At 71.0% G+C, this 45,652-nt stretch carries 43 protein-coding genes; 21 read left to right on the top strand and 22 right to left on the bottom strand.

From position 1 onward, the window contains the following. The first annotated feature begins 262 nt into the window (after positions 1-262). A complete protein-coding gene (locus tag AB0M82_RS41250; RefSeq protein WP_364734433.1) occupies positions 263-1,093 on the top strand; it encodes a hypothetical protein in 831 nt (276 codons plus the stop codon). On the opposite strand, the gene AB0M82_RS41245 is transcribed toward AB0M82_RS41250, so the two are convergent. From AB0M82_RS41245 to AB0M82_RS41235, 3 genes are read right to left on the bottom strand one after another with little or no spacing between them, the layout of a single operon-like run. Continuing rightward, positions 1,090-1,689 carry a TetR/AcrR family transcriptional regulator gene (locus AB0M82_RS41245; protein WP_364734431.1) on the bottom strand — a complete coding sequence of 200 codons (600 nt, stop codon included), beginning with the start codon at positions 1,687-1,689 and terminating at the stop codon, positions 1,090-1,092. The two genes, AB0M82_RS41250 and AB0M82_RS41245, sit on opposite strands and share 4 nt — an antisense overlap. A 28-nt stretch (positions 1,690-1,717) precedes the next feature. Next, positions 1,718-2,791, bottom strand: coding sequence for a hypothetical protein (locus AB0M82_RS41240; protein ID WP_364734429.1), 1,074 nt, complete (start codon positions 2,789-2,791; stop codon positions 1,718-1,720). After that, complete coding sequence (locus AB0M82_RS41235) at positions 2,788-4,251, bottom strand: hypothetical protein (RefSeq protein ID WP_364734427.1); 1,464 nt, start codon at positions 4,249-4,251, stop codon at positions 2,788-2,790. Before AB0M82_RS41235 ends, AB0M82_RS41240 begins: the two co-directional genes overlap by 4 nt. A 99-nt stretch (positions 4,252-4,350) precedes the next feature. Between AB0M82_RS41235 and AB0M82_RS41230 the strand changes: the two genes are divergently transcribed. Then, positions 4,351-4,989 carry a DUF2238 domain-containing protein gene (locus tag AB0M82_RS41230; RefSeq protein ID WP_364734425.1) on the top strand — a complete coding sequence of 213 codons (639 nt, stop codon included), beginning with the start codon at positions 4,351-4,353 and terminating at the stop codon, positions 4,987-4,989. Positions 4,990-5,022: 33 nt separating this feature from the next. On the opposite strand, the gene AB0M82_RS41225 is transcribed toward AB0M82_RS41230, so the two are convergent. Together AB0M82_RS41225 and AB0M82_RS41220 are read right to left on the bottom strand one after the other, a co-directional pair. Beyond that, complete coding sequence (locus AB0M82_RS41225) at positions 5,023-5,775, bottom strand: alpha/beta fold hydrolase (RefSeq protein ID WP_364734423.1); 753 nt, start codon at positions 5,773-5,775, stop codon at positions 5,023-5,025. Further along, entirely contained in the window at positions 5,775-6,143 is a 369-nt protein-coding gene (locus tag AB0M82_RS41220; protein WP_364734421.1) for a DUF1330 domain-containing protein, read from the bottom strand. Before AB0M82_RS41220 ends, AB0M82_RS41225 begins: the two co-directional genes overlap by 1 nt. 89 nt (positions 6,144-6,232) lie before the next feature. Between AB0M82_RS41220 and AB0M82_RS41215 the strand changes: the two genes are divergently transcribed. Next, a complete protein-coding gene (locus tag AB0M82_RS41215; protein ID WP_364734419.1) occupies positions 6,233-6,913 on the top strand; it encodes a TetR/AcrR family transcriptional regulator in 681 nt (226 codons plus the stop codon). Here AB0M82_RS41215 and AB0M82_RS41210 read toward each other — a convergent pair. Next, complete coding sequence (locus AB0M82_RS41210) at positions 6,910-8,739, bottom strand: RICIN domain-containing protein (RefSeq protein WP_364734417.1); 1,830 nt, start codon at positions 8,737-8,739, stop codon at positions 6,910-6,912. The genes AB0M82_RS41215 and AB0M82_RS41210 overlap by 4 nt on opposite strands. 322 nt (positions 8,740-9,061) lie before the next feature. Next, positions 9,062-10,075 (bottom strand): LacI family DNA-binding transcriptional regulator, encoded by a 1,014-nt coding sequence (locus tag AB0M82_RS41205; protein WP_364734415.1) that lies wholly within the window; start codon positions 10,073-10,075, stop codon positions 9,062-9,064. Between the two features lie 162 nt (positions 10,076-10,237). On the opposite strand from AB0M82_RS41205, the gene AB0M82_RS41200 reads away from it, so the two are divergent. From AB0M82_RS41200 to AB0M82_RS41185, 4 genes are read left to right on the top strand one after another with little or no spacing between them, the layout of a single operon-like run. Continuing rightward, a complete protein-coding gene (locus tag AB0M82_RS41200) occupies positions 10,238-11,479 on the top strand; it encodes an extracellular solute-binding protein (RefSeq protein ID WP_364734413.1) in 1,242 nt (413 codons plus the stop codon). Positions 11,480-11,484: 5 nt separating this feature from the next. Continuing rightward, the gene (locus tag AB0M82_RS41195) at positions 11,485-12,378 is read left to right on the top strand and encodes a sugar ABC transporter permease (RefSeq protein WP_364734411.1); all 894 of its coding nucleotides are present in this window, start codon (positions 11,485-11,487) and stop codon (positions 12,376-12,378) included. Then, on the top strand, positions 12,375-13,187 hold the full coding sequence (locus tag AB0M82_RS41190) for a carbohydrate ABC transporter permease (protein WP_364734409.1): 813 nt from the start codon (positions 12,375-12,377) through the stop codon (positions 13,185-13,187). Before AB0M82_RS41195 ends, AB0M82_RS41190 begins: the two co-directional genes overlap by 4 nt. A 12-nt stretch (positions 13,188-13,199) precedes the next feature. Then, positions 13,200-14,906 (top strand): trehalase family glycosidase, encoded by a 1,707-nt coding sequence (locus tag AB0M82_RS41185; RefSeq protein WP_364734407.1) that lies wholly within the window; start codon positions 13,200-13,202, stop codon positions 14,904-14,906. 69 nt (positions 14,907-14,975) lie between these two features. Here the strand turns inward: AB0M82_RS41185 and AB0M82_RS41180 are convergent, their stop codons facing one another. Next, positions 14,976-15,329: a metalloregulator ArsR/SmtB family transcription factor gene (locus AB0M82_RS41180; protein WP_364734405.1), complete on the bottom strand. Its 354-nt coding sequence runs from the start codon at positions 15,327-15,329 to the stop codon at positions 14,976-14,978. Between the two features lie 84 nt (positions 15,330-15,413). Between AB0M82_RS41180 and AB0M82_RS41175 the strand changes: the two genes are divergently transcribed. From AB0M82_RS41175 to AB0M82_RS41165, 3 genes are all read left to right on the top strand, one after another. After that, positions 15,414-15,869, top strand: a complete 456-nt coding sequence (locus tag AB0M82_RS41175; RefSeq protein WP_364734403.1) for an ArsI/CadI family heavy metal resistance metalloenzyme — start codon at positions 15,414-15,416, stop codon at positions 15,867-15,869. A gap of 155 nt (positions 15,870-16,024) precedes the next feature. Next, complete coding sequence (locus AB0M82_RS41170; RefSeq protein WP_364734401.1) at positions 16,025-16,624, top strand: TetR/AcrR family transcriptional regulator; 600 nt, start codon at positions 16,025-16,027, stop codon at positions 16,622-16,624. Positions 16,625-16,715: 91 nt separating this feature from the next. Further along, positions 16,716-18,374, top strand: coding sequence for an FAD-binding dehydrogenase (locus tag AB0M82_RS41165; RefSeq protein ID WP_364734399.1), 1,659 nt, complete (start codon positions 16,716-16,718; stop codon positions 18,372-18,374). A gap of 114 nt (positions 18,375-18,488) precedes the next feature. Here the strand turns inward: AB0M82_RS41165 and AB0M82_RS41160 are convergent, their stop codons facing one another. The 4 genes from AB0M82_RS41160 to AB0M82_RS41145 form a co-directional block, all read right to left on the bottom strand. Further along, positions 18,489-19,226 (bottom strand): methyltransferase domain-containing protein, encoded by a 738-nt coding sequence (locus AB0M82_RS41160; RefSeq protein WP_364734397.1) that lies wholly within the window; start codon positions 19,224-19,226, stop codon positions 18,489-18,491. Further along, positions 19,223-19,564, bottom strand: coding sequence for a metalloregulator ArsR/SmtB family transcription factor (locus AB0M82_RS41155; protein WP_364734395.1), 342 nt, complete (start codon positions 19,562-19,564; stop codon positions 19,223-19,225). Before AB0M82_RS41155 ends, AB0M82_RS41160 begins: the two co-directional genes overlap by 4 nt. 46 nt (positions 19,565-19,610) lie before the next feature. After that, complete coding sequence (locus AB0M82_RS41150; protein ID WP_364734393.1) at positions 19,611-19,739, bottom strand: hypothetical protein; 129 nt, start codon at positions 19,737-19,739, stop codon at positions 19,611-19,613. A gap of 200 nt (positions 19,740-19,939) precedes the next feature. After that, positions 19,940-20,335 carry a hypothetical protein gene (locus tag AB0M82_RS41145; protein ID WP_364734391.1) on the bottom strand — a complete coding sequence of 132 codons (396 nt, stop codon included), beginning with the start codon at positions 20,333-20,335 and terminating at the stop codon, positions 19,940-19,942. A gap of 432 nt (positions 20,336-20,767) precedes the next feature. On the opposite strand from AB0M82_RS41145, the gene AB0M82_RS41140 reads away from it, so the two are divergent. Together AB0M82_RS41140 and AB0M82_RS41135 are read left to right on the top strand one after the other, a co-directional pair. Beyond that, positions 20,768-20,986, top strand: a complete 219-nt coding sequence (locus tag AB0M82_RS41140) for a hypothetical protein (RefSeq protein ID WP_364734389.1) — start codon at positions 20,768-20,770, stop codon at positions 20,984-20,986. A 15-nt stretch (positions 20,987-21,001) separates the two neighbouring features. Further along, positions 21,002-21,370, top strand: a complete 369-nt coding sequence (locus AB0M82_RS41135) for a hypothetical protein (RefSeq protein ID WP_364734387.1) — start codon at positions 21,002-21,004, stop codon at positions 21,368-21,370. A gap of 320 nt (positions 21,371-21,690) precedes the next feature. Here AB0M82_RS41135 and AB0M82_RS41130 read toward each other — a convergent pair whose 3' ends face one another. Genes AB0M82_RS41130 through AB0M82_RS41120 form a run of 3 tightly spaced genes read right to left on the bottom strand, consistent with a single transcriptional unit; the run spans position 21,691 to position 28,908 of the window. After that, positions 21,691-22,932 (bottom strand): GDSL-type esterase/lipase family protein, encoded by a 1,242-nt coding sequence (locus tag AB0M82_RS41130; RefSeq protein WP_364734385.1) that lies wholly within the window; start codon positions 22,930-22,932, stop codon positions 21,691-21,693. 52 nt (positions 22,933-22,984) lie between these two features. Beyond that, positions 22,985-25,912, bottom strand: coding sequence for a beta-galactosidase (locus AB0M82_RS41125; RefSeq protein ID WP_364734383.1), 2,928 nt, complete (start codon positions 25,910-25,912; stop codon positions 22,985-22,987). Beyond that, complete coding sequence (locus AB0M82_RS41120; RefSeq protein WP_364734381.1) at positions 25,909-28,908, bottom strand: glycoside hydrolase family 3 C-terminal domain-containing protein; 3,000 nt, start codon at positions 28,906-28,908, stop codon at positions 25,909-25,911. Before AB0M82_RS41120 ends, AB0M82_RS41125 begins: the two co-directional genes overlap by 4 nt. Before the next feature lie 343 nt (positions 28,909-29,251). On the opposite strand from AB0M82_RS41120, the gene AB0M82_RS41115 reads away from it, so the two are divergent. Genes AB0M82_RS41115 through AB0M82_RS41095 form a run of 5 tightly spaced genes read left to right on the top strand, consistent with a single transcriptional unit; the run spans position 29,252 to position 35,331 of the window. Then, on the top strand, positions 29,252-30,259 hold the full coding sequence (locus tag AB0M82_RS41115; protein WP_364734379.1) for a LacI family DNA-binding transcriptional regulator: 1,008 nt from the start codon (positions 29,252-29,254) through the stop codon (positions 30,257-30,259). 47 nt (positions 30,260-30,306) lie between these two features. Continuing rightward, entirely contained in the window at positions 30,307-31,548 is a 1,242-nt protein-coding gene (locus tag AB0M82_RS41110; protein WP_364734377.1) for an ABC transporter substrate-binding protein, read from the top strand. Next, entirely contained in the window at positions 31,545-32,486 is a 942-nt protein-coding gene (locus AB0M82_RS41105; RefSeq protein WP_364734375.1) for a sugar ABC transporter permease, read from the top strand. The genes AB0M82_RS41110 and AB0M82_RS41105 overlap by 4 nt, the downstream gene beginning before the upstream one ends. Then, the gene (locus AB0M82_RS41100; RefSeq protein ID WP_364734373.1) at positions 32,483-33,292 is read left to right on the top strand and encodes a carbohydrate ABC transporter permease; all 810 of its coding nucleotides are present in this window, start codon (positions 32,483-32,485) and stop codon (positions 33,290-33,292) included. Before AB0M82_RS41105 ends, AB0M82_RS41100 begins: the two co-directional genes overlap by 4 nt. Before the next feature lie 29 nt (positions 33,293-33,321). After that, positions 33,322-35,331 carry a TIM-barrel domain-containing protein gene (locus AB0M82_RS41095; RefSeq protein ID WP_364734371.1) on the top strand — a complete coding sequence of 670 codons (2,010 nt, stop codon included), beginning with the start codon at positions 33,322-33,324 and terminating at the stop codon, positions 35,329-35,331. Positions 35,332-35,522: 191 nt separating this feature from the next. Here the strand turns inward: AB0M82_RS41095 and AB0M82_RS41090 are convergent, their stop codons facing one another. The 7 genes from AB0M82_RS41090 to AB0M82_RS41060 form a co-directional block, all read right to left on the bottom strand. Continuing rightward, positions 35,523-36,488 carry an RNA polymerase subunit sigma-70 gene (locus AB0M82_RS41090; RefSeq protein ID WP_364734369.1) on the bottom strand — a complete coding sequence of 322 codons (966 nt, stop codon included), beginning with the start codon at positions 36,486-36,488 and terminating at the stop codon, positions 35,523-35,525. A gap of 100 nt (positions 36,489-36,588) precedes the next feature. Then, positions 36,589-37,161 carry a TIGR03086 family metal-binding protein gene (locus tag AB0M82_RS41085; RefSeq protein WP_364734367.1) on the bottom strand — a complete coding sequence of 191 codons (573 nt, stop codon included), beginning with the start codon at positions 37,159-37,161 and terminating at the stop codon, positions 36,589-36,591. Next, entirely contained in the window at positions 37,139-37,921 is a 783-nt protein-coding gene (locus tag AB0M82_RS41080) for an isocitrate lyase/phosphoenolpyruvate mutase family protein (protein ID WP_364734435.1), read from the bottom strand. The genes AB0M82_RS41085 and AB0M82_RS41080 overlap by 23 nt, the downstream gene beginning before the upstream one ends. A gap of 19 nt (positions 37,922-37,940) precedes the next feature. After that, positions 37,941-39,356 (bottom strand): DHA2 family efflux MFS transporter permease subunit, encoded by a 1,416-nt coding sequence (locus AB0M82_RS41075; protein ID WP_364734365.1) that lies wholly within the window; start codon positions 39,354-39,356, stop codon positions 37,941-37,943. Positions 39,357-39,440: 84 nt separating this feature from the next. Continuing rightward, on the bottom strand, positions 39,441-39,821 hold the full coding sequence (locus tag AB0M82_RS41070; protein ID WP_364734363.1) for an ATP-binding protein: 381 nt from the start codon (positions 39,819-39,821) through the stop codon (positions 39,441-39,443). 171 nt (positions 39,822-39,992) lie between these two features. Further along, complete coding sequence (locus AB0M82_RS41065; RefSeq protein WP_364734361.1) at positions 39,993-41,546, bottom strand: alpha-L-arabinofuranosidase B; 1,554 nt, start codon at positions 41,544-41,546, stop codon at positions 39,993-39,995. A gap of 437 nt (positions 41,547-41,983) precedes the next feature. Further along, positions 41,984-42,739: an alpha/beta fold hydrolase gene (locus AB0M82_RS41060; RefSeq protein WP_364734359.1), complete on the bottom strand. Its 756-nt coding sequence runs from the start codon at positions 42,737-42,739 to the stop codon at positions 41,984-41,986. Between the two features lie 111 nt (positions 42,740-42,850). On the opposite strand from AB0M82_RS41060, the gene AB0M82_RS41055 reads away from it, so the two are divergent. From AB0M82_RS41055 to AB0M82_RS41040, 4 genes are all read left to right on the top strand, one after another. Then, positions 42,851-43,009 (top strand): hypothetical protein, encoded by a 159-nt coding sequence (locus tag AB0M82_RS41055; RefSeq protein ID WP_364734357.1) that lies wholly within the window; start codon positions 42,851-42,853, stop codon positions 43,007-43,009. Positions 43,010-43,136: 127 nt separating this feature from the next. Then, on the top strand, positions 43,137-44,078 hold the full coding sequence (locus tag AB0M82_RS41050) for an acyl-ACP desaturase (protein WP_364734355.1): 942 nt from the start codon (positions 43,137-43,139) through the stop codon (positions 44,076-44,078). 29 nt (positions 44,079-44,107) lie between these two features. Next, positions 44,108-44,866: an IclR family transcriptional regulator gene (locus AB0M82_RS41045; protein WP_364734353.1), complete on the top strand. Its 759-nt coding sequence runs from the start codon at positions 44,108-44,110 to the stop codon at positions 44,864-44,866. A 45-nt stretch (positions 44,867-44,911) separates the two neighbouring features. After that, positions 44,912-45,493, top strand: a complete 582-nt coding sequence (locus AB0M82_RS41040) for an antibiotic biosynthesis monooxygenase (RefSeq protein ID WP_364734351.1) — start codon at positions 44,912-44,914, stop codon at positions 45,491-45,493. Positions 45,494-45,652: the final 159 nt, after the last annotated feature.

The following is a 45,652-nucleotide window of genomic DNA, read 5'->3' as shown; positions in this document are numbered from 1 at the left end:
TTGGGGGGTGGGTCCCCCCCCCCCCCCCCTTGGGGGGGGGGGCCCCCCCCCCCCCCCCCCCCGCCACATTGGGGCGCTAGCCCGGCACCGGGACGAAGATGTTCCACCACCCGGTCGTCGGCGATGTCACGCTCGCCTACGAGGGCCTGGGAAGGGCGGCGGAACCCGGCCTGGCTCGGCGACGGAAGGCCTTCGCCCGGTGTGCCCGGAATGTGACCTCCTGCCGCTACCGTCCCCCCGAACGCGACACCGAGGGGGCCCCGTGCGGAAGACCGGTTTCACCATCGCCGTGGCGGCACTGGCGTTGACGGCCTGCGATCCGGCCCCCGCCGCCGGGCCGCCGCCCACCACCGTCGCCGCGCTCACGGCGCCGGCCGCCGATGTCGCCCAGCTGGTGGCCGCCGCCCGGGCCGGGATCGCGGCGGCCCCGTCCGCCACCTTCACCATGGACGCCGTGCTCGGCACCTCGGGCAAGAGCGCGACCGGCTCGCTCCGCTTCGACGGCGACACGCGGAGCCTCACGCTCACCGTCGACGGCAGCGAGACGCGGGTGATCGGCAAGAGGAGCTACACCCACGTACCGGTGGGACTCCCCGGCAAGCCGTGGGTCGGTAGCGATCCCGACAGCCCCGACAGACCCGACAACCCGTTGGCCCGGGCGGCCGGCGGGGTGGTGCCCACGTTCGTGAGGCTGCCGGATCTGGATCACGCCCTGACGGGGCTCGCGCGGGCCGGGCGGATCGTGTCGGCGGAGCAGACCCGGCTGCGCGACCTGCCGGTCAACCACTACCGGCTCGAAATCGACGCCGCCAAGATCCCGGATCTGTTCCCGGAGTTCACGGAACCGCCGACGAACGGCAAGCCGGCCAAGCCGATCACCGCGAAGCTGCCCGCCGAGCTGTGGCTCGACGCGGCACAGCGGCCGGCGCGGTTCACCGTCGACCTGGCCTCCGGATTCCCGCAGCCGGGTACCCTGGCGACCTTCAAGGGCACGACCGACTACCGCGACTGGGGCGACCCGGTGGAGATCGAGACACCGCCCGCCGACCAGGTCGTCGACATCTGGGAGCTGATCAAGAAGATGGGAACCTAGCCGCGCAGCGCCGGTCCGAGCCAGCGGCGGACGAGGGCCCGCAGGCCGTCGTCGGTGAGCACCGGCGCCGAGGGGTACTGCAGGAACGACATGAAGAGCCGCATCAGGATCTCGGCGAGCCCCTGGAGGTCTTCGTCGGTGGTGACGCCGGCGGCGGCCCAGTCGACCGGCACGTTGCGCAGGATCCGCGCGCCGAAGGAGAAGGCCAGCGGGGAAAGCACGCCGTCGGTGAAGAAGTCGGCTTCGCCCGCCTCCAGGAGCAGGCCCAGGTAAGGCTCGCCGGGGACCGCCCGGACGGCGAACACCACCGACTCCACGGCCGCTTCGGCGGCACTGCCGAACGAAGCCAGGTGGCGTTCCATCCGCCCGGCGAACTCCTCGACGCCGGCCAGTGCCACGGCACGGAGGATGTCCTTGAGGCCCGGGAAGTACCGGTAGACGGTCTGCCGGGTGACCCCGGCCTCGGCGGCGACGTCGGAGAGGCTGGTCTTGGCGAGCCCGGCCCGGTCGAGGCACGCCGTCGCCGCTTCGACGATCCGCCGGCGTGCCTCGTCCTCGGTGCCGGGTGGGTTGCCCTGCCATCCGTGATGCCCCATGCGCGCCATCTTCCCCGAGCGGGGCACCTCAGACGGCGGCAGGTGCCGGGCGGCGAGCGCGATACAGCGCGGCCAGCAGCAGACCGGCCCCGGCGAAGCAGGCGAGCGCGTAGAGCCCGCTTCCGATCGGGGTGCCGTCCCCGGTGACGCCGTCGACCGCGGCGAAGTAGGCCGGGAGGGCGCCGATCCAGCACACCGCCATGCCACCGAGGTAGAGGGCGGGGTAGATCCGCGCGAAGGCGGACAAGGGCTCGGCCAAGGGCTTGGCGTGCGCGACGATCCAGGCGCCGGCCAGCCAGAGCAGCGCCAGTTCGACGCCGAGGATCCAGGCCTGCGCCGTGGTGTTCCCGCCGAAGAGGCTCGACGGGAGGCCGGCGATCGCCATGGTCGGCGGGGTGAGGACGCCGGCCACCAGAATGCGTCCGGCGAGTGACCACCCGCGTCGGGGGCCGCCGGCGAGGCGCACGACCAGGTACGTCATAGCGCCCATCGAGACGGAGGCGAACAGCAGCATGCTGGTCATCGGCACCGCCGCCAGTGCCGGGTGGTTGACGAGGCGGTTGCCCGGGTTCCACGCCCACCACTTGAGCTGCGGGCCGACCTGGTCGAAGACCTCGTAGAACACCTGGCAGGCGAACGCGACGGCGACCGCACCGACCGCCGGGCCCCGGTGCCGGAAGATCCCGAGCGACCGCACGAGTTCGTAGGCGAGCTGGCTGAACATCGGGTAGAACGCGACGATGTAGAGCGGCAGCCGGTCCCCCATGAACTGCACGGTGAAGAGGTTGTGGGCGAAGATGAAGCCGTACAGCCGGTCGAGGCCGAACCACTCCGGGAAGTACAGCGGCGGTTCGGTGACGAACAGGTAGACCAGCGAGGCCCACCACAGCGCCAGGTTGACCGGATCGCCGTCGCGGTGCCGGCGAACGGCGTGCACCAGAGCGAATACGGCGCCGCCGACGACGAGCACCTCCAGCAGGGGCATCGACCAGTGCGCGAGGTCCCAGGGAAAGCGGACCGAAACCACCGGCGCGACGTCGTGGCAGTCGAACCCGAGGCCGCGGGTGACGGCCTCGGCCTCCGGCCCGCATCCGGCGCTCATCGCGTGGCCGCGGCCGCGGTGACCGGCGAGTAGTCCGTGGCCGGCGGCTCGGCCCGGGGGTCGAACCCGAAGGGCACCCGGTGCCGCCCGAGCGCCGCGCGGACGCGGTAGCGCACGAGCCCGGCGATCACCCGCGGGTTGCGCAGCATCTCCCCCAGCGACTCGTCGAGGTTGAACACCTTGGCGAAGTGTTCGTCGACCACGTCGTCCTCGCGGGCGGCGCCGACGATCAGGCTGAACGCCGGCGTGGACACGGCCGCGAGGACGCGTCGCTTCCACTCGCCCGGCTTCTCGGTGCCCACCGCGCATTCGTAGCCCTGGTCCCTGGCCATCGCCAGGCGCCACGGCACGTTGAGCAGCTTGCGTTGCGCGGCGAGGAACCCCGGGACGAACCCCGCGTCGAGCCGCGCGGCGCGGGACAGGTGCTCGCGCAGCAGTAGGGCCGACCCCGCGGCGGAGCTGATGCCCTGTGCGTAGAACGGGTTGAACGCGCAGATCGAGTCGCCGACGAACACCAGCCCCTTCGGCGGCGTGCGAAGCCGGTCGTAGCGCCGCCACTTGTTGCCGGTGGACCGGGTCAGGTGCACCTCCGAGGTGGGGGCGCACCGCTCCATCGCGGCCGCGAACAACGGCGTCCGCACCCGGCGGGCGACCTCGACGAACGCGTCGGTGGTGCGCGGCATCTCGAGGCCCCACGAGCCCATGCAGGCGATGACGCGGTTCCCTTCGATCGGGAAGAAGTTCACCAGGAACTCGTGCTCGGCGGGGTGCTCGCCCTTGTCCGGCGTCGGCATGATCACCAGGTGCCGCCACCACCAGGACGCGGGCCGCTCCGCGGGCAGGTCGTACCAGCGCGAGGTGTAGGTGACCTTGGCGTCGAGGGTCCGCACCTCGGGCTCGGGCCAGCCCGCTGCCACCAGCCAGCCGCTGACCGCGGAACCCCGGCCCATGGCATCGACGACGAAGTCGGCGTCGACGTGCTCGTCGCCTTCGGAAGTGGTGAAGCCGACCCCGGTGACGGCGCCGTCCCGCACGGTCAGGCCGCTCACCGCGGCCCCTTCGCGGATGACCACGTTGGCCAGCTCCCGCACCTTGTCGCGCAGGACCCGCTCGATGAGGATCCGCGAGCCGTAGATCATCGTCATCGAGCTGCGTTTGCGGGCTGACCAGCCCGGCCCGTCGAGGTAGGCCGCGTCCATGGACGGCATCAGGTGCAGCCCGCCCGCCGCGATGAGGTCGTCCTCGAAGCCGGGGAACAGCGCCCCGATCGCGCGACGGCCCGAGTTCAGCAGGAAGTGCGGGTGCTTGCTCTGCGGGACGCCGCGCCGGTGCTCCGCCGCCACCGGGAGCTCGTCGCGTTCCAGCACCAGCACCCGGTCGAAGTGCGGGGCGAGCGCCCCCGCGGCGCACAGACCGGCGGCGCTGCCACCGAGGACGACGGCGGTCCTGCCGAGCCGCATGCGGATCAACTCCCCACGTCATTCATACAAATGGACATCGAATGTATGAATGACGCCGGGTGCGTGTCAAGGACGGCCGCCGGGCCCTAGGGTGGCCGGATGGTGCGCGGAGTCGGTCGGACCGAGGGGACGCTGCTGGTCACCGTGGTGCTGGCGGTGCTGGTGGCGACCGGCGTGCAGGCGAAGTCGCCGGGGACCTGGTTCATGGAGGTCGTCTGGATCCTGGCCGGGTTGCCACTGGTGGTGGCCCTGCGCAAGAGGTTCCCGCTGACGCGGCTGCTGTGCTGGCTGCTGGTGCTGCACGCGGTCGTGCTGTGCTACGGCGGGCAGTACACCTACGCGGAGACCCCGCTCGGGGAGTGGGTGCAGCACTGGCTGGGCACCCGGCGCAACGACTACGACCGCCTCGGCCACTTCGTCCAGGGCTTCGTCCCCGCGGTGGCCGTGCGCGAAGTGCTGCTGCGCCGGACACCGCTGCGGCCCGGCGGCTGGGTCGCGTTCCTGACCGTGAGCGTGTGCCTGGCGATCAGCGCCTGCTTCGAGTTCGTCGAGTGGTTCAGCGCCCTGATCGCCGGGGCGGGCGCGGACGCTTTCCTCGCCACCCAGGGAGACGTCTGGGACACGCAGTGGGACATGTTCCTCTGCCTGTGCGGCGCGGTCCTTTCGGTGCTCGTGTGGCGCCGTCTCCACGACCGGCAGCTGGGCGAGTCGGTCCGGGAGGTCGGGGCGGCGGGTTGACCGTCGCGGAGCTCGGCTCTGTCCACATCGGACTCAGCGGAGCGTCGCCCAGAATCCCGTCAGTGCCGCGGCGCCGCGGGCCGGGTCCTCGGTCATCCACCAGTGACCCAGGCCGTCGAGGACCGCCACCCGGGCCCCCGCGCGGGCGGCGGCCCGGCGGCGTTGCTCGTCGGTGCCGACGATGTGGTCTTCGGTGGCCAGGATCGCCAGGCCCGGGCGGGCCGCCGCGCGTTCCAGCTCCAGGCCGAGACCCAGGGTGCCCGCCTCGGCCGCCGCCCGGTACAGGGTGAGCACCGCGCGGCCCATCGCCTCGTCCTGGCCCGCCGCGACGCGCGCCGCGACCCGCCGGTCCATCCCCCGCTCCACCAGCACCGCCGTGCGCTTCTCGGCCGTCGCGCCGAACCGGGCCGCGACGTCGGCCTCGCCGACACCCGGCGTCTGCCACCGGCGGGCCAGCTCGTGCCATTCGTAGCCCGGGTCGTAGCTTCCGAGCACGTCGCTGACCCAGCTGCGCACCAGATGCGGGTGGCTCAGCACCACGTTCACGACGTGGCCGCCGCCGAGGTCGTGGCCCACCAGGTCCACCGGCTCGCCGAACGCCGTCAGTTCTTCGACGAGCCAGTCCCGGTAGCCCGCGTAGGTGGCACCGAACCCGGCCGGCAGTGGCGCCCCGAAACCGGGCGGGGACAGGCAAACCAGGTCCGACCGCACCGCCACCAGCTCGGCCAGCAACGGCTCCCAGACGGCCGCCGTCTCGGGGTTGCCGTGGACGAACACCGCCGGCATCAGACCGCGACCGGCGTGGTCGGCTGCAGGACCGACTCCACGAGCGCTTCGCCGCGCAGGTGGGCGACGGCCTGGTACTCGGGGTCGCGGATCATGGCGGCGAACGCCCGCCGGTCCGGGTAGCGGACCAGCACGACCATGTCCCACGCCTGCCCGTCCTCGGCGACCAGCGCGCGTCCGCCGTCGCCCAGGTACTCCACGGTCAAGCCGTACCGGGCGTTGATCGAACGGCCGAGCGCTTCCGCGTAACGCTGGTAGCTTTCGCGGCCGCCATCCGGCCGGAACCGCAGCAGGTTGAGCATCACGACCGGGCCGCCCGGGTCGTCGGCGAGCAGGGTGTCGAGTTCACGGTCGTCGATTTCGATCATGGGGACCTCCCGGGAGCCAGTACCGCTTCGCCGGCCACACTACACATACTTGTTGGTCGACACGCAAGTTACTTTGCTAGACTCCGGGCATGACCACCGCACGCCGCACCCAGCAGGAGCGCCGCGACCGGGCCGAAGCCGCGCTGCTGACCGCCGCCGCCGAACTGGTCGTCGAGCAGGGCGTCCGCTCGCTGACGCTGGCCAAGGTCGGGGAACGCGCCGGGTACAGCCGCGGCATCGTCACCCACCACTTCGGCGCCAAGCAGGTGCTCGTCGAACGGCTCGCGCGGGCCACGCAGGCCGGGTTCGTGCCGGGCCTCGACGGCGTGCCGCCCGGGCTCGGCCGCCTGCTGCGGCTGATCGACGGCTATCTGGGCGAGCTCGGCCGGATCGGCGTCTTCAACCGTGCGTTCCTGCTGCTGTGGGCCGAAGCCGCCACGCAGCCGGAGCTGGCCCCGATCTTCCGCGAGCGGGACGACGCCTTCCGCGCCGACCTGCGCGACGACGTCGAGGCCGGCATCGCGGACGGCACGATCGACCCGGGCGTCGACCCGGCCGAAGTCGCGGTCGCCGTCGTCGGCCAGCTCCGCGGGATCGCGCTGCAGCGGCTGCTCGACCCGCAGGCCACCGACCTCGAGCAGCTTCGCGGCAGCGTCACCGGCTACTGGCGCCGGGCCCTCGCTTCCGATGCCGCTGAAGGCCGCCATCAGGACATCCAGTGCCCTGATGGCGGCCTTCAGCGGTCAACACCCGAAGCCCCCGAGGCTTAGCGGCCCCACAGCCGCCAGGTCTGGTTGAGCGGGCTCGACTGGCTGGCCGGCTTGCAGGTCCACTGGATGACCGCGGCGCGGGCTGCCGTGGAGACTCCGTTGACGTCGACGCACTTGCCGCTGTGCCGGGCGACCAGCTGGTAGTCGTGCGCGTCGTTGCCGCCGTAGGTCACCCTTCGCAGGGTGAACTGCTGGTTCGCCGCGCCGGCCTGACAGGTCCGCTGGGCGACGACGGCGCCGTCCGCCGTCGAGGCCCCGTCGACGTCGAGGCACTTGCCGCTCTGCTGGTTCGCCACGGTGAACGTGCCGTCGGCGCCGGCCACCGGCTGAAAGTTCCAGAGCTGCTGGTCGCCGCCCTCGCAGGAGAACTGCTGCTGCGGGTTGCCGTCGGCGGTCTTCATGTCGGTGTTGTCCAGGCACTGCTGGGAATGCTGGGCGACGGCGACGGACTGGAAGCCGCTGTCCGACGGCGGAAGCAGGGTGATGGTGTAGGAGTCGTCGACGTTCGTGTGCGGCACGTTCACCGTCGTGGCGTTGCCGGACAGGGTCACCACGGAGTTCTGCACGGTGATCGGTCCGGCGACGGCGCCGCCGCCGTTGTACGGGATGCGCTGGACGAGCACCCGGACCTGGTTGTTCTGCACGACCCCGCTCGTGGTGTCCAGGCGCTTCAGGCCGACCGCGACGTTGCCCGTCGTGCGACCGCCGCCGACCAGGATCTTGGCCGTCCCGGCCGCCTTCGTGGCGAACGCGTCGTAGCCCGAACTGGGCGTGGTGGACACGATCTGGCCGGTCTGCCCACCGTAGAAGCGGTAGACCCACCATTCGCCCTTCGGCTGGTGCTGGCCCGAGTTCCGGACGAGCAGGTTGCCGAGGTCGTTGTGGAGGTTCCCGCCGCTCGCCCAGTTGGCCCGCAGGCCGTCGGCGCCGGCCCGTTCCAGGCGGGCGATGTACCAGGCGCCGTCGCCGGGGTTCTGTTCGTTCGAGGCGCCGTACTCGTTGATCTGGTACGGCCGGGGGTGCGGGATGCCGCGGGAGCCGAGCGACGAGTTCGCCGCGGCCACGTTGGCCACCGGGTCGCCGGGCAGGGAGTGCCAGCTCACGATGTCGGGGACGACGTTGTTGGCGCGGACGTAATCGAGGTACTGACTCCACCAGCCGGTCGAGGTCGACGGGACGCCGGCGAGGCTCGGGCCGACGATCGGCTGGTCCGGGAAGGCCGCCCGGACGCGCTGGTACGCGCGGCTCCACATGGCGAAGTACTGGGCCTGCGTGCGGTTCCAGAAGATCGAGATGTTGGGCTCGTTCCAGAGGTCCCACTGCACCGGGGCGCCGGTCGCCCGCACGTCGTTGATCAGGCGCGTGAGGAAGTTGTCGAAGTCGGTCCAGTTGCCGTTGTCGCCGGGGAAGCGGGAGATCGCGGCGCCGTCCGCGCCCCAGAGGTCGTGCACGAGCAGGACGAACTGGCCACCCAGTGACCGCGTGCGCAGCAACTGCGCGCGGGTGGCGTTCCACCGGCGGTCGTACCGGCCCGCCACCCAGCCACCCGGGCTGTCCAGCTGCGCGCCGCCGGCGCGCATCGCCTGGAACTTCACGTCGCGGAAGAAGTGGTCCGCGGGCGCCGAAGCGTCCTCGGACATGCCGTAGATCCACCCGGACGCGCGGTAGGTCGGCGCCCCGCCCGCGACGGAGAAGTCGACGGCGACGGACTCGTCCGCGGCCCGGGCCGTTTCGGTGAAAGTTACCAGGGAAGCGGCGGCGAGCGCGCCGGCGAGAAGGGCGGCGAACCCGCGACGGCGGGTGCGCGTTGCTACGAGAGTGTCCACATGCGACTCCTTGACCGGAGGGATGTCGTGCGGGACCCGCGTCCCGGCTCGGCACCGGGGCGCGGGGAAACGGAACGGGCCGTGGCGGCCTCAGCTTCGGGGAGATTCCCGGGAACCGGCCGGGCCGGCGGCGCCCCGGAAAAGGGGGGCGGCCGGAAGGGGAGATCGCGGTGCGCGCGGCACCGCGGCAGTTCGCCGTTGAACCATGGGTGCTCCGAACAGGTGGGGACGAGGATGCTCGAACCGGTTCGATCGCGACTGAAGGTACGCGTCACCAATGCCTGAAGCAAGGGGCGCGGCGGAAACCGAACCGGTTCGACGATCACCCGCGGCGGCGGGCCCCGGTGCTCGACCGCAGCGAAATCGGCGGCTCCAGCAGCGCGTTGCGCGGCGTGGCCGAGGGGTCGGCGATCTGCTCCTGCAGCAGCTCGACAGCCAGCCGCGCCATCTCCCCCGCGGGCACGTTCGCCGCGGTCAAGGGCGGGTGGAAGTCCTCGGCCAGCCGGTCGGCGATCACGCCGGTGAGCGAGAAATCGCGGGGCACGTCGAGCTTCGCGCGCTCCAACGCGCGTTGCACGCCAGGCAGGGCGGCTTCGTTGATCGTCACGGCCGCCGTCACCTCCGGCCACCGTTCGCGGATCCGGTCGAAGCACGCCAGGCCAGCGGCCGGGTCGTCGGCGCAGCACACGGTGTGCCCGGTCATGCCGCACTCCGCGGTGGTCTCGAGGAAGCCCGACATCGCGCGCACGGCCGGGCCGTAGCCGGCGGCGACCAGCTCGGCGGACCGGTTGACCAGCACGACGTCCTGGTGCCCCAGGTCGGCGAGGTGGCGCACGCAGCGGCTGATCAGCGTCGCGTAGTCGACGTCCACCCACCAGGACGCGCCCGGGTGCTCGACGTGGCCGATCGCGACGAACGGCAGCCCCGCCCGGCCCAGCCGGTCCACCCGGGCGTCCTCCAGCCGGACCTCCATCAGGATGACCCCGTCGACCCGGCGGCCGGTGACGATCCGCTCGAACGACCGGTCGTGGTCCCCGCCGCTGGGCGAAAGCAGCACGTCGTGGTCGTGCACCGCGGCGGCCTCCACGACACTCGCCACGAACCCCAGCTGGACGTCGGTCAGCCGCGCGCTCGCGGGCGGTATCGCCAGGCCGAACGTGCGGGTGCGCCCCTCGGCGAGCGCGCGGGCGCTGGCGTTGGGCCGGTAGCCCAGCTCGGCGATGACGTCGTTGATCCGCCGGACCGTCGCGGCGGACACCGGCCGCTTGCCGCTCAGCGCGTAGGACACGGTGCTCCGGGACACCCCGGCCCGCTTGGCGATCTCGCCGATGTTCATGCCCTTCCCCTCTCCGGCTCTCGCTGAACCGGTTCGATTAGCGGCCAGCATAGAACATTGCCTCTTGCGTGCGACTGTCTCGGCGGTTTAGGTTGACGCCGCTTCGTCTCATCGAACCGGTTCGATGTTTGTCGGCACCGACGCCGCCAGGAAGGACCACCCATGCACCCCGCATCGCTCGCCCGCCGTCTCCCGGCGGCACTGACGGCGGCCGGCCTGGCCGTCGCGCTGACCGCCTGCTCGGCCACCCCCGCCCCCAGCGGCGCACCGAGCACGCTCTCGGTCTGGGACCCCTACCCGCAGTTCGCCGCCGGTTCGGAGTGGGCGAAGACGATCGACCGGTGCGGGAGCGAAGCCGGCGTGCAGATCCAGCGCCAGGCCTACGACACCACCGACCTGACCACCAAGGTGCTCCTCGCCGCGCAGCAGCGCACCGCGCCGAACGTCCTGGTCATCGACAACCCGGTGGTCTCGACCCTCGCCGAAGCCGGGGTGCTCAAGCCGAACCAGGACGTGGGGCTGGACGCCGCCCAGGCGGCGCCGAACCTGGTCGCGGCCGGCGTGGCAGGCGACCGGACCTACGGCGTGCCGATCGGCGCCAACACCCTGGCCCTCTACTACAACAAGGCCGTGCTCACCGCCGCCGGCGTCGACCCGGCGTCGATCAAGGACTGGGCGTCGCTGACCGCGGCGCTGGCCAAGGTGAAGGGCGCGGGCAAGAAGGGCATCACGTTCTCCGCGATCGGCACCGAAGAGGGCAGCTTCCAGTTCCTGCCGTGGTTCTGGGGATCCGGCGCGGCGCTGACCGACCTCGCGTCCGAACCGGCCACCGCGGCCCTCGCGCAGTGGAAGTCCTGGCTGGACAACGGGTACGCACCGAACTCGGTGGTCAACAACACCCAGACCACCAGCTGGCAGGAGTTCGCGACCGGCGAATACGCCTTCGCCGAGAACGGCACCTGGCAGCTGCAGAACGCGAAGAAGGCCGGCTTCGAGTACGGCGTCCTCGCGATCCCGGGCCGCACCGGGGGCACCGCGCCCGCCCCGACCGGCGGCGAGTTCGTCACCGTCCCCGCGCAGGACAACCCGGACGCGGAAAAGACCGCGGCCCGCGTCGCCGGCTGCCTGACCAGCCCGGACAAGGTCCTGTCGTCGGACACCGCGCTCACCTACGTCTCGGCCGTGCCGTCCGTGCAGGAGAAGCAGGTCGCGGCGCAGCCCGAACTGGCCGTGTGGGTGGACGCGGTGAAGAACGCGAAGGGACGCACCGGCGACAACCTCGGCACCCGGTACCCGCGGATCTCGCAGCCGCTGTGGGGCGCCTTGCAGGCCGCACTCACCGGTGCGAAGGCGCCGGAAGCCGCCATGAAGGACGCCCAAGCCGCCGCCGCGTCGGCGAAGTAGGCCGGATGCTCTCCCGATCCACGGTCCGGCAGCTCGTCGGCTGGGCGTTCCTGGTGCCGCTGGTGGCCTACCTGGTGCTCTGTTACGTCTATCCGCTGGCCACCAACATCGACCTGAGCATCCGCGACTACACCGTCCGGACGTTCGTCCACGGCGGCGCGCCGCTGGCCGGCCTGGCCAACTACGCCAAGGTGTTCGGCGACCCCGCCTTCCGGACGGCGCTGCTGAACACCTTCGTGTTCACGGCCGCGTCCCTGGCGTTCCAGTACGCGATCGGCCTCGCGATGGCGGTGTTCTTCGCTCGCCGCTTCCGGTTGTCGGCCACCCTGCGCGCGTTGTTCCTCGTGCCGTGGCTGCTGCCGCTGATCGTGTCGGCCTCCACGTGGGCGTGGCTGCTCAACAGCGAGTCCGGCCTGGTCAACGCCGTCCTGGAGGGGATCGGCGTGGAGCGGGTCAACTGGCTGACCTCGCCGTCGTGGTCGCTCGTGTCGGTCACCGCGGCCAACATCTGGATCGGGATCCCGTTCAACCTCGTCGTGCTCTACAGCGGACTGCGCAACATTCCCGCGGAGGTGTACGAAGCGTCCGCTTTGGACGGTGCGAACGCGTGGCAGGCCTTCCGGCACATCACGTTTCCGCTGCTGCGCCCGGTCTCGGCGATCACCCTGCTGCTGGGCCTGGTCTACACGCTCAAGGTGTTCGACATCATCTGGATCATGACGAAGGGCGGCCCCAGCGGATCGTCCAGCACCCTGGCGACCTGGTCGTACGAGCTGGGCTTCGGCACCCTGGTGCCCCGGTTCGGGCTCAGCGCCGCGGTCGGCAACGTTCTCATTCTCCTCGCCCTGGTCGCCGGCCTGGTGTACGTCCGCCTGCAACGCCGGCAGGACCTCGCATGAGGCGCCCGGCCTGGTCGACCGCGGTCGGCCTGCTCCTCACCGCGGCCATGCTGTTCCCGGTCTACTGGATGATCAACGTGTCGCTCACCCCGGCGGGCGACATGCGCAAGTCACCGCCGAGCCTCTTCCCGGCCGCCCCGACGTTCGAGGGCTATCAGCGGGTCCTGCGGGAACAGCTGCCCTACCTGGCGACCAGCCTGCTGGTCGCGGTGGGCACGGTCGTGCTCACCCTGGCGCTGGCGGCCCCGGCCGCGTACTCGCTGGCCAAGCTGCGCCCGCGCGGCCGGCGAGTGCTCGGCTTCCTGCTGCTGGTGGCGCAGATGATCCCCGGGATCATCATGGCGCTGGGCTTCTACGGCATCTACGTCAGCCTCGGCATCACCAACACCGTGTGGGGCCTGATCTTCGCCGACTCGACCATCGCGGTGCCGTTCGCCGTGCTGATCCTGACGTCGTTCATGGCGTCCGTGCCCGACGAGCTGCTGCAGGCGGCCCGGATCGACGGTGCCGGCCCGTGGCGCACGTTCGTCTCCGTCGTCCTGCCGGCCAGCCGCAACGGCGTGGTCACCGCCGCGCTGTTCTCGTTCCTGTGGGCGTGGTCGGACTTCGTCTTCGCCGCCACGGTCGACGCCGGTGGCCGGCTGCAGCCGCTGACCCTCGGCATCTACCGCTACATCGGCAACAACAACCAGGAGTGGAACTCCATCATGGCCACCGCCGTCGTCGCGTCCGTGCCCGCGGCGGTCCTGCTCGTGGTGGCCCAACGCTACGTCGCCGCGGGCATCACGTCCGGTGCCGTGAAAGACTGAGAGGAATTCCCTGTGGCCCCCGAGTTCTCCGTCCGGGAGATCCCCTTCAGCCGGTCCGGCGCCTGGTTCGGCCTCTCCCCCGTGGTCGGGACGGCCGAGTACGCCGAAGACCTGCACCTGGTGTCCCACCGCAACGGTCTCCACCCGATCCTGTCGCTGGTGCCGGTCGACGGCGGCCACCGGGTCGCCGCCACGATCACCGCCGACCCCGCGACGCTCACGTGGGCGGTGGGCGACGCCCGCGTGAGCGCCGTGTTCTCCGCCGTGGACACGCTGCGGATCGCCGGGACCGGGCTGGCCATGCGGATCGCCGCGACCGAACGGACCTTGACCCCCTTCACCGGCACCTACTTCTTCGCCGACCCCGAGGGACGGGTCGTGTTCACCTCCTACGAGACCGGGCACCGCTTCCGGCTGACGCTCGTCGCGGGGCGGTGGCAGGTCAACGGCGCCCAGGAGCTGGGGACGGCCGACCGGGCGGTCGTCGCGGGTGGCGACGGCGGGCCGTGGGAGGTGGTGATCGAGGAGCTGACGACGGCCCGGACGGCGCCTGAGTCCACATCGGACTTCACGACGGCGGTGACCGCGGCGCGCGCGGACTTCACCGGATTCGCCGACGCCGTGGCGCCCTGGCGCGACGACCGGGCGCCGGCCGCCGAGCTCGCGTGCTACGTCGTCTGGTCCGCCACCGTCGCTCCCGGCGGATTCGTCACCCGCCCCGCGGTCCTGATGTCGAAGCACTGGATGGACCGGGTGTGGAGCTGGGACCACTGCTTCAACGCGCTGAGCCTGGCCCGCGGCCTGCCGGGGCTCGCGTGGGACCAGATCCAGGTGGTGTTCGACCACCAGGACGCCCAGGGCGCGCTCCCCGACTCGATCACCCACTCGGAGGTCCTCCACAACTTCGTCAAGCCGCCGATCCACGGCTGGGCGCTGACCCGGCTGCGCGACCGGCTCCCCGGCGGCCTGCCCGACGCCGCGACCGCGTACCGGCAGCTGGCGGCCTGGACGTCGTTCTGGCTGGACCACCGGCGGGCGCCGGGGAGCCGGCTGCCCTACTACGAACACGGCAACGACAGCGGCTGGGACAACTCCACGGTGTTCCGCGAAGAGCGGCTCGTCGAGTCGGCCGACCTCGCCGCTTTCCTGGTCCTGCAACTGAAGGAGCTCGCGACCCTGGCCGAGGAAGTGGGCGACACGTCGGCCCGGTGGCGCGAGGAGGCCGACGAACTGCTGGCCGCGATGCTGGCCGAGCTGTGGGACGGCACCCGGTTCGTCAGCCGCGGCGCGGGCACGGAAGACGTCCGCGGCAGCGCGAGCCTGCTCGAACTCATGCCGGTCGTGCTCGGCGAACACCTGCCACCGGAGGTGTTCGCCCGGCTGTGCGACGGCGTCGCCGCCCACCTGACGTCCGTCGGGCTGGCCACGGAGCTGCCCGCCTCGCCGTACTACGAAGCGGACGGGTACTGGCGCGGCCCGGTGTGGGCGCCCGCCACGGTGCTGATCGAGGACGGCCTCCGCCGCGGTGGCGCCACCGACCTCGCCGACCGGGTGAGCGCCCGGTTCCGCGCGCTGTGCGAGAAGTCCGGTTTCGCGGAGAACTTCGACGCCCTCACCGGCGAGGGCCTCCGCGACCGCGCGTACACGTGGACGGCCAGCGCGTACCTGACGTTGGCGGAGGACGCCTCGCGGCGAGCTGTTCAAGCGGACGGCCGCTGAGCAGCGGCGTCAGTGACACGCGCCGGGTCTCACCCTGCCGGAGGATGAGCGTGCCGAATCGATCAGCCGTCACCCGGCGCCTGTGGTGGTGAGGACCGCGGACAGCCGCGCCAGCACCTCGGGGTGCACGCGGTAGTAGATCCACGTCCCGCGCCGCTCGCCGGTGATCAGGCCCGACTCCCGGAGCACCTTCAGGTGGTGCGAGATCGTCGGCCCGGTCAGCTCGAAGGCGTCCGTCAGGTCGCACACGCACGCCTCGCCCCCGGCATGGGACGCGATCAGCGAGAGCAACCGCAGGCGGACGGGGTCGGCCATCGCCTTGAACAGGTGCGCTAGCTGGGCCGCCTGATCCTGCGTCAACGGCTCCCGGGCCAGCGGCGCGCAGCAGGCGTCCATCGCGACCAGCGGCAGTTGTTTCGACATCTCTCTATATTGACAGGTCTGAAGATAGAGGGCAATCTAAGCTTGTCACTGTTTAGACGATGATCTATCCAAGGAGGTAGCAGGATGTCACGGGTGCAACTGGCACTGCGGGTCGGCGACCTGGCGGGCTCGATCGACTTCTACTCGAAGCTGTTCGGGACGGAACCGGCCAAGCTTCGTCCCGGCTACGCGAACTTCGCGATCGAGGAGCCCGCGCTGAAGCTCGTGCTGCTGGAAGGCGAGCCCGGCCAGGCGACGGTGATGGACCACCTCGGCGTGGAGGTCGAGTCGACCGGCCAGGTCGACGCCGCCGCCCAGCGGCTCACCGGCGAGGGCCTGGAAACGCTCACCGAGGACAACACCACGTGCTGCTACGCGGTGCAGGACAAGGTGTGGGTGCACGGGCCGGGCAAGGAACCCTGGGAGGTCTACACGGTGAAGGACGACTCGGCGACCTACGGAAGCGACAGTGCCACCCCGGCAACGTGCTGCACACCGGACGCCGAGTCGGCCGCGAAGCCCGAGGGCTGCTGCAACTGAGCACCGGAGCCGGTGCGCGATCGAAGGACGCTCCGGCAACCGTGCCGCGGCAGGAACGGACATACACGGGTGTATTGAATACAGGTGTGCATCGCGATGAAGACGACAGCATGGTGACAGAAAGTGCCAAAGCCACCACAGGACGCGAGGTCCGGGTGACTAAGCGGCGCGCCGAGACGCGGCAGCGGTTGCTCGAGGCGGCGCTGGAGGTGTTCGCCGAGGAAGGGTTCGGGCGCTCGACCGTCGAGCAGGTCTGTACCCGCGCCGGCTACACCCGAGGCGCGTTCTACTCGAACTTCGCCTCCCTGGACGAACTGTTCCTGGCCATGTGGGAGCAGCGGTCCACCACGCAGATCGACCGGCTGCGGCAGCGGTTCGAGGCCGGCGAACCACCCGCGGTGCGCGACATGACCGAGGTCGTCGGACACGTGCTGGACGAGGTGCCGATGGACGAGGAGTGGTACCGGGTGAGCGCCGAGTTCACCGCGCACGCGCTGCGCAATCCCAGCCTGCGCGCGGTGGTGGCCGCGCGGGAGCGGGCGATCGCGGCATCGTTCCTGCCGTTCCTCCGCGCGCTGCTCGCCCGGATCGGCCGGGTCGTGCCCGATCCCGACGCGCTGGGCCAGGCCCTCGTCGCCGTGCACGACGGCACCGCTCTGCAGTGCTTCACCGAACCGGACGACCCCGTGGTGTGGCGGCACCGGGCCGAGTTGTTCGGCCACGTCGTCACCGCCTACAGCGTCGAAGACAAGTAGCGAGATCGGGGTCACAGCGCGTTTCATACACGAATGTATCTGATACGTTCATGTATCGAACGGTCGTCGGACCGGAAGACGGGACGCTGTGATGGATTTCGAACCGGAAGTGATCGTCGTCGGCGCCGGGCTGGCGGGCCTGGTCACCACTTATGAGCTGGTCAAGGCCGGCCGCCGGGTGCTGGTCGTCGAGCAGGAGAACCGGCACAACCTCGGGGGGCAGGCGTTCTGGTCACTGGGCGGTCTCTTCCTCGTCGACAGCCCGGAACAGCGGCGAAACCGGATCAACGACTCCTACGAGCTGGCACTGCAGGACTGGCTGGGCTCGGCCGGATTCGACCGCGACGAGCCCGACCGGTGGGCCCGGCAGTGGGCCGAGGCCTACGTGCGGTTCGCCGCGACGGAGAAGCGCCGCTACCTGCACGACCTCGGACTGCGGTTCACGCCGGTCGTCGGGTGGGCCGAACGCGGCGGCGGGTCCGCCGAGGGACACGGCAACTCGGTGCCCCGCTTCCACCTGACCTGGGGCACCGGCCCGGAGGTCGTGCGCGTGTTCGCCGAACCGGTGCTCGCCGGTGAACGGCGCGGGCTCGTCCGGTTTGCCTTCCGCCACCAGGTCGACGAGCTCGTCGTCGAAAACGGCGCCGTGGCCGGGGTGCGGGGCACCGTGCTCGAACCGTCCGATCTGGACCGGGGCAAGGCCTCCTCGCGCACTCCGGCCGGTGAGTTCGAGTTCCGGGCCGCCGCCGTGGTCGTCACCTCGGGCGGGATCGGGCACAACTTCGACCTGATCCGGCGGAACTGGCCGGCCGAGCGCCTCGGCCCGTGCCCGGAGACGCTGATCGCGGGCGTCCCGGCGCACGTGGACGGGCGCATGCTGGCGATCACTGAGCAGGCGGGCGGCGCGATCGTCAACCGCGACCGCATGTGGCACTACACCGAGGGCGTGCACAACTGGAACCCCGTGTGGCCCGATCACGCGATCCGGATCATCCCCGGGCCGTCCTCACTGTGGTTCGACGCCACCGGCAAGCGGCTGCCGGCCCCCAACTTCCCCGGCTTCGACACGAACGCGTCGATGAAGGCCATCCTCGCCACCGGCCACGACTACTCCTGGTTCGTCCTGACGCAGTCGATCATCGAACGGGAATTCGCGCTGTCGGGGTCGGAGCAGAATCCCGACATCACCGGCAAGGACATCAAGCTGACCCTCGCCAGCCGGGTGGCCAAGGGCGCGCCGGGCCCGGTGGAGGCGTTCAAGAAGCACGGCGTGGACTTCGTCGTCGCCGACACGCTCGACGAACTCGTCAAGGGCATGAACAAGATCTCCCGGGGTCCGCAGCTCGACGCCGCCGACCTGGAGCGCCAGATCGTGGCGCGTGACCGGGAACTCGGCAACGCGTTCTCCAAGGACCTCCAGCTGATGGCCGTCGCCAACGCCCGCCGCACGCTCGGCGACCGGCTGGCGCGGGTGACGAAGCCGCACCGGATCCTCGACCCGGCGCACGGGCCGTTGATCGCGGTCCGGCTCAACGTCCTGACCCGCAAGACCCTCGGCGGCATCCAGACCAACCTCGACTCGCAGGCGATGCGGCCCGACGGCACGCCGTTCCCCGGCCTGTACGCGGCGGGTGAGGTGGCCGGCTTCGGGGGCGGCGGCGTGCACGGTTACAACGCGCTGGAAGGCACCTTCCTCGGCGGCTGCATTTTCTCGGGCCGGGCCGCCGGGCTCGCGCTGGCGCGCCGGTGATGGAGTCGCCGAACGCGACGCCCGAGGGCTGCTGCGACTGAGCGCCGGAGCCGGTGCGCGATCGAGGGGCGCACCGGCCCGGCCGGTGCCGCCGCGACCCGCGACCCGCGACCGTCAATCAACCTCAGGCGCGCGACACCGGGCGCGGATGATCGCCGAGTGCAGCTTGTCGCCGACTTCGTGGGTGAGCCGGACGTCGACGCCGACGAATCCGGCTTCCCGCAACAGATCCCGGTAGCCGCCGGCGGTGAGGGCACCGCCGAGGCATTCGACCGCGCCGGCGCGGTCCGCGCGTTCGGCGTCGGTGAGCGTCTCGTCGGCGAGGATGTCGGTGATGCCGAGACGGCCGCCGGGGCACAGGACGCGGGCGATTTCCGCGAAGACAGCGCGCTTGTCGGACGACAGGGCGATGACGCAGTTGGAGACGACGACGTCGACCGAGGCGTCCGGCAGCGGGATCCGTTCGATCGCGCCCTTGACGAACTCGGCGTTCGCCACGCCCGCCTGCTCCACGTGCCGGCGGGCGAGGGCGAGCATTTCGTCGGTCATGTCCAGCCCGATGGCGCGGCCGGCCGGACCGACGCGGCGGGCGGAGAGCAAGACGTCGAGCCCGCCGCCGGAGCCGAGGTCGAGCACGGTCTCACCGGGACGCAGATCCGCCACGGCCAACGGATTTCCGCAGCCCAAGCTGGTCGCGGCCACGCTCTCCGGGATCTCCTCGCCGGCGTAGTGGACGGCACCCAGCCGGTCGGCGTCCCCGGCACCGGCGAGCAGGCCGGTTTCCTCACCGGCCAGTGCCCGGCGGGCCGCGGCGGCGTAGCGGTCGCGAACGGCGTCACGGTCGGGATTCATCGGCCGGCCTTCCCGGCGGCCAACGGCCGGACCCCGCGTCCCATGACCACGTCCGCGGCGCTCGGGAAGCAGGACACGCACTCCTCGTTGACCCGGTAGAGCCGGGCGGTCCCGCGGGGCTCGACGAGCACGAAACCGACCTCGGCCAGCACCTTCAGGTGCGCGGAGACGGTGGACTGACTCACGCTCACCCGCTCGACGATCTCCCCCACCGTCATCGGGCCGGCGGTCGAGGCCAGCAGGCTGAGGACCTGCACCCGCGTCGGGTCCGCGAGCGCCCGGAACCACCCGGCGTAGGTCTTGGCGGTGACGCGGTCCAGCACGGCAGCCCCTTTCATCGTCCATCGACGATAGACGATCGAAGGACGCTCCGGCAACCGCCGATCAGCGGACGGAGGTGGCCGCCCGCGGGCGCAGCCCCACGGTCGCGACCGCGCCGGCGACCGCCACCGACGCCGCGACGACCAGGCCGGTCGTCAGGCAGGTTCGCTGTCCGCCGTTCGACCACCGCAAACACCGCCAGCAGCACGACCGCCAGCGGAACCGTCACCACCGGAACCACGCCGGACAGGGACGTCGACGAACTGCGCCAGGCACAGCAGCAGAACGGCGGCCCGTTCCCGCATCCGGTCAATCCACCTCCGCGAGTCATGGTGCGGGACCACGGCCGCGGCCGCAGAGCGCGGGGCGGGCAGCGCTTCCCCAAGGAACGCTCATGCCAGCGCCTCGCCGGTTCGTCGCCCAACGGGGTGCACCTGGGCGTTCGCTTCGAGGGCAAGTTGTTCGCGCATGGCCGTCCGCAGCAGCTCGTTCAGCGCCAGATGCCGCAGGCTCGGCACGACCACATGGTGCGCCTCCGCGCGGACCAGTTCGGTGATGAGTTCCTCGAAGCCCTCCCGCGACCCGCAGTCGAGTTCGAAGAAGAAGCTGACGAAGTACAGCCCCTTTGACGCGGCGAACCGAGTCACCGCCTGCTCAACGCGGCGCACCCGGTAGTCCGGCACGTCTGCGGGAACCCGCAGGTAGCCGTAGGCCAGCGGCGTGGTGACGAGGGTGGTGGGTTCATCGTCTCGCAGAAGCGGTGCAGGAAACCGCGTTGCGGAAGTCATAGCCGTCTCGTTCCGGGTCGTCCGATGCAGGTGGGCAGCATCCCGGCGGCCAGGACGGTTGCCCACGGAAAGCAACGAAGAAGAGGGAGTCCGCCCGTCGCCCGGAGTGGCCGACCGGTCTACCGGCCGCCGGGGTGCTTGGCATTTACCCTCGTCCCAGGCCCGCGCGAAGATCATGACGAGACGCGGATCCCCGGTATGCGTCGGATGCATAGAGACCAGGCGGCGGAGCGCATAGAGTGACCGTTGTCATACCGAACGCACGCACCCTGCCGAGGCCACACCGCATGAGCGCTCGCCCCGCCACCCGTTACTGCCGTTGTGGTGCGCGCTTGGCCCAGGACAACCTGGCCGCACTCTGCGACACGGACGAGCTGCAGGATGCGCTCGCCGCCCGGCACATGGGACTCGCCTCGTCGCCGGGGCAGCGTCTTGACGGACCTGGCCACGATCGGCGTACAGCGGCGCGACACCCACCAACTCGTCACCTACGGCAATGCCGCGCTGGACGTGGCCCGGCAGACCGGCTCCGCCGGGTACGTCGGCCGCAAGCTGGCCGTTCTCCGCCCGCAGCTGGCCCCGTTCCGGGCTGATACCCACGTTCGTCACCTTGAGCAGGAGATTGCCCGGCTCAAGGCCGTTCCCGCCTGACGTCAGGAGACCTCGTTGTCCGAAGAGCACGGCCGCATCTTCCGCGAAGCCTGGATCGCGGGCGTCAAGAAGCACTACCCCGGTGAGCCGAAGCCCGGCTATATCGCGCCATGGGACGAGACGCCCGACTGGGAGCGCCAGAGCGCGGCCGCGGTCTACGAGCAGGTGGCAGCCTTCATCCAGGCGACGGCCGGCGCGTCCACGAAGCTGACCGGCGAGCAGAAGGGCCGCTTCGTGAGCTTGTGCTGGATTGGCCAGATCTACAAGCACATCCCCGAGCCAAAGCCCGCCTATGTGGCTGACTGGGACAACCTGCCGGACTGGCAGAAGCAGACGGACATGGAGATCTTCGAGCGGATCGAGGACGCAGAGTTGGGCGCCTGATCGCCAAGGGGGCGCGGCAAACCAGTCCGAGGTTCGTTAACAGCGGTGCTCGCCCACAGCCGTGAACCGCTTGCGCGGCAGAGGAATCCTTAACTATCCGGCCTTGCCCGAACGCCACATTGGGGTGCAAACCCGGACCCCGTCAACGAACCTCGGACGCGCGACACTGGTAACTCCCGGGGTCCGCGGCTCGACGCCGCCGAACTGGAGCGCCAGATCCTGGCGCGTGACCGGGAACTGGGCAATCAGCGCCCGGCGGCGGCCGCCTGAGCAAGCCACGGCCTGAGAGTTCGGGCGCGGTCAGCCCTCCGGAACGTGGTTCACCCTCGGCCGAAGACCGAGAGGTCGATCGACTCGCCCAGCACCCGGTCGCCTTCGGCGTTGGGGTGGTAGCAGTCGCTGCGCCAGGCCGGGCGGATCACCGTCGGGTCGCCCGGGTCGCGCAGCACCGAGTCGAAGTCCAGGACCGCGTCGAACGTGCCCGAGGTGCGGATCCACGTGTTGACCGCCAGCCGGACCTGTTCCTTCGACTCGCCGGCGGCGTTGCACATCGGCAGGACGGTCGCGCCGACGATCCGGCGCCCCGCGGCGTGCACCCGCCTCGCGATGGCGCGCATCGCGTCGATGACCTGCGCGGCCGGCGCCGGCGGCGCGTAGGTGCCGCCGCCGATGTCGTTCGTGCCCTCCAGCAGCAGGACGTACCGCGTCCCGGGCAGCGACAGCGCGTCGCGGTCGAGCCGCGCCGGAGCGGGCGGGCCGCAGCACTGGCCGGTCGGGTCGTACGGATTCGGCTGGACGCTGACCGTGTTGCCGCTGATCCCGGCGTTGGCCACCGACAACCGCCGCGACGGCGGCAGCTGCGCGAGGCGGGCGGCGAGGACGTCGGTCCAGCGCGGGCCACCCCCGAAAGCGTTGTAGCCGTCGGTGATGGAGTCGCCGAACGCGACGATGGTGCCCCTCGCCGGGGAAACGGCGCTGATCGCGTCAGCCCACCAGAGGACACCGGGCGCGAAGGCGCCGTAGGCGGTCCCCGATTCGTCCGCGCCGGCGTCGCCGGCTCCGGCCGAGGTGAAGGACCCCGGCGTGTCGGTCTCCGGTGGCGGGAACGTGTGGTCGTTGATCGGTGACCCCGGCGCGTACACACTCACCGAGACGTGGTCGCCGCGGCGCACCGACAGCGGCACCGGATCGCTCCACGCGCTGCCGCCTGGCGGCACGGTCACCGAGCGCCGGAAGCCGAACGTGGCGCGGTGGTTCGACCGCGGCACCAGTGCCGGCGAATCCGTCTTGGGCTGCAGCCCGACCCACACCGACCGCGCGGTCAGCGCGGTGGCGCCGAACGGGTTGCTCAGCCGGACGCGCAGCGCCGTCCCGCTCGCGGTCACCGTGAGAACGTTGCGGATCGTGGCGTCGGGCGCCGTGCCGTGCACGCCCTGGAGCGCGGATTCGGTCAGCGTGACCGTGTGCGGCCCGAGTGCGCCCGACGGTTCGGCCGCCGCCGTGACCGGGCTGAACAGCAACGTGGAGATGGCCAGGACAACGGCCGGTCTGTGCATGCGCATCCGAACGCCTCCAAGTCGAACATCGATGGGTCAGGACTGAGACTTGCTCCGATCAGGAGAACGAGACGGAGTTTCGGCTGCCGGCGCGGTACCCCGGAGAAGGAACGTCCCGCACCGGCACTCCCCCGGCCTGGCTGCCGAGGTTCACCAGCGACACGGCGCCCAGCCCGCCGGAGCCGTCGCCGCCCCACGAAGCGATCGCGATCGTGTTGCGGCCGTCGGCGCGCAGGATCCCGGCGGGGACCACGAACACGTGCTGCGGGCCGACGTTGTTGAGGTACCGCCCGATGTTCCACCCGTTGACGAAGATCTGGGCGCGGTAGACCCGCCGCGGGTCGTCGTCGATCCGGAGCCCGACCGACGTGTCCTGGCCGGGACGGAGGTTCAGCGAGAATTCGGTGCGGTACCAGGTCACCCCGGGCGTCGGCGCGGCGGCCGGGAGCGCCGTCGGCCGCCAGCGGCGGTCGGGGAAGCCGGGCAGCGACCAGCCTTCGCGTTCGCCGTAGAGGCCACCGTTGTTGAAGACGCCGCGGACCGGGTCGGCGAGGTCTTCGCCACCGGCGTTGCCCTGGATCTTCCAGGCGATCGGCGACGCCGAGCCGGCCAGGGCGGCCGAGGTCAGGCCGCGCGGCTCCTTGTGCGCGTCGTTGACGTCCCAGTCCTGGTTGTGGCCCATGTTCTCGAGCAGGACCGCGATGACGTTGCCGGTGCCGGGTTTCAGCGTGCCGGCCGGGATCGGGAACTCCTTGCTCCCGCTGCCGCTGCTGCCGAGGTAGGTCCCGTTCAGCCAGGCCGCGTACACGCCCTGGTTGCCGGTGGTGCCCGACAGCGAAACCGCGGTTTCCGCCCCGGTGGCCGTGAAGTGGCCGCGGTACCAGATGTCGCCGTGGTGGAAGCCGTAGTCGTCGGCGTCGAGGACCGGTTGCCCGGCCGGCGGCTTGGTGGGGTTGTTCGTCGTGGTGTGGTCGGCGGCGACCCACGCGGAGTCGTCGAAGCCCGGCTCCCGCTCCGGCGTCTCGTACTGGGTCCGCCACCCGGTGAGCGCGGGAAGCGTCACCGGGCAGGGGCCGTCGAGGTGCCCGAGCAGCGTGCCCGACGCGGTGCGCGTGGTCCGCAGCGGCCGGCCGTTCCAGGTGACCAGCGCGATCGACGGCGGCGCCCACACCTCCAGGTCGCCGGCCGCGCTCGTGTCCCCGGTGAGGGCGAGGACGCGACCGGACGCCTTCGCGTCGCGGACCAGGTTCGCGCCGCGTTCGAGCACCGGACCCGCCGCGGTGTCCTGCTTCCAGAACGCGGCCGAGGCGGCGGTGTCGGCAATGAGCAGTTCCAGCGGCGCCTTGCCGGGCGCCTCGATCCGCACCCGGGCCAGGCCCGCGTGCCGGTAGTCCAGCCGGAGGTCGCCCCGGGCAGCGTCCCAGGTGGTGCTCACCGCTCCGTCGAGCACGGTGACCCGCGGCCGCGCCGGGTAGCGCAGCACCGTCTCGCCGTCCTGGCCCGCGGCCCCGTAGAGGACCGCCGTGTCGTGGCCGCCGATCCGGGCGTGGGTCATGATTTCCGACGTCGAGTACACCAGCCGCTGGTCGCCGAGGTCGTAGCCGGCGACCAGCAGTTTCGCCTCCCGGCCGCCGAGCCGCAGCTCGCCCTGCTGGGGCACGACCGGGTAGGCGCCGTCCGGAGTGGTCAGCGGGAAGGTCGTGGCGGTGGCCGCCGTCGACGTGTTGTCCTGGTGCTGAGCCAGGATGAACCGGGTCTTCGTCTCCGGGTTCACCTGGCTCTTCAGCGTGATGTCCGGGTTGGTCCCGGTGATGTCGGGCCCGTAGGCGACCGGGTCGGTTTCCGCGAGCGGCGCGACCGCCTGGGTGAAGTAGCCGAGCCGCTTCTGCTCGTCGTACTTGGGGCCGAGCTGCCGCCCTTCGGTGATGGCGGCGCCGTAGTCGTAAGAGGTATAGACCACCTTCGGGTCGGGCAGCCACCCCCAGCTCGTGCCGCCGAAGGTCATGTAGAAGTTCTGGAGCGTGGCGCCGGAGGAGATGTTGTTCTTGTAGAAGACGCTTTCGAAGTCCGCGTTGGTGAGCTCACGGCACTTCTCGTAGCCGGGGCCGCCCCATGGGTCGAACGAACCGCCCTGGAACTCGGCCAGGAACATGGGGGTGTTCGGGGAAGCGTTGCGTGCCCAGCGGTATTCCGGCGCCTGCTTCCACGCCGCCGGATTGGCGCAGTCGAAGCCCTGCGGGTAGCCGTCGAAGGCGTACAGGTCCGGGGCACCCGGCTTGCCGGGCGCCCACTTGCCCCCGGCCCAGACGTCGTTGTGGAACAACGGCACGGTGATGCCGTCGGCCCGGGCCTTGTCGACCAGCGTCTGCATGTACTCCGCGTCGAGGACGGTCCCGCTGTACTCGTTCTCCACCTGGTACAGGAGCACGGGTCCGCCGCCGTCGGTCACCTGGTGCCGCTTCAGGATCGCGTCGATCGCGGTGAACCACTCCTTCGCCGCGTCGAGGTAGTCCGGCGCGCTGGTCCGCGCCAGTCCGGCCTGCGTGGTCAGCCAGCCGGGGAAGCCCCCGGAGTCGGTTTCGGCGTTGATGTACGGACCCGGCCGGGCCAGCACGTAGATGCCGACCTCCTGGGCGATGTTCAGCAGCTTGTCGACGTCGCGGACGCCGGTGAAGTCGTAGACGCCCCGCTTCGGCGAGTGGTAGCCCCAGTCGAAGTAGATCGACACCGCGTTGAAGCCCGCGGCCTTCATCTTCTGCAGCACGTCGCGCCACAGGTCCGGGCTGGGCAGCCGCCAGTAGTGGAACTCCCCCGACCAGACGTAGAGCCGCTTCCCGTCGAGCTTGAGCGAGTACTTGTCGTAGGTCACCGTGTGGCCCGGCCGCGCCGGGGCCGGTGTGGCCCCGGCGGGCGCCGCCCCGACGGCACCCGCCGTCAGGGCGGCGCACACGCCGAGTACGGCGAGGGCGCGGCCGAGCCTGCTCACCGGCCGCCGCCGGTGGTGAACCGGAACGCGTGCAGGTTCACCGGCCCGTCGAAGACCAGGTACACCTTGCGGAGCCCGCCCGCCTTCGCGAGCGTGGCGGTGACGTCGGTGTAGCTGTACCTGTCACCGGTGCCCGGCACCGTGATCGTGCCCAGCACCTGGCCCCGGGCCGGGTCGTCCAGCCGCACGGTGATGTGGGCCGGCGTCGCGTCCGCTTTGGACACCGACGCCGTGATCCCGGTGGTGGCCGGGGAAAGCGCGACGTCCTCGAAGCCGATCCAGGAGCCGGCCGTCGCCGCGACCGAGTTGCCGCTCACCTTGCTCTGGTCGGTCAGCGTGACGCCCTGGTAGCCGTCGAAGTTCTCGGCCAACGTGGTGCGCCCGAGGTCACGGTGCGGGATGACCTCGCCGGCGACGAACACCGGCACGGTCTGCTTGATGTCGGTCGCGGACCGGCCGACGGAGAAGTCGTACCGCCCGGCCTCCACCACCGACTTGCCACGGGTGACGTCCCAGGTCGCCAGCGCCGCCGCGTCCACCGTCAGCCGGACCGTCTTCGTCTCGTGCGGCCGCAGGTCCACCTGCTGGAAGGCCCTCAGCTGCTTGAGCGGCTGCTGGACCCGCGAGTCACGCGCGGTGGAATACAGCTGGACGACGTCGGATCCGGCCCGGCTCCCGGTGTTGGTGACGTCGACGGAGACGGTCACCTTGCCGTTCGCGGCGGTGGCCTGCCGGTCGGCCCGGACACCGTCGTAGCGGAAGGAGGTGTAGCTCAGCCCGTAGCCGAAGGGGTAGAGCGGCTTGCCCCGGTAGTACTGGTAGGTCAGGCCGGTCTTGGCGATGTCGTAGTCGAGGATGCTCGGCAGGCCGGTGTCCGAGGCGTACCACGTCTGGGTCAGGCGGCCGCTCGGGTTGTAGTCGCCGAAGAGGACGTCCGCGACCGCGTGGCCGGTCTCCTGCCCGGCGTGGGTGGTCCACACGATCCCCGGTGCGGTCTGGGTGTCCCAGCCGGTGGTCGGGTAGCTGTTCTCGACGACGACGATGGTGTGCTTGTTGACCTTCTGCACGGCCTCGACCAGCGCCTTCTGCGCCGGGGCGAGTTCGGTGCTGGTCCGGTCGTTCGCCTCGCGGCCGTTGATGAACGGCATGCTGCCGACGACCACGACGGCGGTGTCCGCGCCCTTCGCGGCGGTCACGGCGGCGTCGACGCCGCTGCTGACCACGTCCCGGCCGAACTTGGTGGCCCCCGCGACGTCCGGGGAGGCGATCTTCAGCACGCCGTCGGCGCCGACCACCGCGTACTTGTTCGGGCCGAACCACGACTCGTTGACCTCGTTGCCCGCGTACTCGAGCACGTAGCTGCCGTCGGCCTGCGGGTCGAGCTTCAGCTGCTGCTGGACGAACCAGCCGTTCGGCTGCGCGACGTTGTTGACGAGCTGCCCGCCGGAGTAGCCGAGGAACTTGCCGTTGGCGGCCGCCCGCAGGGTGTTCTTGCCGGCGCCCCAGTCGAAGACGTCGAACGACTGCGCCGCACCGGCGGTCGTCGCGCCCTCCGCCAGCGGCCCGCCGGTGGCGGCCGTGGGCGCCGTCAGGTACTTGCCGGTGGCCAGGTTCTTCAGCGCGATCCGGTCGACGCCTTCCGAGGAGGCGACGGTCCCGTTGGTGCCGAGGCGTTCCTTGATGCCCTGCAGCGGCGTCACCTTGTACGGCATCGTCCCGCTGTACCAGTCTTCGTAGAGCGTGTCGGCCAGCGGACCGACGACCGCGACCTTCTTGTTCTGCGAAGCCTGCAGCGGAAGGGCGTTGTCGTTGTTGCGCAGCAGCACGACCTGCGCGTCCGCGGCCTTCCGGGCCAGCGCCTGGTGTTCCGGCGAGTTGATGACGGCCGGGGTGATCTTCGCGTACGGGTTGCGGCCCGGCGGGTCGAATTCACCGAGCCGGAACCGCAGCGACAACAGGTGCCGGTCGGCCTTCTCGACATCGGCGACGGTCAGCAGCCCCTTGGTGAGTGCTTCCTTGACCGCCGCGACAGTGATCGAGCCGTTGGTGTCGTTGTCGGTGAAGCTGTCCAGCCCCGCTTTGATCGCCGCCGCGTCCGCTTCGGCCTTGGTGGGGTAGTACTTCTCCGAGTTGACCAGGTTGCTCGGGGCACCGGCGTCACTGACGACGGCGATGTCCTGCGGCGCCCACTTCCGGAGCAGCCCGTTCAGATCCGGGCTCACGTGGTTCGGCCGCCCGTTGACCAGGTTGTACGAGGGCATGACCGCGTTCGCCGCACCCGCCTGCAACGGGACCTTGAACGCCTGCTCGTCGTAGTCGTGCAGGATCTTCGGCGGCACCGACGAGTTGCTGGTGTCCCGGTTGACCTCGTTGTTGTACGCCAGGTAGTGCTTCAACGTCGGCGCCGACTGCAGGTAGCGGGGGTCGTCACCCTGCATGCCCTTGCCGTAGGCGATCGCCATCTGACCGGTGAGGTACGGGTCTTCGGAGTAGCCCTCTTCGTTGCGGCCCCAGCGCGGGTCGCGCAGCAGGTTCACCACCGGCGCCCAGAGGTTGAGCCCCCACAGCGTCGGGTTCTGCACGTTGAACCCGCGCGCCTCCTGCCCGACGGCGTCGCCGACCTGCTTGATCAGCGCCGGGTTCCACGTGCTGCCGAGGCCGACCGCCTGCGGGAACACGGTGCCGGTCGCGGAGACGACGCTCCCGTTGTTGTCGTAGTCGGTCGACCAGGCGACGCCGTGCAGTGCTTCGGTGCCGGTCTTGAACACCCCGATCCCGAGCCGCGGGATCGCCGGCTGGTACTGGTGCAGCAGCGACACCTTCTCGTCCAGGGTCAGCCGCGACACGAGGTCGTCGATCCGCCGCGCGAGCGGGAGCGACGGGTCCCGGAAGGGCAGGGGTGTCGCCGCGACGGCGGTCACCGGGGCCGCGAGCAGCGCGCTGGTCACCGCCAGCAGGACACCGTGGCGCAACGGCCGGAGCAGGTTTCTGCGCATCAGTGGAGCCTCCGTGGGTCCGTCCGTCGAATCGATTCGACACTGTGCCGGTGCGATACCTCTGCGACTGAGAGGGATCGGCGAAACTATTGCAGGCCGGTTACGGGCCGGTCAAGCACTCTTCGGCGAGCACCCGGGCTGCGGCCCCGCCGCCGAAAGATCGCTCTGAGCTGGGGAAACGCCTCCGAACTGGCGGTTCGAAGAATTCGACGTCCCCGCTCGTCGTCGAATATCCGTCGAACGGGCTTTCGGTGTCGCTGTGGTGTTGTGTTTCGTCGATGTGTCACTTATCTTCTGACGTCATCGATGCGCTTCGACGAATGCACAGGAAGGGAGGGGGCGCGTGGTCACGATCAACGACGTCGCCAACGCGGCGGGGGTGGCTCCCAGCACGGTGTCGTACGTGATCAGCGGCAAGCGCTCGATCTCACCGAAAACCCGGCGACTGGTCGAAGAAAGCATCCGCAAACTCGGCTACCACCCCCACGCCGGCGCCCGCGCACTCGCCAGCAGCAAAACCAACGTCCTCGCCCTCGTCGTCCCCCTCCGCACCGACCTCAACGTCGCCGTCGTCATGCAATTCGTCGCCTCCGCCGTCACCGCCGCCCGCGCCCACGACCACGACCTCCTCCTCCTCACCAAAGACGAAGGACCCGCCGCACTCCAACGCGTCGCCTCCTCCGCCATCGCCGACGCACTCATCGTCATGGACGTCGAAGCCGCCGACCCCCGCGTACCAATGCTCCTCGCCCTCGACCGACCCGTGGTCCTCATCGGCGTACCCGACCACCCAGCCGGGCTGTCCTCCATCGACCTCGACTTCACCGCCGCCGGCTCGGCCTGCGTCGCGCACCTCGCCCGGTTGGGGCACCGGCGGATCGCGCTGATCGGTCCGTCGCCGGCGGTCTACCGGCGCGGCACGAGCTACGCGACGCGATTCCTCGACGGCTTCGACGACGCCGCGCGACGGGCCGGCGTCCGCGCGATTTCCCGGTCCTGCAACCACTCCTACGAAGCGGCGAGCCACACGCTCGACGATCTGTTCGCCGAAGAACCCGGTATCACCGGCCTCGTGGTGCACAACGAGGCCGTCCTGCCCGCCCTGCTGTCGGTGCTGCGCAACCGCGGTCTCACGGTGCCCGGCGACCTGTCCGTCGTCGCCGTCTGCCCGGAAGCCATGGCCGACCAGCACGTCGTCGCCCTGACCACCGTGGCCATCCCGGCCGAGGAGGTCGGCAAGCAAGCCGTCGAGATGGTCGTCCAGCGCCTCAACGGGCACAACACCCCGGAAGTCCGGCTGCTGTCACCCCGCTTGACCGAGCGCGAAAGCACCGCCGCCCCGCACGCCTGACCACCACCACCCCGCCAGGAAAAGCCTGGCCGGCAAAGGAGACTCCCATGTTCGTCCTCCGCCGTGGCCTGCTGGCCGCCGCCGGCGTCGCGACCGCCGCCACCCTCGTGTCGGGCTGCTCCCCGAGCCCGGCTCCCGGCGGCACGGGCAGCACCGCGGCACCGGCGACGTCGATCACCGAACTCGACTACTACGCCGACGAGCAGGGCTCGGCGGCGTGGCAGAAGATCCTCGACACCTGTGCCACGCAGACCGGGATCAAGATCCAGCGGCAGAGCATCCCCACCGCGCAGATGCTGCCCAAGATCCTGCAGGGCGCCAGCTCCCGGTCGCTGCCGAACCTGGTGTTCACCGACAACCCCACGTTGCAGCAGGTCGCGAGCACCGGCGCGCTCACGCCGGTCACCGACTACGGCATCTCCACCGACGGCTACTACCCGAGCATCATCAAGGCCGGGACCTACCAGGACAAGGTGTACGGGGTCGCCCCCGGCGTCAACGGCCTGGCCCTGATCTACAACAAGGACCTTCTGCAGGCGGCCGGTGTGCAACCGCCGAAGACGTGGGACGAGCTGAAGGCCGCCTCGGCCAAGCTGTCCGGGAACGGCAAGTACGGCTTGGCCTTCTCGGCCATCCCGTCCGAAGAGGGCACCTGGCAGTTCCTGCCCTTCTTCTGGAGCAACGGCGCCGAACTGTCCGCATTGGACTCGGCGAAGGCCGCCCAGTCGCTCCAGTACGTCACGGATCTGGTGAACTCCGGGTCGGCGTCGAAGTCCGTGGTGAACTGGAGCCAGAACGACGTCGCCGACCAGTTCGTCGCCGGCAACGCGGCGATGATGATCAACGGCTCGTGGAACCTGGCCCGGCTGGACAAGGAAACCGCGCTGCACTACGGCGTCGTGCCGATCCCGGTCCCCCAGGCAGGCGGCCGGCCGTCGGTCGCGCTCGGCGGCGAGGTCGGCGCCATCCCGGTCACCGACCCGGCGGCGCAGCAGGCCGCCGGCAAGGTGCTCTCCTGCATCCTGTCCGAGCCCACCATGCTCGAGTGGAGCAAGGCCCACGCCTACGTTCCGTCGAAGACGGCGGTCGCGGCCAAGTTCGGCGCCGAGACACCCGCCATGCAGGCCTTCATCGACGAGGTGGGCACCGCCAGGTCGCGGACCGCCGACCTCGGCGAGAAGTACCCCAAGGTCTCCCAGGCCCTCGCCGACGCGATCCAGTCGGCCCTCACCGGCAAGCAGCCTGTCGACCAGGCCTTGAAGGCAGCTCAGCAGGCGAGCGGCTCGTGACGCTCACCGCCGCACGCTCCACGGTGACGCACCGTCCGCCGGCCCGGAAATCCCGGGCCGGCGACCGGTTCGTCGCGGTGGCCTTCCTGCTGCCCGCGCTCGTCTACGTCGTCGTGTTCTTCGGCTACCCGCTGGTCGCGAACCTGGTGATGAGCACGCAGGACTACACCGTCAAGTCGTTCTACACCGGCGAAGCGCCGTTCGTCGGCTTCGTGAACTACTCCGCCGTGCTGAACAACCCGCTGTTCTCGACGGCGGCGCTCAACACCGTGCTGTTCACGGTGGGCTCGATCGTCTTCCAGTTCGTCATCGGGCTCGCCCTGGCGGTGTTCTTCAACGGCCGGTTCCTCGGCAGCACGCTGCTGCGGTCGCTGCTGCTGCTCCCGTGGCTGCTCCCCCTCGTCGTCAGCGGCGCGGTGTGGCGCTGGATGTTCGACACCGACCACGGCGTGCTCAACGCCGCGCTGCGCGCGGGCGGGATCGACCCCGTGCCCTGGTTGACGAGCACGGGCTGGGCGCTGCCGGCGGTGATCCTCACCAACATCTGGATCGGCATCCCGTTCAACCTGGTGATCCTGCACGGCGGGTTGCGCGCGATCCCCGCGTCGCTCTACGAAGCCGCCGCGCTCGACGGCGCCGGTGCCTGGCAACGCTTCCGGCACGTGACCTGGCCCCTGCTCCGCCCCGTCACCGGCATCGTCCTCATGCTCGGCCTCGTCTACACCATCAAGGTCTTCGACGTGATCATGGTCGTCACCGGCGGCGGCCCCGCCAACGCCACCCAAACCCTCACCACCTGGTCCTACCGCCTCTCCTTCCACGACTTCGCGTTCGGGCAGGGCGCCGCGGTCGGCAACATCCTCATCGTCGTCGCCACCGTGTTCGGGTTCGTCTACCTGCGCTCGGCGAAGGCGACGCTGGCGGAGACCGCGTCATGACCGGCCGCCTCAAGACCGTGGCGGGCGTCCTGATCACCGCGCTCCTGCTGTTCCCGCTGTACTGGATGATCAACGCGTCGTTCCAGCCGAGCGGGGCGCTGCTCAAGCCGGACCCCGACTGGTTCCCCGTCGGCGGCACCCTCGACGGCTACCGGAAAGCCCTCTCGACGCAGGGGCCGAACCTGCTCTCCAGCGTCGTCATCGCGCTCGGCACGGTCGTGGTCTCGCTGGTCGTCGCCATGCCGGCGTCCTACGCGCTCGCCCAGCTCAAGGTCCGCGGCGGGCCGGTGATCGTCTTCGTCATGCTGATCGTGCAGATGATCCCCGGCATCGTGATGGCCAACTCGCTCTACACGGTGTTCAGCAACCTCGGGCTGCTCGACAGCTACCTCGGCCTGGTACTGGCCGACTCGACGGCCACGATCCCGTTCGCCGTGCTCCTGTTGCGGGCGTTCATGATCTCCATTCCCCGGGAACTGACCGAGGCGTCCCGGGTGGACGGTGCCGGGTACTGGCGGACGTTCTTCTCGATCATCGTCCCGGTCAGCCGCAACGCGATGGTCACCGCGGGCCTGTTCTCGTTCCTCTTCGCCTGGGCGGACTTCCTCTTCGCCGTCACCCTGACGACCGGCCAGACCTTCCAGCCGATCACCGTCGGGATCTACCGCTTCGTGGGCAACCAGTCCGCGGATTGGAACGGGATCATGGCCACCGCCGTCATGGCCTCGATCCCCGCCGCCATCCTCCTCGTCGTCGCCCAGCGGTATGTCGTGGCCGGCATGACCAGCGGCGCCGTCAAAGACTGACCAGTGCTCCACCGACACCGGGAGTTTCCATGATCGCCGTTCTCGACGACGGCCGCGCGCTCGAGATCACCGTGCGCCACGAAGTACTCCGGATCGAGCCGTGGGGCGCCGACAGCCTCCGCGTCCGCGTGGGCCGGCACGCCATCATCGACGACGTCCCGGGTGCCCTCCTGACCCCCAAGCCGGCGCCCGCTTCCATCGACGTCACCGAGCGTTCCGGCACCATCGTCAACGGCGCGATCACCGGCATCGCCGAAGTCGTCGACACCGACACCGGCATCGACACGATCGTGCGGTTCGTCCGGACCGACACCGGCGAAGAGCTGCTGAGCGAGCAGCGGACGCACTTCTGGTGGCCCGGCGCCCGCGTGTTCATGCCGGCGGGCAACGGCTACGGCCGGCTGGAGCAGCGCTTCGCCGCCTACGAGGGCGAACGCATCTTCGGTCTCGGCCAGCGCACCCACGGCAAGCTCGACCAGAAGGGCCTGGTCCTCGACCTCGTCCAGCGCAACGCCGAAGTCTCCGTGCCGTTCCTGCTCTCCAGCCGCGGCTACGGGTTCTTGTGGAACCTGCCCGCCGTCGGTCGGGTCGAGCTGGCCGAGAACGGCACCCGCTGGGTCGCCGACAACGCCCGGCAGATCGACTACTGGATCACCACCGCGGACAGCCCGCGGCGGATCCTCGCCCACTACGCCGACGCGACCGGGCACGCCCCGATGCTGCCGGAGTGGGCGTCCGGCTTCTGGCAGTCCAAGCTCCGGTACCGCGACCAGGAAGAGCTGCTCGCGGTGGCCAGGGAGCACAAGTCCCGCGGGCTGCCGCTGTCGGTCATCGTGGCCGACTTCTTCCACTGGACCCACCTTGGCGACTGGCGGTTCGACCCCGCCGAGTGGCCGGATCCGGAAGGGCTGGTCCGCGAGCTCGACGAGCTCGGCGTCAAGCTGATGGTCTCGATCTGGCCGACGGTCAGCCCGCTGTCGGAGAACTACCGTGAGCTGCACGAGGGCGGCATGCTCGTCGGCACCGAGCACGGCGTGCCCGCGCACGCGCCCTGGAAGGACAAGGGCTTCGAGGTCGAGATGCCGGTCGCCTTCTACGACTCGACCAACCCCCGCGCGCGCGATTTCCTGTGGGCCACGATCAAGCGGAACTACTACGACAAGGGCATCCGCGCCTGGTGGCTGGACGGCTGCGAACCCGAGATCCAGCCCGGGCACCCGCACAACCTCAGCTTCCACGCCGGCACCGGCGCCGAGGTGTTCAACCTGTACCCGCAGACCCACGCGCAGGCCCTCCACGACGGCATCCGCGGCGAAGGCGACGACGAGGTGGTCCTGCTCACCCGCTCGGCCTGGGCCGGCAGCCAGCGCTACGGCGCCGCCGTCTGGTCCGGCGACATCGCGCCGACCTGGGCGTCGCTCCGGACGCAGGTCAAGGCCGGCCTCAACCTGGCGATCGCCGGAATCCCGTGGTGGACCACGGATATCGGCGGGTTCCACGGTGGTGACCCGGATTCGCCCGAATACCGGGAGCTGCTGGTCCGCTGGTTCCAGTACGGTGTCTTCTGCCCGCTGTTCCGGCTGCACGGCTTCCGGGACCCGCGCTCGGCGTTCGGTCCCGACATGACCGGCGGTCCCAACGAAGTCTGGTCGTACGGCGAGGAAGCCCTGGCCTCGTTGGAATATTCGCTGCGCCTGCGCGAGCGGCTCCGCCCCTACCTCATGGAGCAGATGCGCGTCGCGCACGAAGAAGGCGTCCCGCCGATGCGCCCGCTCTTCGTCGACACCCCCGAAGACCCGGCCGCCTGGGAGGTCGACGACCAGTTCCTGCTCGGCCCCGACCTGCTGGTCGCGCCGGTGCTCGCCCCGGGCCTGGCCAGCCGCCCGGTACACCTGCCGCCCGGAGCGACGTGGACCGACGCGGTCACCGGAGAGGTCCACCCGGGCGGAACCCGCATCGAAGCGGCCGTCCACGCGCAGACGATCCCGGTCTTCGTCCGCGACGGCGCGAAGGTGTTCACGGACGTCGACATGCTCTGAAGACCACCATCAGGGCACTAGCGTCGCAAGTTGTTCGACGTTCGGGCCGAGCGCCCCAATGTGGCTTTGGTTGCGTCCAACGCACCCAATGTGGCGTTCGGTGCGTCCAACGCACCCAACGCCACATTGGGGCGCAAGCCCGGGCCCCCTCAACGAACCTCGGACGCGCGACACCGACGCCCGCTGTTCGATCACGACAGGCGGGCGGGTAGGCCGGCGGCGGTGACGTGCCTGAGGCCATGGAACTTGACCGCCCGGGAAATGCGGTCCCCGTTCGTCGTGAACACCCACAGGCCGTCGGCGCGCAGGACGCCGGCGGCGTCGGGGCGGTAGCTGCCCGCGGCCGGCTGGCCGTTGGCGCGGGTGGGCAGCAGCCGGACGCCTCCGCCCGCCGGGAAGGCGCGCCGCTCCAGGAACGGGAGGCACACGTTCACGCCCTTGAACCAGACCGGGTGCGGCACGGCTTCGAGGCTGAAGTCGTCGTGGATGACGGCACGGATGGCGGCCGCGTCCTGGGCCTCGAACGCCGCGATGTAGCGGTCGAGCAGCGCCCGCTCGACCTCCCGGCCCGGTGGCTGGTCGTGGGACTCCCGTTCGTCGAGCCGTTTGCGCGCCCGTTGCAGCAGGCTCTTCACCGCGGGAACGCTGATGCCGAGGGTCTCCGCGATCTCGGCGGCGGACCAGGAAAGGACCTCGCGGAGCAGGAGCGCCGCGCGTTGCCGCACCGGCAGGTACTGCAGGGCCGCGATCAACGCCAGCCGGACCGACTCGCGCAGCACGACGACCTCCCCCGGGTCGTCGAGCACCGCGTCGGGGAGCGGCTCGAGCCACGCGAGCGAGGCGTCGCCGAAGACCCGGGTGTCGGGATCGCTCGACGGTGCGCCGAGCCCGGCGGGGAGCACGCGCCGGCTTCGGTGGTTCAGCTCGGTGATGCAGGTGTTGGTCGCGATCCGGTAGAGCCACGTCTTGAGGGAGGACCGCCCCTCGAAGGCGTCCATGCCGCGCGCCGCCCGGAGGTAGGTCTCCTGGACGACGTCTTCGGCGTCCTCGTAGGAACCGGTCATCCGGTAGCAGTGGGCGACGAGGGCCGGGCGGAGCGAGTCGAACTCGTCTCGCAACCGCACGTTTCGCGTCAGTGAGATCGCCTCAGAAGGCACGAAACACTCCCTGTTCGTGGGTCATCACCGGCCGCCGTCGGGCCCGGGCTACTCATTGGACACCGCCGGCCGCGAAAAGGAATCGCTCCGGCACCGGATCTCACGGATTTCGCCCGAGCGCCGCGAGCAGCCGCTCTGGCGCCCGGGCACGCCCGGGAGCCAGAGCGACCGGGTCCGCGAACAACCCGCGCCGGCGGCCCCGGGGGATCACCTGGGGCAACTCGGCCAGCAGCCACGTGGCGAGCTCGCCGGGGATCGGCCGGGCGCACCCCGCTCCCCGGGCGACGTCCCACCCGTGGACGGCCGCCTCGATCGCGCCCACGACGATCAGCTGGTGACAGCCCAGCGGAAGGCCGTCGATCGCGACCTGCCGCTCGCCACGTGCCGTTCGCGCCGCGGCGATCAGGGAACCCGCCGCCCGGCCGAGGTCGCGCCGCAGCGTGCGGGCCGTGACCGGCCCGGCGGGCACGGAGACCGCCGGGACGGCACCGACGGTCAGCGAAGTGGCCAGGCACCGGAGCGACCCTGTCGCGTGCGCCAAGGCTTCCGCCACGGTCCAGCCCGGGCACGGCGACGGGAACCCGAGGTCGGCGGTGCCGATCTCCGCGGCCGACGCGACGGCGTAGTCCAGGGCGCAAGCGAGCGCCGTTTCATCGGCGGGGAGCCGGGCCATCCGGATCCTCCGACCGGCGCAGATCCGCGAGAGCATCGCGCATCCCGGCCAGGCCCGCGCGGTAGAACCGGGGGCCGTAGGACACCCGTGCCACGCCCAGTGCCTTCAGCGCGGCCAAGTCCACCGACGCGCTGGCGTTGCCGTTGACCGGCCCGGGCACGCCCGCGACCACAGCGGCGAGGTCGTCGGCGGTCGGCGCGCCGATCGGGTAGACGCAGTCCGCGCCCGCCTGCCGGTAGAGCCGGCCGCGGCGGACCGCCTCGGCCGGCCGGTCCCGCTCGGGAATCCCGCTCGAGGGCAGGAACACGTCGATCCGCGCGTTGACGACGATCGGGACGCCGGCCTCGTCGGCGGCCGCGCGCACCCGGGCGAGCCGGTCCGCCTGGGCCGCGGCGTCCACGAGGCCCCCGGCCCGGTGATCGGTGTCTTCGAGGTTGCAGCCCACGGCACCGGTCTCGAGGAGCTGCGCCACGAACTGGTGCGGCTCCAGGCCGTAGCCCGCTTCGGCGTCGATGGTCACCGGAACGGGCACGGCCCTCGCGATCCGGGCGGCGGCCGCGAACATCTCCGCCCACGGCGCGTTTTCCCCGTCTCGGTGACCGAGCACGTCCGCGATGGCGGCGCTCGAGGTCGCCACGACCGGGAAGCCGGCCTCGACGACGAGTTCCGCGCTGGCCTCGTCCCAGGCGTTCGGCAGCACGAGCAGCTTCCCGTGGTGGAGTTCGCGCAGCAGGTCGGCGTGCGCCTTCAGATCGGACATATTCGAGTCTGACAAGGTCTTACTCCTTAGCTGAAGTGGTGCGGCGCGAAATGACGGATCCGGCCAGCGCGCCCGCGGCCGCGAGGACGGCGCTGGCCACGATGGCGGCCGTGAACCCGTCGGTGAACGTCTCGCTCGACGCGTAGCTGCCGGCCGCCGAAAACCCGATGACCAGGATCGCCACGCCGAACGCGCCGCCGAGCTGGCGCATCGCGCTGAAGGCGCCGGAAGCCTTGCCGATGAACCGCGGCTCGACCGAGGTCAGGACCGCGCTTTGCACGGCGGGCAGGCACATCGCGATCCCCGCGCCGGAGAGCACCAGCGGAACGACGATCGCGCCGTAGGAGCTCGCGGGGCCGGCGACCAGGGCGATCCAGACCATGGCGAGGCTGTGCAGCCCCAGCCCCGCGACGATGAAGGGCCGCTCCCCGAACCGGCCGACCAGCCGGCCCACCCGCTGCGGGATGACCACCGTCGTCAGCCCCCACGGCGCCAGCGCGAGACCGGCGGCCAGGGGCCCGTACCCCAGCCCGGCCTGCAGGAACTGGGCCATGAAGAACACCGCCCCCAGCGCGGAACCCCAGTGCAGGAAGATCACGACGTTGCCGGCGGCGAACCGCCGGGAGCGGAACAGGTGGAGGGGGAGCATCGGGTGGCCGGCTCGCCGCTGCCAGCCGACGAACGCCCCGATCGCCAGCAGGCCGGCCACCAGGGGGCCCGCGGCCGCCAGGCTGGTCCAGCCGGCGGTGCCGCCCTGGGCCAGCCCCCAGACCACGCCGAACGAGCCGGCGCCGACCAGCACCAGACCCGGGAAGTCGATGGCCGGATCCGGGCCGTGGCTCTCCTCGGTCCGCGTCAGGACGAAGAAGACGAGGACGGCGCCCACCGGAACGTTGATCCAGAAGATCCACGGCCAGGAGATGCCCTCGACCACAGCGCCGCCGATGAGCGGCCCGAGTGGCACCGCCACGCCGCTCACGCTCGCGAAGACACCGAGGGCCTTGGCCCGCAGGTCCGGCGGGAACGCGGCGCCCAGCAGCGCGAGGGCGAGCGGCATGACGAACGCGGCGCCGACGCCCTGGAGCACCCGGCCGGCGATCAGGATCTCCCCGTTCGGCGCGACCGCGCAGACCAGCGACGCCACCGTGAACAGGGTCAGCCCGGCCGCGAACACCCGGCGGCGGCCCCAGCGGTCACCGGCCGCCGCGGCCGTCATGAGCAGGACGGCGAAGCTCAAGCCGTAGGCGTTGACCGTCCACTCGAGTTCGGTGACCGACGCGCCGAGGTCATCCTTGATCGCCGTCAAGGCGGTCGCCACGACCAGCGCGTCGAGGACGACCATCAGGGAGGCCACCGAGGTGACGGCCAGCACCCATCTTCGCTTCGCTTCCCCCGCGGCCGGTGGTACGGGCGGGGGTGAGGTTTCGGCGCGCACTCGTGTCTCCTTGCCGTTCCGGTTGCCGGCTTTCGCCGTTTCCGAAAGACATGGACATCAAGCGAGCACCAAAGGAATCGGCGGCTACGCGATCGGGATCTCGGCCCACACGGTCCGGCCGCCGTCCCGGCGGTGGAACTGCCCTCGCCGGCGGCTGCAGGCGGCGACCAGGGTCAGCCCGGTGCCGACCGGGGCGACCTTCGGGGCGGCCGGGTCCAGCCAAGCGGTCCCGCCCGCGTCCTCGACCCCGATCCAGACCGCGGAGTCCGCGCACGTCAACAGGGCGCGCACCGGCCCCGTGCCGTGCGCGACGGCGTTGGCGGCCAGCTCGCCCGCGATCAGCACGACGTCCGCCAGGATCTCGTCCGGCACTTCCTTCACCGCGGTCAGCCGTTCGCGCACCCAGGCCCGGACCCGCCTGACCTGAGCCGGCTCCGCGGCGAATTCGAGTCTTTCCAGCAGCACGTTTTCCCGCTCCTCCCCCAGCCCCGCACCGACACTCGGACCGGATTCCCGTTCCGGGCGCCGGCCACACCCGGCCGAGCCGAAATCGCCCGAACGGACGCTGCGGCGGCTGGTCCGGGTGCCACGCCTGGTCACCGGCGCGGCACCCGGACTGGAGGAGCCGAAACGCGGTTACGCCGCCCAGGGCGTGCTGACCAGCCAGCTCACATCATCGTTGTAGTTGTTGGCGCTGTCGAACGTGTTCGAGCCGCCGTTGCTCGCGATGTACACGACATTGGCGTAGTGGCGGACGTACCGGTCGGCGTAGTTGGCCGACCTCAGCGATGTGCCCTGGCTGTTTTTGCCGGCCTCCGGGCAGAACGTCGCGTCCTGGTTGAACAGCGAAGTCCCGTCACTGGCGTTGAGGTACAGCTGGTAGTTGAAGTGCCGCAGGTACTGCCCGGGAGTGTTCTTGGATTCGAACGAGACGCACGAACCGTTGGACAGCCCGGCCCGGACGATCCACGAAGAGTTGCCCTTTTCGGTGGCGGAGCTCGCGTTGGTGATCACCGCGGTGTCCACGGTGCTGCCGGTGTGGTGGATGTACCGGTCCGTGCAGCACGCCGTGGTCGCCCGCAGCGAAACCGTCGAGCCCGGCGTCAGGCCGCTGCCCCCGCCGACGCTGTAGGCCGCCGCGGTGATGTTGGCCTGCACGGCGTTCTCGGTGGCGTCCGAAGGGTAGCCGGACGTCATGACGCCCTCGTAGAACGTGCCGCGGGCGCCGACGCTGTTGTCGCCCCCGATGCCGAGGATGATCGCCCCTTCCTTCTTCATCGGGTTGTACCCCGAGGCGTTGGGCCGGCTTCCGTTGTAGAACGTCGACACCCCGCCCGACTGCGCGTTGCCGCCCCGGATGGCCCAGTGGTTGGGCTCCCCCTTGACGATCGCCGTCAGGAACCGGTGGCTGATGGACGGGTCGTTGGCGTTGTAGCGCGTGTTGGCTCCGGAGAACAGGCCGTTCTCGAGGTCGGCCATGATCCACGGGCCGTTTCCGCTGCCGTAGCCCCACACGTTGTTGTTGCCGAAGTAGATGGCCTCCATGGTGCCGTTGCCGTTGTCGCGGCTGTTGGTCTCGGCGTTGCCGTAGTCGAAGCAGCAGCCGCCGTTGTAGTGCGTGCCGTCGAAGACGGAGTACATGCCCTCCGGCTGGTCGCCGGTCGCCACGCCGTTCGTGTTGTTGTTGCGGTAGCCGGTGCCGGGGGCGATGTAGACGCCGTAAGCCTTCTGGCCGCCGACCGTGATCGGGGCCGCCGTCGCGTTCGCGAGGTTGTCGTAGCCCCCCGCGGCCGGGCCGTTGAACCCGCCGGGCGGCGCCTGGGTCAGCCGGTTGTTCCGGCCCGACTGGTCGTAGATGACCGTGATGAGACAGGTGGTGCCGGCACAGAAGGAATCCTGCGCGGACGCGTTGGCGACGCCACCCGCGGTGAGCGGGCCGATGTCGCGGGTGGTGCTGTCCGACGCGCGCCGGACTTGGTAGAGCGGGCCGTTGTATGCGCCGTAGAGCGCGCGCGTGGTGCTGTGCGCGGCGACGCACGGCGTCCCGCCGCTCGCGTAGATGTCACACGGCCCCTGTGTGGCCGCCTGCGAGGTACCGGTGGCGGCGATCAGCCCTCCGACGAGGGCCCCGATCGCGGTGGCGGTCTGGGCGATCACCCGTAACCGGCGGGATTTCGGCCGTGGTGTCATGTTCTGCTTCCTCCGTTGCGTTGGATGCGGCTGGACAGCGTCGATCGAAGGCAAAGAGCGAAACGGCGCCCAATACTTCCGAAAAGGACTTTGCGGACATTCATTCCGGCGAAGTTCGACGACAGCCCGAGTGGGCCACCGTGCGGATGGCCGGATTCCGGTGCTGTGTCAGAGGGTGCGGCGTCGCGGAGGACAGCGGCGCTCCGCACGGGGCGAGGATCTGCGCAAGCGATCGCCGCCCGCCGAGACGGGCCGCCGATCACCATCGGCGAGCCGGAAATCGGCCCGGGCAGCGACGCTGCAATGCGGCTTCATGGCAACTCTCCGACTTCGTCGTCGAAACAAGCCTTGATGTTAGCGCTAACATTCTGAGGTACGTTTGAATTGTGGGCTTCCACCCGGCTTGCGTCAAGAGTCGGTCGGCGGAAACTTGCCGCTCACACCGCGGCGCGCAGCCGCCGCGGCACGCGGCCCGGATCGGTCTTCGCCCACGCCGCCAGGCGCGGCTCCAGCACCGCGTAGAACTCCGGCTGCAGCGTCATCCCGGTGTGGCTGCTTTCGACCTCGACGCATTCGGCCGAGGGGTCCTGGCACAGCTGCCACGGAACCACCCGGTCCACGCGTGAGTACACCGCCAGCGCGGGCACGCCTTCGGGCAGCGGCCGCGCGAGGGAACCGGTGTGCTCCCGGTAGCAGTCGCCGGTGAAGCAGTCGTCGTCGAGGAGGCCGGGGATCCCCGCGGCGGACAGTCTCGTCAGCATTCGCGCCTTGCGCAGGACCGCCGGGTGCGCGCCGAGCGGGTCGAGCACCGGGCTGCCGGCCGCCACCATGGCCCGGACCAGGTCGGGCCGCCGCGCCGCGAGCAGGCGGGCCAGCCAGCCCCCGCGGCTCTGCCCCAGCAGGACGACCCGGCCGCCGGTGGCTTCCGCGTGCTCCGCCACCCGGCGTTCGAGCCGGTCGACCACTTCGGTGGTGCACCCGAGATTCAGCCCGATCCCGGCGCCGGCCGGCCGGTATCCCCGCCGGCGGAGCCACGCGCGGGCGAGCGCCAGCGTCCGGTCACCGCACCCGAAGCCGGGCACGAGCACGACGCCGAGGCCATTGCCGTGCTCGGCGGCGGCGCGCACGGCGAGCAGTTGCTCCCGCACGGCGAACCGCACCCCGCGGACCCACCGTCCATCCGAGGCTGCCATGGCGACCTCCTGCTCGACCGAAGTGCCCCCGGTCGCCGTCGGAATACCCGGGTCAGGTGCGCCGAAACCGGCGGGTGCTTGATCCGCCGGCCACCCGGGTAACCAGCGGCCATGACCGAAGCCGAGCACGAACCCATCACCCCCGACGCGCCCCGTCCGCCCGGCACCCCGGACGTCGACCTGGACGTGGACGTGCCGGCGGCCGAGCGCGTGAAGCCCGACACGCAGGACGTCGACGAGGACGCGGGCGAGGTCGAACCGCCCAGTTGAGCGTGTCGCGCCGGACACACCGGCGCCCCGATCCGGCGGCCGGGGGAACCCGCGGGGGGCCGCGCCCGTTGTCCGATCCTACGGTACCGTAGGTTACGGTCGCGTAAGTTAGTGAAAGGACGTCCTCATGCCGGTCTCGGAAAGCACGCGTCTGTTGTACGAGCTCGAGGGGACGGTCGAAGAGAACCTCAACCGGCATCTCGCCAGCGCCCAGGAGTGGATGCCGCACGAATACGTCCCGTGGAGCCAGGGGCGCGACTTCGCCGAGCTCGGCGGCGAGCCGTGGGACCCGGAGCAGTCCCGGGTGACCCCGATCGCCCGGACGGCCCTCGAGGTCAACCTCCTCACCGAGGACAACCTGCCCAGCTACCACCGGGAGATCGAGCGCGCGTTCGGCCGCGACGGCGCGTGGGGCACCTGGGTGCACCGGTGGACGGCCGAAGAGGGCAGGCACGGCATCTGCATCCGCGACTACCTGCTGGTGACCCGCGCCGTCGACCCGGTCGAGCTGGAGCGGATGCGGATGGAGACCATGCAGGCGGGCTACGACACCGGCGACAAGCCGCTGCTCCAGGTCTGCGCGTACGTCTCGTTCCAGGAGCTGGCGACCCGACTCTCGCACCGCAACACCGGCCGCTACACCCAGGACCCGCTGGCCGAGCGGCTCCTGGCCCGGGTGTCCACGGACGAGAACCTCCACATGGTGTTCTACCGGAACCTGGTGAAGGCCGCGCTGGAGATCTCGCCCGACGCCATGATGCGCGCGATCACCGACGAGGTCGTGTCGTTCGCGATGCCGGGCGCGGTCATCCCGAGCTTCGCGCGCAAGGCGGCGTTGATGGCCAGGGCCGGCATCTACGACCTCCGCATCCACCACGACGACGTCGTCATGCCGCTGCTGCGCTACTGGAAGATCTTCGACCTGACCGGTCTCGGCCCGGTCGGCGAAGCCGCGCGGGAAGAGCTGGCGACGTTCGTCAAGGGTCTCGACACGCAGGCGTCCCGCTTCGAAGAACGCCGCGACGCCACCGCCGCGCGCCGGGCGGCGCGAGGCATAGTGGACGCCTGACCGGACCGCCCCAGCCGCCGGAGGTTCCCGTGCCGCATCAAGGTCGCGTCCCCGGCGCGACCGGGCCGGTGCTGGGCCGCGCGCTGCGGGTGCTCGCGGCGTTCTCCCCGGACCGGCCGGCCCTGCGGCTGAGCGAGGTCGCGCGGCGGACCGGGCTGCCGGCCGCGACGGCGCACCGGGTGCTGCGCGAGTTCTGCGAGTGGGGCGCGCTCGAGCGGGACGAGGCGGGCGTGTACCGGGTCGGGCTGCGGCTGTGGGAGCTGGGCTCGCTGGCGCCGCGGGGCCTGGGACTGCGTGAGCGCGCGCTGCCGTTCCTGGAGGACCTTTCGCAGATCACGCGGGAGAACGTGCAGCTCGCCGTCCGCGAGGGCACCGAAGTGGTGTACATCGAGCGGATCGCCGGGACGGGCGCCGTGCCGGTGCTGACGCGCGTCGGCGGGCGGTTCGCGCTGACCGCGACCGGGGTCGGGCTCGTCCTGCTGGCCCACGCGCCCGCCGACGTGCAGGAGGAGGTCCTCGGCGGGCCGATCGAGCGGTACACCGCCGCCACGGTCACCGACCCGGACCGGGTGCGGCACATGCTGGCCGACGTGCGCGCCCACGGGTTCTCCATCAGCGAGCGCCAGGTGACCCTCGACAGCCTCTCGGTCGGTGCGCCGATCCACGACGCGCGGGGTCAGGTGGTCGCCGCGGTGTCGCTGGTCGTGCGGTACGGCAGCGCCTCGCCGCACGTGCTGGCTCCGCTGGTGATGACCAGCGCTCGCGCGATCTCCCGCGCGCTCGGCTGAGGCGGGAGCGTTTCCCCGCGCCCCGAGGCGGGTACTCGGAACTCCATGTCCACTTCGGACACCACGAGCCGCCGCGAGCACCTGGAAGAACCGGTGACCGCGGTGTACAGCTGGCGCGCCAAACCCGGCCGGACCGGCGAGTTCGCGGAATGGGCGCGCGGGGCCACGGCCGAGGCCGCCCGGTACCCGGGGAACCTCGCCGCGACCGTCGTGCACACCGAGGACAGCCGTGACTTCCACGTCGTCCACCAGTTCACGACCCGGCGCGACCTCCGGCGCTGGCTCGATTCGCCCGAGCGCGAGAAGTGGCTGCGCCACGCGCGGACGCTCGCCGCCACCAAGACCGCGCAGCAGCACCGGACCGGGCTCGAGACGTGGTTCCACGTGCCGTCCGAGGCGGCCGCGACAATGAAACCGCCGCCCCGCTGGAAGATGTGGCTCGTCTCGCTGGTCGCCGTCTACCCGCTGGTGCTGGGGTTCCAAGCCTGGGTGGTGCCGCTGACGGCGTCGTGGCCGCTGCCGCTGCGGGCGGCGATGTTCCCGGTCGTGCTGCTGACGACGATGACCTACGTCGTGATGCCGGCGGTGACCCGGCTGCTGCGCCCCTGGCTGCGGCGCGGGCGGTGAGCACCGCCCGGACCAGGTCGTCGCGCGAGAGTTTCTCGGTCCCGCATGAGCAAGGCCGGGTGGTTAAGGATTCCTCTGCCGCGCAAGCGGTCAACGGAACGGCCGTGTATGTGACCATGTTGGGCAGATAATCCCACAAAGGGGCAGTGAAAGGCGAGG

The organism is Amycolatopsis sp. NPDC051128 (genome assembly GCF_040682715.1).
GTDB lineage: Bacteria > Actinomycetota > Actinomycetes > Mycobacteriales > Pseudonocardiaceae > Amycolatopsis.
This window is presented reverse-complemented; position numbering and strand designations above follow the sequence as displayed.

Excerpts from the sequence above, each read along its gene's own strand:
- AB0M82_RS41245 (WP_364734431.1), bottom strand. The coding sequence starts at position 1,689 with ATGGGGCATCACGGATGGCAGGGCAACCCACCCGGCACCGAGGACGAG.
- AB0M82_RS41240 (WP_364734429.1), bottom strand. The coding sequence starts at position 2,791 with ATGAGCGCCGGATGCGGGCCGGAGGCCGAGGCCGTCACCCGCGGCCTC.
- AB0M82_RS41235 (WP_364734427.1), bottom strand. The coding sequence starts at position 4,251 with ATGCGGCTCGGCAGGACCGCCGTCGTCCTCGGTGGCAGCGCCGCCGGT.
- AB0M82_RS41230 (WP_364734425.1), top strand. The coding sequence starts at position 4,351 with ATGGTGCGCGGAGTCGGTCGGACCGAGGGGACGCTGCTGGTCACCGTG.
- AB0M82_RS41225 (WP_364734423.1), bottom strand. The coding sequence starts at position 5,775 with ATGCCGGCGGTGTTCGTCCACGGCAACCCCGAGACGGCGGCCGTCTGG.
- AB0M82_RS41220 (WP_364734421.1), bottom strand. The coding sequence starts at position 6,143 with ATGATCGAAATCGACGACCGTGAACTCGACACCCTGCTCGCCGACGAC.
- AB0M82_RS41215 (WP_364734419.1), top strand. The coding sequence starts at position 6,233 with ATGACCACCGCACGCCGCACCCAGCAGGAGCGCCGCGACCGGGCCGAA.
- AB0M82_RS41205 (WP_364734415.1), bottom strand. The coding sequence starts at position 10,075 with ATGAACATCGGCGAGATCGCCAAGCGGGCCGGGGTGTCCCGGAGCACC.
- AB0M82_RS41200 (WP_364734413.1), top strand. The coding sequence starts at position 10,238 with ATGCACCCCGCATCGCTCGCCCGCCGTCTCCCGGCGGCACTGACGGCG.
- AB0M82_RS41195 (WP_364734411.1), top strand. The coding sequence starts at position 11,485 with ATGCTCTCCCGATCCACGGTCCGGCAGCTCGTCGGCTGGGCGTTCCTG.
- AB0M82_RS41190 (WP_364734409.1), top strand. The coding sequence starts at position 12,375 with ATGAGGCGCCCGGCCTGGTCGACCGCGGTCGGCCTGCTCCTCACCGCG.
- AB0M82_RS41180 (WP_364734405.1), bottom strand. The coding sequence starts at position 15,329 with ATGTCGAAACAACTGCCGCTGGTCGCGATGGACGCCTGCTGCGCGCCG.
- AB0M82_RS41175 (WP_364734403.1), top strand. The coding sequence starts at position 15,414 with ATGTCACGGGTGCAACTGGCACTGCGGGTCGGCGACCTGGCGGGCTCG.
- AB0M82_RS41165 (WP_364734399.1), top strand. The coding sequence starts at position 16,716 with ATGGATTTCGAACCGGAAGTGATCGTCGTCGGCGCCGGGCTGGCGGGC.
- AB0M82_RS41160 (WP_364734397.1), bottom strand. The coding sequence starts at position 19,226 with ATGAATCCCGACCGTGACGCCGTTCGCGACCGCTACGCCGCCGCGGCC.
- AB0M82_RS41155 (WP_364734395.1), bottom strand. The coding sequence starts at position 19,564 with ATGAAAGGGGCTGCCGTGCTGGACCGCGTCACCGCCAAGACCTACGCC.
- AB0M82_RS41145 (WP_364734391.1), bottom strand. The coding sequence starts at position 20,335 with ATGACTTCCGCAACGCGGTTTCCTGCACCGCTTCTGCGAGACGATGAA.
- AB0M82_RS41130 (WP_364734385.1), bottom strand. The coding sequence starts at position 22,932 with ATGCGCATGCACAGACCGGCCGTTGTCCTGGCCATCTCCACGTTGCTG.
- AB0M82_RS41120 (WP_364734381.1), bottom strand. The coding sequence starts at position 28,908 with ATGCGCAGAAACCTGCTCCGGCCGTTGCGCCACGGTGTCCTGCTGGCG.
- AB0M82_RS41110 (WP_364734377.1), top strand. The coding sequence starts at position 30,307 with ATGTTCGTCCTCCGCCGTGGCCTGCTGGCCGCCGCCGGCGTCGCGACC.
- AB0M82_RS41100 (WP_364734373.1), top strand. The coding sequence starts at position 32,483 with ATGACCGGCCGCCTCAAGACCGTGGCGGGCGTCCTGATCACCGCGCTC.
- AB0M82_RS41095 (WP_364734371.1), top strand. The coding sequence starts at position 33,322 with ATGATCGCCGTTCTCGACGACGGCCGCGCGCTCGAGATCACCGTGCGC.
- AB0M82_RS41085 (WP_364734367.1), bottom strand. The coding sequence starts at position 37,161 with ATGGCCCGGCTCCCCGCCGATGAAACGGCGCTCGCTTGCGCCCTGGAC.
- AB0M82_RS41080 (WP_364734435.1), bottom strand. The coding sequence starts at position 37,921 with ATGTCCGATCTGAAGGCGCACGCCGACCTGCTGCGCGAACTCCACCAC.
- AB0M82_RS41065 (WP_364734361.1), bottom strand. The coding sequence starts at position 41,546 with ATGACACCACGGCCGAAATCCCGCCGGTTACGGGTGATCGCCCAGACC.
- AB0M82_RS41060 (WP_364734359.1), bottom strand. The coding sequence starts at position 42,739 with ATGGCAGCCTCGGATGGACGGTGGGTCCGCGGGGTGCGGTTCGCCGTG.
- AB0M82_RS41055 (WP_364734357.1), top strand. The coding sequence starts at position 42,851 with ATGACCGAAGCCGAGCACGAACCCATCACCCCCGACGCGCCCCGTCCG.
- AB0M82_RS41050 (WP_364734355.1), top strand. The coding sequence starts at position 43,137 with ATGCCGGTCTCGGAAAGCACGCGTCTGTTGTACGAGCTCGAGGGGACG.
- AB0M82_RS41040 (WP_364734351.1), top strand. The coding sequence starts at position 44,912 with ATGTCCACTTCGGACACCACGAGCCGCCGCGAGCACCTGGAAGAACCG.